43 protein-coding genes, 2 tRNA genes and 1 pseudogene (2 of these 46 running past the window's edge) are annotated in these 54,441 nt (G+C 44.6%); 27 read left to right on the forward strand and 19 right to left on the reverse strand.

What is annotated here, in order from left to right; all coding sequences use genetic code 11:
* The 5 genes from QQL36_RS11250 to QQL36_RS11270 form a co-directional block, all read left to right on the forward strand.
* On the forward strand, positions 1-704 hold the 3' portion of the coding sequence (locus tag QQL36_RS11250) for a DUF5977 domain-containing protein (protein ID WP_321569766.1). 4,390 nt of this gene lie to the left of the window's left edge; only the last 704 of its 5,094 coding nucleotides appear in the window; its start codon lies beyond the left edge, outside the window; the stop codon is at positions 702-704.
* 4 nt (positions 705-708) lie between these two features.
* The gene (locus QQL36_RS11255; RefSeq protein WP_321569767.1) at positions 709-5,097 is read left to right on the forward strand and encodes a DUF6443 domain-containing protein; all 4,389 of its coding nucleotides are present in this window, start codon (positions 709-711) and stop codon (positions 5,095-5,097) included.
* Positions 5,084-5,488, forward strand: coding sequence for a hypothetical protein (locus tag QQL36_RS11260; protein WP_321569768.1), 405 nt, complete (start codon positions 5,084-5,086; stop codon positions 5,486-5,488). The genes QQL36_RS11255 and QQL36_RS11260 overlap by 14 nt, the downstream gene beginning before the upstream one ends.
* Before the next feature lie 427 nt (positions 5,489-5,915).
* Positions 5,916-6,173, forward strand: coding sequence for an FtsX-like permease family protein (locus QQL36_RS11265; RefSeq protein WP_321569769.1), 258 nt, complete (start codon positions 5,916-5,918; stop codon positions 6,171-6,173).
* Between the two features lie 6 nt (positions 6,174-6,179).
* Positions 6,180-6,350 carry a hypothetical protein gene (locus QQL36_RS11270; protein ID WP_321569770.1) on the forward strand — a complete coding sequence of 57 codons (171 nt, stop codon included), beginning with the start codon at positions 6,180-6,182 and terminating at the stop codon, positions 6,348-6,350.
* A gap of 46 nt (positions 6,351-6,396) precedes the next feature.
* On the opposite strand, the gene QQL36_RS11275 is transcribed toward QQL36_RS11270, so the two are convergent.
* Positions 6,397-6,468 (reverse strand) — tRNA-Glu (locus tag QQL36_RS11275).
* A gap of 92 nt (positions 6,469-6,560) precedes the next feature.
* Between QQL36_RS11275 and QQL36_RS11280 the strand changes: the two genes are divergently transcribed.
* A complete protein-coding gene (locus QQL36_RS11280; RefSeq protein ID WP_321569771.1) occupies positions 6,561-8,357 on the forward strand; it encodes a long-chain fatty acid--CoA ligase in 1,797 nt (598 codons plus the stop codon).
* A gap of 89 nt (positions 8,358-8,446) precedes the next feature.
* Here QQL36_RS11280 and QQL36_RS11285 read toward each other — a convergent pair whose 3' ends face one another.
* Complete coding sequence (locus QQL36_RS11285) at positions 8,447-9,229, reverse strand: glycoside hydrolase family 16 protein (RefSeq protein WP_321569772.1); 783 nt, start codon at positions 9,227-9,229, stop codon at positions 8,447-8,449.
* 192 nt (positions 9,230-9,421) lie between these two features.
* Between QQL36_RS11285 and QQL36_RS11290 the strand changes: the two genes are divergently transcribed.
* The gene (locus tag QQL36_RS11290) at positions 9,422-10,666 is read left to right on the forward strand and encodes a hypothetical protein (protein WP_321569773.1); all 1,245 of its coding nucleotides are present in this window, start codon (positions 9,422-9,424) and stop codon (positions 10,664-10,666) included.
* Here QQL36_RS11290 and QQL36_RS11295 read toward each other — a convergent pair.
* Positions 10,663-11,919 (reverse strand): chloride channel protein, encoded by a 1,257-nt coding sequence (locus tag QQL36_RS11295; RefSeq protein WP_321569774.1) that lies wholly within the window; start codon positions 11,917-11,919, stop codon positions 10,663-10,665. The genes QQL36_RS11290 and QQL36_RS11295 overlap by 4 nt on opposite strands.
* A 98-nt stretch (positions 11,920-12,017) precedes the next feature.
* Here QQL36_RS11295 and QQL36_RS11300 point away from each other — a divergent pair, with 98 nt between their 5' ends.
* Complete coding sequence (locus QQL36_RS11300; RefSeq protein WP_321569775.1) at positions 12,018-12,455, forward strand: DUF6438 domain-containing protein; 438 nt, start codon at positions 12,018-12,020, stop codon at positions 12,453-12,455.
* 55 nt (positions 12,456-12,510) lie between these two features.
* Here QQL36_RS11300 and QQL36_RS11305 read toward each other — a convergent pair whose 3' ends face one another.
* Positions 12,511-13,350 (reverse strand): dienelactone hydrolase family protein, encoded by an 840-nt coding sequence (locus QQL36_RS11305; protein WP_321569776.1) that lies wholly within the window; start codon positions 13,348-13,350, stop codon positions 12,511-12,513.
* 102 nt (positions 13,351-13,452) lie between these two features.
* Here QQL36_RS11305 and QQL36_RS11310 point away from each other — a divergent pair, with 102 nt between their 5' ends.
* The 3 genes from QQL36_RS11310 to QQL36_RS11320 all read left to right on the forward strand — a co-directional run bounded on the left by QQL36_RS11310 (position 13,453) and on the right by QQL36_RS11320 (position 15,115).
* On the forward strand, positions 13,453-13,887 hold the full coding sequence (locus tag QQL36_RS11310) for a MarR family winged helix-turn-helix transcriptional regulator (RefSeq protein ID WP_083726006.1): 435 nt from the start codon (positions 13,453-13,455) through the stop codon (positions 13,885-13,887).
* Positions 13,884-14,066: a hypothetical protein gene (locus tag QQL36_RS11315; RefSeq protein ID WP_321569777.1), complete on the forward strand. Its 183-nt coding sequence runs from the start codon at positions 13,884-13,886 to the stop codon at positions 14,064-14,066. Before QQL36_RS11310 ends, QQL36_RS11315 begins: the two co-directional genes overlap by 4 nt.
* Positions 14,067-14,128: 62 nt before the next feature.
* Positions 14,129-15,115, forward strand: coding sequence for a YhdH/YhfP family quinone oxidoreductase (locus tag QQL36_RS11320; protein ID WP_321569778.1), 987 nt, complete (start codon positions 14,129-14,131; stop codon positions 15,113-15,115).
* Positions 15,116-15,241: 126 nt separating this feature from the next.
* On the opposite strand, the gene QQL36_RS11325 is transcribed toward QQL36_RS11320, so the two are convergent.
* The 5 genes from QQL36_RS11325 to QQL36_RS11345 form a co-directional block, all read right to left on the reverse strand.
* Positions 15,242-18,217, reverse strand: a complete 2,976-nt coding sequence (locus QQL36_RS11325) for a glycoside hydrolase family 9 protein (protein ID WP_321569779.1) — start codon at positions 18,215-18,217, stop codon at positions 15,242-15,244.
* Positions 18,218-18,751: 534 nt separating this feature from the next.
* Positions 18,752-19,570, reverse strand: coding sequence for a Sir2 family NAD-dependent protein deacetylase (locus tag QQL36_RS11330; protein WP_321569780.1), 819 nt, complete (start codon positions 19,568-19,570; stop codon positions 18,752-18,754).
* Positions 19,552-20,112: a protein-ADP-ribose hydrolase gene (locus QQL36_RS11335; protein WP_321569781.1), complete on the reverse strand. Its 561-nt coding sequence runs from the start codon at positions 20,110-20,112 to the stop codon at positions 19,552-19,554. Before QQL36_RS11335 ends, QQL36_RS11330 begins: the two co-directional genes overlap by 19 nt.
* Entirely contained in the window at positions 20,070-20,507 is a 438-nt protein-coding gene (locus tag QQL36_RS11340) for a hypothetical protein (protein ID WP_321569782.1), read from the reverse strand. The genes QQL36_RS11335 and QQL36_RS11340 overlap by 43 nt, the downstream gene beginning before the upstream one ends.
* A 119-nt stretch (positions 20,508-20,626) precedes the next feature.
* Positions 20,627-20,701, reverse strand: a tRNA-Glu gene (locus tag QQL36_RS11345).
* A 166-nt stretch (positions 20,702-20,867) separates the two neighbouring features.
* On the opposite strand from QQL36_RS11345, the gene gap reads away from it, so the two are divergent.
* From gap to QQL36_RS11365, 4 genes are all read left to right on the forward strand, one after another.
* Positions 20,868-21,884, forward strand: coding sequence for a type I glyceraldehyde-3-phosphate dehydrogenase (gene gap, locus QQL36_RS11350; protein WP_083725990.1), 1,017 nt, complete (start codon positions 20,868-20,870; stop codon positions 21,882-21,884).
* Positions 21,885-21,993: 109 nt separating this feature from the next.
* Positions 21,994-23,190: a phosphoglycerate kinase gene (locus QQL36_RS11355; protein WP_083725988.1), complete on the forward strand. Its 1,197-nt coding sequence runs from the start codon at positions 21,994-21,996 to the stop codon at positions 23,188-23,190.
* A gap of 101 nt (positions 23,191-23,291) precedes the next feature.
* Positions 23,292-24,545: a C4-dicarboxylate transporter DctA gene (dctA, locus tag QQL36_RS11360; RefSeq protein WP_321569783.1), complete on the forward strand. Its 1,254-nt coding sequence runs from the start codon at positions 23,292-23,294 to the stop codon at positions 24,543-24,545.
* Positions 24,546-24,570: 25 nt separating this feature from the next.
* A complete protein-coding gene (locus QQL36_RS11365; protein WP_321569784.1) occupies positions 24,571-27,672 on the forward strand; it encodes a two-component regulator propeller domain-containing protein in 3,102 nt (1,033 codons plus the stop codon).
* A gap of 94 nt (positions 27,673-27,766) precedes the next feature.
* On the opposite strand, the gene QQL36_RS11370 is transcribed toward QQL36_RS11365, so the two are convergent.
* The 3 genes from QQL36_RS11370 to QQL36_RS11380 are packed head-to-tail and all read right to left on the reverse strand — an operon-like array spanning position 27,767 to position 29,613.
* Positions 27,767-28,531: a TPM domain-containing protein gene (locus QQL36_RS11370; RefSeq protein ID WP_321569785.1), complete on the reverse strand. Its 765-nt coding sequence runs from the start codon at positions 28,529-28,531 to the stop codon at positions 27,767-27,769.
* Positions 28,532-28,551: 20 nt separating this feature from the next.
* On the reverse strand, positions 28,552-29,001 hold the full coding sequence (locus tag QQL36_RS11375) for a TPM domain-containing protein (protein WP_083725982.1): 450 nt from the start codon (positions 28,999-29,001) through the stop codon (positions 28,552-28,554).
* A gap of 21 nt (positions 29,002-29,022) precedes the next feature.
* The gene (locus QQL36_RS11380) at positions 29,023-29,613 is read right to left on the reverse strand and encodes a LemA family protein (RefSeq protein WP_083725980.1); all 591 of its coding nucleotides are present in this window, start codon (positions 29,611-29,613) and stop codon (positions 29,023-29,025) included.
* A gap of 363 nt (positions 29,614-29,976) precedes the next feature.
* Here QQL36_RS11380 and QQL36_RS11385 point away from each other — a divergent pair, with 363 nt between their 5' ends.
* Positions 29,977-30,441, forward strand: coding sequence for a response regulator (locus QQL36_RS11385; protein ID WP_083725978.1), 465 nt, complete (start codon positions 29,977-29,979; stop codon positions 30,439-30,441).
* On the opposite strand, the gene QQL36_RS11390 is transcribed toward QQL36_RS11385, so the two are convergent.
* Both QQL36_RS11390 and QQL36_RS11395 read right to left on the reverse strand, forming a co-directional pair.
* Positions 30,431-31,612: a FecR family protein gene (locus QQL36_RS11390; protein WP_321569786.1), complete on the reverse strand. Its 1,182-nt coding sequence runs from the start codon at positions 31,610-31,612 to the stop codon at positions 30,431-30,433. The genes QQL36_RS11385 and QQL36_RS11390 overlap by 11 nt on opposite strands.
* An 81-nt stretch (positions 31,613-31,693) precedes the next feature.
* Positions 31,694-32,071 (reverse strand): RNA polymerase sigma factor, encoded by a 378-nt coding sequence (locus QQL36_RS11395; protein ID WP_083725974.1) that lies wholly within the window; start codon positions 32,069-32,071, stop codon positions 31,694-31,696.
* A gap of 191 nt (positions 32,072-32,262) precedes the next feature.
* Between QQL36_RS11395 and QQL36_RS11400 the strand changes: the two genes are divergently transcribed.
* The 4 genes from QQL36_RS11400 (at position 32,263) to QQL36_RS11415 (ending at position 37,928) form a co-directional block, all read left to right on the forward strand.
* Entirely contained in the window at positions 32,263-33,636 is a 1,374-nt protein-coding gene (locus QQL36_RS11400) for a dipeptidase (RefSeq protein WP_083725972.1), read from the forward strand.
* Positions 33,637-33,638: 2 nt separating this feature from the next.
* Complete coding sequence (locus QQL36_RS11405) at positions 33,639-34,046, forward strand: RNA-binding S4 domain-containing protein (protein WP_083725970.1); 408 nt, start codon at positions 33,639-33,641, stop codon at positions 34,044-34,046.
* A gap of 98 nt (positions 34,047-34,144) precedes the next feature.
* Positions 34,145-35,365 (forward strand): diaminopimelate decarboxylase, encoded by a 1,221-nt coding sequence (gene lysA, locus QQL36_RS11410; RefSeq protein WP_083725968.1) that lies wholly within the window; start codon positions 34,145-34,147, stop codon positions 35,363-35,365.
* A gap of 226 nt (positions 35,366-35,591) precedes the next feature.
* The gene (locus tag QQL36_RS11415) at positions 35,592-37,928 is read left to right on the forward strand and encodes a hypothetical protein (RefSeq protein WP_321569787.1); all 2,337 of its coding nucleotides are present in this window, start codon (positions 35,592-35,594) and stop codon (positions 37,926-37,928) included.
* Positions 37,929-38,230: 302 nt separating this feature from the next.
* Here the strand turns inward: QQL36_RS11415 and QQL36_RS11420 are convergent.
* From QQL36_RS11420 to QQL36_RS11435, 4 genes and pseudogenes are all read right to left on the reverse strand, one after another.
* Positions 38,231-38,632: pseudogene (locus QQL36_RS11420) on the reverse strand (transposase); the annotation flags it as partial.
* A gap of 11 nt (positions 38,633-38,643) precedes the next feature.
* Positions 38,644-39,408: an IS110 family transposase gene (locus QQL36_RS11425; protein WP_321566635.1), complete on the reverse strand. Its 765-nt coding sequence runs from the start codon at positions 39,406-39,408 to the stop codon at positions 38,644-38,646.
* Positions 39,409-39,535: 127 nt separating this feature from the next.
* The gene (locus QQL36_RS11430; RefSeq protein WP_321569788.1) at positions 39,536-43,183 is read right to left on the reverse strand and encodes a BamA/TamA family outer membrane protein; all 3,648 of its coding nucleotides are present in this window, start codon (positions 43,181-43,183) and stop codon (positions 39,536-39,538) included.
* Positions 43,184-43,185: 2 nt separating this feature from the next.
* Entirely contained in the window at positions 43,186-44,040 is an 855-nt protein-coding gene (locus QQL36_RS11435; protein WP_321569789.1) for an SdiA-regulated domain-containing protein, read from the reverse strand.
* 83 nt (positions 44,041-44,123) lie between these two features.
* Here QQL36_RS11435 and QQL36_RS11440 point away from each other — a divergent pair, with 83 nt between their 5' ends.
* Genes QQL36_RS11440 through QQL36_RS11460 form a run of 5 tightly spaced genes read left to right on the forward strand, consistent with a single transcriptional unit; the run spans position 44,124 to position 49,854 of the window.
* The gene (locus QQL36_RS11440; protein ID WP_321569790.1) at positions 44,124-45,374 is read left to right on the forward strand and encodes a Pycsar system effector family protein; all 1,251 of its coding nucleotides are present in this window, start codon (positions 44,124-44,126) and stop codon (positions 45,372-45,374) included.
* A 7-nt stretch (positions 45,375-45,381) separates the two neighbouring features.
* Positions 45,382-47,460, forward strand: a complete 2,079-nt coding sequence (gene ppk1 / locus QQL36_RS11445) for a polyphosphate kinase 1 (protein WP_321569791.1) — start codon at positions 45,382-45,384, stop codon at positions 47,458-47,460.
* Entirely contained in the window at positions 47,447-47,962 is a 516-nt protein-coding gene (locus QQL36_RS11450) for a thioredoxin family protein (RefSeq protein WP_321569792.1), read from the forward strand. The genes ppk1 and QQL36_RS11450 overlap by 14 nt, the downstream gene beginning before the upstream one ends.
* The gene (locus QQL36_RS11455; protein WP_083730163.1) at positions 47,959-48,432 is read left to right on the forward strand and encodes a DUF4442 domain-containing protein; all 474 of its coding nucleotides are present in this window, start codon (positions 47,959-47,961) and stop codon (positions 48,430-48,432) included. Before QQL36_RS11450 ends, QQL36_RS11455 begins: the two co-directional genes overlap by 4 nt.
* A gap of 15 nt (positions 48,433-48,447) precedes the next feature.
* Positions 48,448-49,854 (forward strand): MBL fold metallo-hydrolase, encoded by a 1,407-nt coding sequence (locus QQL36_RS11460; RefSeq protein WP_321569793.1) that lies wholly within the window; start codon positions 48,448-48,450, stop codon positions 49,852-49,854.
* A 141-nt stretch (positions 49,855-49,995) separates the two neighbouring features.
* Here QQL36_RS11460 and QQL36_RS11465 read toward each other — a convergent pair whose 3' ends face one another.
* A complete protein-coding gene (locus QQL36_RS11465; protein ID WP_321569794.1) occupies positions 49,996-52,527 on the reverse strand; it encodes a M1 family metallopeptidase in 2,532 nt (843 codons plus the stop codon).
* 156 nt (positions 52,528-52,683) lie between these two features.
* On the opposite strand from QQL36_RS11465, the gene QQL36_RS11470 reads away from it, so the two are divergent.
* Together QQL36_RS11470 and QQL36_RS11475 are read left to right on the forward strand one after the other, a co-directional pair.
* Positions 52,684-53,196, forward strand: a complete 513-nt coding sequence (locus tag QQL36_RS11470; protein WP_321569795.1) for a biotin/lipoyl-containing protein — start codon at positions 52,684-52,686, stop codon at positions 53,194-53,196.
* Between the two features lie 65 nt (positions 53,197-53,261).
* Positions 53,262-54,441, forward strand: the 5' portion of a protein-coding gene (locus QQL36_RS11475; protein ID WP_321569796.1) for a DUF4476 domain-containing protein. The gene runs 461 nt beyond the window's last position; 1,180 of the gene's 1,641 nt are visible here — the first part of the coding sequence; its start codon is at positions 53,262-53,264; the stop codon falls past the right edge of the window.

Here is a 54,441-nt window from a genome sequence, read left to right on the forward strand (position 1 = left end):
AGTCATTTACCGATCCTACAGATGCCCAGCTGGCAACCTGCTACAGGATAGCCAGTGATGCTATCTATACTATTACAGTCACTGCCCAGAATAACCTATATGCTACCATAAACGGTACAGAGAAAGCCATTAGCCCCGGGCACAGCCAATCATGGTTATTAGGCCCTACCTTGAATATTGTCCTTTCCTCATCAGGGACCATTACTTACAGTAATACAGCTGTCAGCAAATCTGTTCAGAAGAATAGCTGTACCAAAGATTCCACCGGATCATATGTGACTTACACTGTTGCCGCAAGTAAGTATACCTCTACTGTATCACAGGAATATGTTGATTCGCTGGCGAATGTGGATGCTGCCAATAATGGGCAGACCTATGCGAATACAAATGGATATTGTTTCCCTTCAGGAAAAAACTTCGCCATTGTGGTAAAGAAGGGGGGGACAGATCCGGGTACATTAAGCATCACAGCCACGAATACCAGTACCAGCACTGCAGAAGTAAAGACGACCGCGATTACAGAATGGCCGTACTATGCCGCTATCACCAGTGGTAAAACCTTTACGATCTCCATTGCACCAATTGGCTCCGGTATCTCTATGACTGCCGATGTAAATGGTACACAGAAAACAGTATCCTCTGGTTCTACTATCACGTTTACCAGTACTTCCGCACCTATCCTGATCCTCATCTGGAACAAATAAACCCATGAACAAACAGTCATTTATATATATCATCTTCTTTTGCCTGCTGGGATTCGTTCATCCCGGCAATGCACAGGTGCCAACCAATACCCAGCGTACTGTAGCATCACCTGTTACAATACCAGCCGCATATACAAAAACGGCTTACAGCTCTATTCGAACCTGGATACCTGCTATGATTACCACGGACGAGAACCAGGTTATGGATTCCAGCAGGTCTACAGCAGATGTAAAACTGACCACTCAATATCTGGATGGGTTAGGGCGTCCTTTACAAAAGGTAGTGAGAAGAATTAGTCCGAAAGGTAATGATATGGTCACGGCTGCTGTATATGATTCTCTTGGCAGACAGCAATATCAATATCTTCCATTTGTACAGGAACAGAATGGTAAGATTAAATCGGATCCGTTTGCTGCACAGGCTTCATTTTATCAGGATGCCAGTCTCAATCCCGGCACCGCGGATGATCGTGTTTTTTATGGCCAGACTGAATACGAAGCATCTCCGCTGAATCGTGTGCTTAAAACCTGGGGACCGGGAGATAGCTGGGCGCAAACGGGGGGGAATCATCCTGTGAAGATGCAGTATAATTATAATACAAGTGACGATGGGGTAGTAATCTGGAAAATTGGCATCAGCAAAAAGACTTGTAATACTATAACTACCTATGGTAACGGATCAGTGACTATTCCAGATACTGCTGGTATTTATAGTGCCGGACAACTTAATAAAAATATAGTTATTGATGAAGCCGGGCATCATGTAATTGAATATAAAGACAAAGACGGACACATCATTCTCAAAAAAGTCCAACTCACAGATAATCCAGGTAAGGCACATGATGGATGGCTATGTACATATTATATATATGATGATCTGGGTAATCTCCGTTTTGTAATACCACCTTTAGCAGTGCAAGCTATCGCATCCGACTGGAATCTTACTCAGGGCATTGCTGATGAACTTTGTTTCCAGTATCAATACGATGCACGTGGTCGCATGATCTCCAAAAAGACTCCTGGCGCCGGATCCACACTAATGGTATACGACAATAGAAATAGGGTTGTATTTACACAGGACTCAATACAAAGAGGTAAATCGTCCCCGGAGTGGCATACCACATTTTATGACGGATTGAATCGTCCTTATGAAACTGCACTATATACAATCAGCAGTACAAGAGATGCGCTACAGTGTACGCTCAATACCTCCACCGGTGATACTGTTATAACTGAAGTTGATATCGACACTCTACCTGTAGATCTTGTGGTAACTACATACGACAGTAATGTCAGTCAATATTTGGCCACTAATAGTATAAGTTTTGAATCAGAATTCACTACCGGTGATAATGCGTCGTTTACAGCCAGCATTACCAGTAACAGTGGCACTACGACATTTCCTGCCAGCAATCCTACACCACAGTTAAGTGCCAGTTTACTCACACCTCTATCTTATACTTACTATGATAATTATAATTATGATGGTGTGCATAGCTTTGTAAGTTCAAATTTATTAAAACCGGAAGCCGGAGATAATCTTTATAGCCAGACGAATACAGCTGCCAGTACACATATCCTTTCCCTCACTACAGGTTCTAAGATCCGTATAATAGGTACAGACAACTGGCTCATCACTACAGATTATTTTGACGATTACGGTCATACGATTCAGTCAATTGCTGATAACCATGTAGGTGGTAAAGATGTCATCAGCAGTATGTATGATTTTAGCGGCAAGGTATTGAGCACTTACTTTGCTCATACCAATCCTTCCAGTACGACCACAGCACAGACGACTATATTGACCAATTTAGGATATGATGCCGGAGGACATCTTACCTCCGTCTTAAAAAGGCTGAATGACAACAATACTTTGGAAGAAAATATAGCAGAAAATACTTATAATGAACTGGGACAGCTGCAACAGAAAAAATTAGGCGTTGATGGTAGCACACAATTAGATACACTAACTTATACCTATAATATCAGAGGTTGGTTAGCCGGTATCAATAAGGCATTTGTCAATTCTACTTCAACTGACAACTGGTTCGGAGAAGATATCAGCTATGATAATGGATTTGACAGTAGTCAGTACAACGGTAATATTTCAGGTATTAAGTGGAAAACAAAATCGAATGGTATTCCACGCGCATACGGCTACGGTTATGACGGAGCTAACCGTTTGAACAAGGCAGTCTTTAACCAGCAAAACACCACTGGGGCGGCCTGGACATCTGATAAGGTTGATTTCACGGTAAGTAATCTCGCTTATGATGCAAATGGGAATATTAGTTCCATGAAACAACAAGGATTAATAGGTACGACTAGCAGTAATGTGGATAACCTGACTTATACTTACCAAACTAATAGCAATAAACTGCTAACCGTAACTGATGCCAGCAATACCTCTACAGCCAAAATTGGTGACTTTAATGATGGCACAAATACCGAAAACGATTATAGTTATAATGGGAATGGTAATATACTTTCCGATCTGAATAAAAGTATCACGTCGATCAGCTATAACCAGCTGAACCTACCGGAAAAAATCATGGTTAATGGAAAGGGATCCATCACTTATCAATATACATCAGCTGGGGCGAAGATTAAAAAAACTGTTATAGATAGTACGGTTTCTCCGGCTAAGACCATGGTCACTGATTATATAGGTGGATTTGTATATGAGCAGGATACTCTTCGTTATATTGCGCATGATGAGGGTCGGATTCGTCCGAAGTATGATTCCGGCAAGGCCATTGTTTACCATTGGGATTATTTTGAAAAAGACCATTTGGGCGATGTTCGGATAGTACTGGGAGACAATGCAGACACCAGCGTATATGCAGCTACGATGGAGACAGCTAACAGTGATAATGAAAATGCATTATTTAGTAATATCGACAATACCCGCACTGCTTTACCGTCTGGCTACCCAACAGATGAGACCACCAATCCTAACGCATATGTGGCAAAATTGAATGCTGAAAGTGGTGAAAAGATCGGACCATCCATCGTATTACGTGTTATGGTGGGAGATACTGTACAGCTAGGTGTGAAAGCATTCTACAAAAGTACGGGAGCGAGTACATCCAGTACCACGACCAGCAGCATGTTAGCTGCATTGGTCCAGGCATTCAGTTCATCTGCAGTTACAGATGGTACACATGCTGCTGGTACCAGTTCAGGTTTTTCATCTGCCTATACATCCAGCGAATACGAAGAATTGATAAGCAAGGATGTTAATGAAAACTTATCAACGAAACCAAAGGCATACCTTTCTTATGTCCTGTTTGACGACTTATTTAACATGGTGGATGATAATAGTGGTGTAAAACAGGTACAGGGTAGCCCTGATGAATTACAGATATTGACAGTAGATAAATTTGTGATTAAAAAAAACGGGTTTATCTATATTTATACCAGCAATGAAAGTGCGGAAGATGTGTACTTTGATAATCTCGTCGTTGCACACAATAAGGGACCTTTACTGGAGGAGACGCATTACTATCCGTTTGGTCTAGCGATGGCGGGTATTAGTTCAAATGCATTAGCAGAAAGTAATTATCCGCATAATAAGTTGAAATATAATGGAAAAGAATTGCAAACCGGTGAATTTGGGGACGGTAGCGGACTGGATTGGTATGACTATGGTGCAAGAATGTATAATGTACAAATAGGCAGATGGTCAGTGATGGATCCGATGAGTGATTCTATGAGAAGATTCTCTCCTTACAATTATGCATTTGATAACCCTATGCGGTTTATTGATCCTGACGGGATGGAGCCGGAAGATTGGGTGAAGTTTAAAAATAGCCTTGGACAGATGAGTGTAACGTGGGATAAAAATGTGACTGATCAGAAGAGTGCAGTGGCAAAATATGGGGCAGGAGCTAAGCATTTGGGGCAGGAAGCAATATGGTATTCAAATACAGAGGGAAATCAAACCTGGAAATTAGGAAAAGGAGGAGAGTTCCATGAAATACAATCAAATGCAGTAATTGGAACTATTTCTACAGTGGCCGATGTAACTTCCAATACAGTGGTAACAGCCGCTGATATGGGGCTAAGTAAGGCAAGTGCATTATTGCAGGGAGCAGGCGCTACAACCGAGGCATTATCAGATCTCACTTTGGCATCAAAAGTTGTAGGAACAACCGGGCAAGTACTTGGAGGGCTTGGAATTGCATTAACGGTAGCCGATGCTGCAGTTGGTGAACGTGGATTTACGACAAAGCATGCAATTGACCTAGCAATGGGTGCCGCTGGGTTTATTCCCGTATATGGTACCGCAATTGGTGTCACATGGTTTGTTGGAAACCTGATTTCGACAGCTGCTACAGGCCGAAGTATATCAGATAATATTCAAAAAATGATTGATGAAAAAGATTAGTAACAAAATGATATATAGTAGAATATTTATAAGTACATATAAGTACTATTCAAAATTTAAAAATCAAAGTCCACGATTTAGTGCTGCTATGGTGCTTACAGTAAGTCAATTTTGTACTTTTATGTTGGTACTGATAATCTTGCAAAGAGCATTGATATGGGATGTAGCTAAATATGTTCCAAACAAATATGTAGTCATTCCAATTGGTTTTATTTGGGTAGTAGCCATTTATAATTACTTTTCTGAGGAAAGGATTCATCTTCTCTTGGAAAACTTTAATGAATTACCTAAAGGGAAACGTAAATTTTGGGCTGTCATGAGTTTGGTATTCTTTTTACTACCTATGATTTTAATTGGTATTGTTGGTTGGGGACCTCGGCCTCATTTCTAACAAATTTTAATAAATTTTAGTTGCTATGATACGATTCATCTTTTCAACGACAACTTTTTCCATTTTTATAGTGCTGAGCGGAAACGCTTAGCACTATAACGATACTGTTCACTTAAAAGGTTACTACATCATTAGAAAATCAAAAGGAATGTTTTTCAAAATGAATGACTATTATATCGAAGTCCCTACCTATTCCCCACCTCAAATAGCCGCTTTCATCCCACAAGGATAGTGTCACTCATCATCATCCATTTTCCTACTGGCTGAATAAACTATCTACTGAAAATGCCCCGTTTTTTTTCCGGATACGACCAATTCCTTAAACCTCTCAAATCTCGATTATTACGAAAATACCCACGATACCATGTTAGTATTTAACATATTCTACATGGAGGCCTACTGGCTTTAGCGCCTGTTCATTGCTATATTGGATAAGGGAATAGCCGGGTTCTATAAATATGAAAAGCAGGTTTCCCGCTTGCTGCTGTGGGCTGCAGGATTAGCAATTTTCATCAGTTGTCTTGGTCTGCTTGGCCTGGTTAGTTATACCATCCGGCAGCGTACAAAAGTAATAGGCGTACGCAAAATACTCGGAGCCTCTATTGTTCAGGTCGTGAGTTTGATCTTAAAGGATTTTATGCAGCTCATTCTTGACGCATTTATAATTGCTACGCCGCTTGCATAGCTGAGTATGCACAAGTGGTTACAGCAATTTGCTTATCAAACCAGTATGAGTTATTGGGTATTTGCGCTCAGCGGACTGATTATGTTTTCTGTTGCATTGCTCGTGCTTGGCTTTCAGATTGTAAAGGCCGCTTTAGTGAATCCAGTGGAGAGTCTGAAGACGAATAAATTAATTTAAAAATGAAAAGGGGATAATACATTATTGTACTATCCCCTTTTTCCTGTACCGCGTACGGGAGTCGAACCCGTCATTCCTCCGTGAAAGGGAGGCGTCTTAGCCGATTGACCAACGCGGCATTTCGCGATTGGGATTGCAAAGGTAGTCAATTATTGAATATTTCAAAATTTATTTCAAAAAAGTCGGGTGTATTTTCGCATTTTCACGTTTATGATGCATTCACGTAAGGATAGGCTGTTCGATGCCGTAGATTATCAACTCGAAAAATTTCCTAAGGAAGACATGCTGGCCGCCAAGGTGAATGGCACCTGGACCCGCTATAGCACTGCTTTTGTAAGAGAAATCGCTGATAGATTCAGTGCCGGGTTACTGCAACTGGGCGTTAGTGGCAATGATGGTTCCGCTGCCAAAGCAGACAAAATTGCCATTATCAGCTCGAACCGACCAGAATGGATCTTTACCGATCTGGCCGTTCAGCAAACAGGAGCGATACTTGTACCGCTCTATCCCACTACCAGCCTTCTGGAACTGGAATTTATCCTCAATGATGCCGAAGTGAAGTACATTTTCATTGGCAACCAGGAATTGTATGACAAGATCAACAGCATTCGACCGCAATTGTCGTTTCTGAAAGGTATCTATACGTTAGACGAAGTGCCTGATGTATCACATTGGTCGGCCGTCACAGATATGGCCACGCCCGAACTGCTGCAAAAAGTGCAGGAAGTAAAAGCAGGCATATCGCCCCAACAACTGGCTACTATCATCTATACGTCGGGTACCACCGGTACGCCAAAAGGTGTGATGCTGAGTCATCACAATATTGTGAGTGATGCCTTTATGGGCAAGGTCTCGTTCCCTTTTTATGACGATCCTGCTAAAAAGGCACTGAGCTTCCTTCCGCTGAACCATATTTTCGAGAAATGCGTTACCTATATCTACTTCTACAGTGGCACCAGCATTTACTACGCTGAAAGTCTGGATACCATCGCTGACAACCTGCGGGAAATACAACCGGACGGATTTACTACCGTACCGCGTCTTCTGGAAAAGGTATATGATAAGATCCTCGCTACCGGTAATAAACTGACCGGTATCAAAAAAACTTTATTCTTCTGGGCGGTGAACCTGGCTACCCGCTATGACAATGTCAAAAGCGGAGGCGCCTGGTACAACCTGCAACTCGCACTGGCCGATAAACTCATTTTTAGTAAATGGAGAGCTGCCCTGGGTGGTAAGATAGATTTCATCGTAACGGGTGGCGCTGCCTGCCAGGAAAAGCTGCTACGCATCTTCTGGGCGGCTAAAATACCCATTTACGAAGGTTACGGACCTACCGAGAATAGTCCCGTGATCAGCGTAAATACCCGGAAAGAGGTCATATTTGGCACTGTAGGCCCTGTTTTGGAAGGTCTTAGTGTGAAACTGGCAGAAGATGGGGAAATCTGCGTGAAAGGCGATTCTGTGATGGTGGGTTACTATAAAAGACCAGACCTGACCGCAGAGGTGGTAAAAGATGGCTGGTTACTAACTGGCGATATCGGTATCCTTCAGGAAGGGAAATACCTGAAGATCACCGACCGTAAAAAAGAACTGTTCAAGACAAGCGGGGGTAAATATGTGGCCCCTCAGCCGATAGAAAATAAATGTAAGGAAGATCCCTTCATCGAACAGATGATGGTGATAGGGGCAGACAGGAAGTTTGTAAGTGCCCTCATTGTGCCGGCTTTTCCATACTTAAAGCAATGGATGCAGCAGCAGGGTATCAATTTTACCACCCATGAAGCGGCCATTAAGGAACCTAAAGTGTTAGAAAAATACAATGATGTGATAGAAGGGTATAATTCGAGGTTTAACCATGTGGAGCAGGTGAGAAAGTTTGCACTGTTGCCTGATGAGTGGAGTGTGGAAGGAGGGGAGATGACGCCTAAAATGAGTTTGAAGAGAAAAGTGGTGTTGGAAAAGTACAAAGAGGTGATAGAAGAGATCTATAATCTACAAAAGTAAATCAGAAGAGATTGGGTGGCGTGCAAAGAAACGAACTAATAAATGGGCCGGCTGTCTGAAGGCCGGCCCTGGTTTTGATCCTATTACTACTAAAGCGCTGTAAATGTGAATGAATGGACGATCAGTTCCACTTCCTTAGCATTTGACGGCGCATTGCCATCAAACAGCCAGAGATTCATATGTACTGGCATCGCTACCGTACTCACATTATACCCTGATGGTGTTGTCCATGGAAAAAAGGCATTTGCCGCCGCCTGTGTATGACCATGAAAACCGGAAAAAGACACACTGCTGCTGTTCCGCACAAACCGATAAGTACTATAAGTACCATTCAGCTTCAGCTCAGCCGTATAAGAAGCACTGCCACTACCTGTTTGCGGATACACAGTATAGTTATAATTAGGCCATGCATTGTTCCCCCAGCGGGCAAACTCAATATCCATCTCATGGTGCCCATCATCTCCGGATTTGTAATTAAACAATCCAAAAACGATATTTCTGTCCAGAGAGTCAACTCTACCTTCTACCTGCCATACATAGGTGCCATACCCCAATGACTGATTGGTATACACTTCTGAACAAAGCCATCTGCCAGTACTGGCATCTTTCCTGATTTTGAGATGGAGAAAGCCATTGCTGTCTACCCATACATTACTGGAACTATTGCTCCAGTAATTGGGGCCCGGGCCTGAGGTGCCGGATTCTGTTCTTACCGTCCAGGTATATCCACTGAACGTAATCGTGGAAGCCGCAGCGCTTGCTCTGGCAGCGGAGGTTTCCGTGGCAGGAGTTGCTGCCTGTTGGGTAGATTCTTTACTACAGCTGGTGAAAGCGATCATTGCTACAGCCAGTGTCATGAATGTGTACTTCATGATGGTTTATTTTGATGAGGAAAAGTGGTTTTTTAATATGGTCTATATAATGACATCGTAGAAATGTGTTACTTTGATGCGAAATCAAGAAATTTTTAACAAATCCCTATCATCATCCATATTAGTTTTGCGCCCTACCCTTTATAACAAATGGAGAAAAAGAAATTGTATCTGCTTCTGGCAGGTTTATTTATGTTCAGGTTGATATACGGTCTATGTGCGGAATTTTGGTTTGCAGATGAACTGCAGATCTACCTGATTGGGTTAAAATCTTACACTACCGGTACGTGGCCTACCTACGGACCAGATGTAGTATATACCCACACTCAGATCCCCGGTGCCCTGCAAGGGCTGCTGGTGAGCCTTCCATTTTACCTCGGAAAGTTGCCGGAACTGCCTACGATTATGTTAAACATCCTGTCGTTTAGTAGCCTATGTCTGCTTGGTTGGTATGTGACTAAAAGGGTGAAAGGCGTGCCGGACTGGCTCGTCTGGATCCTGTGTATGACCACTCCCTGGACTTTGTATTATAGCACCAGGGTGGTCAACCCATCGTATGTACTGGTCTTTTCCATTCCGTTTTTCATTGCCGTACTGGAATTATTACCCATTTATACGGAAAAGCTCATGAAACCCGGCCTGGCATACTTCACGATGGGAATCACGACTACCTTCATCATGCAACTGCATATGTCATGGGTATTGATGGTGCCATATAGCCTGGCGGCGATGGCGTTTACGATGAAGACAGCCAATAAAAAAGTCATTCTTTTCTATATCCTGGGAGGTGTGATCGGGTTACTCACCCTGATACCTACCTGGTTACATCCGGACCCGTTGGCGGGTAAGGTAGGGGAGAATGTGGTGATCAACTGGGGAAATTTCAGCAATATCCTCACGATATTACTACGTTACCTGTCATTTGCCACTTACGAAATCCCTTATGTACTAGGCGATTCTACAGACAAGGATGTGATCTTTCATACCCAATACTGGATGATTCCATTTATCGTATTCCTGTTGGTAATCGGCTTCCTGCAGGTGGGGCTGTTGATTATTGGATTCTTTATAAAGACTGAGAATGAGGAGTGGAAAAAGGTGCGCTGGCTGAATATCTTCTCTTACGGGTTACTGTTTGTGAGCTTTTTCTTTTCAATAAAAGGGCCTTCTTCACACACCTTTTATTTACTGTTGCCACTGCCCATGATCTATTCCTTCTATTGCTATGAATGGCTGATCTCGAAAAAGGCAGTGGCGCTGAAAGTCCTGAGGGTCGTAGTCTATTGTGGCTTCATTTTCCACATTGGATTGGCGATATACAATTACGGGCACAAATCCATTTATAAAGACAGACCTAAAGTATCTGAAGCGCTGGAACGGATGGATTACCGCGTATTGGGTGAGCGACGTTCCGATCAGTTAGGCTATGGTTATTAATGTTGATCCTTATAGCTATAAACAGTGTAAGGATATATTTTCCCGGCAGTATAACGAGCTACCATACTGACTAACAGAATAGGGAAAGTCAGTATGAAGCTGCCTGATAAACGTACTGCCAGGGAAGATGAAGTAAGTGGTGCATGTATGGCGCCGCTTAATACAGCTGCAATACCCAGGATGATAAAGTTGCTTACCACCAGCTGCGTGTGGAAAAACTGGTTACATGTCAGCGCTACCAGTAGCCCCAGCAAAGCACCTATCACAATACTTGGTGCAAATACCCCACCATCACCACCGGCTCCCAGCGTTACTGAAGAGATGATCGGTTTCAGCAAAACAATACCCAGTATCGTGCATGCAAATGTATAGGAGAGGGGAGTGTGACTGGATTGTTCAATCATATCTTTCACACCACTATAGCTGTCGCCAAACAGGTGAGGGAATATAAAAATACTCACACCTACTATCGCAGCTCCCAGACCGATACGCACATATTCATTCTTCATAATTGCAAAGCGGTGCTTGATACCAATTACCGATTTGGTAAAGAATACAGAAATCACCCCTGCAATCACACTCATACCAATCATATAAGGTACCGCCTGCCATGTCCATGGAAATGCACTCAATCCAAACAATGCATGTTCATGAAATAAATGAAGCCAGCCCCATCCGATAAATACGGCAATGCCTGTGCTGATCAATATTGTTTTAGTGACTTTCTTCGCAATTACTTCCAGCGCGAACAGCAACCCTACAAATGGGCTACCGAACAATGCTGTTAAACCACCTGCTACACCCGCACAAATCAATTCTGTTTTATACCTGTTGGCAATGCCAGCTTTTTGCCTGGTCACCGCACCAATTGTAGCTGTAGATACTACTGTGGAAACCTCTACACCGGTAGAACCACCAAAGATGACAGTGAGGAAACCATTGATAAAGTGTGAAGGGATCTTATATGCAGGTAGTTCATTGCGACGGGTATCAATGGTGAGGTAGATCTCTTTAATACCTTTATTTGGTTTCTTCCGGAAAGCATATTTGCGTAGCACATGTATCAACACCAGGCCGATCAATGGAAAGACGATAAATAAGAAGGAGTAAGGTCTGATCGATTCAAAAAAATGGTCTTCGTAATACTCTGTAATATGTTTCAAAACACTAGCCAGAATGGCCGAGAGTAAACCAGCAAAACACGAGGCAATTACCAATTTGTAGTAATTGACCCTTATAATCTTATCGCGCATGAAATTTGATCTTTAAGTCTTAATTGGCGATGCAAAGTTAGGGCATAATGACCTCGTGTCGATAGAATATTTTAAATAGCATTGATAATCATGTAAATATGAAAGCAATATACTGGCTGCTGGCAATTGTTCTCGTCAGCTGTAAAACAACCACTCCGGGTTCAGCAGGACAATTGATACAGGTTGAAGCAGGTCCGTGTTTCGGCTCCTGCCCGGTATTTAAAATGACCATTAACCAGGATCGTTCTGCTACTTACGAAGCGATCCGGTTCAATAAAGATCAGCAGGGAACCTATGGAGCGACTATCAAGGAAGAAGACTTTGTAAAACTGCAGCACCTGCTACAACAAACGAACTATGCAAATCTGCAGGATTCATTCAAACTTCCCATTACAGATATGGCATCTATCACACTGCACATTCCGCACGATGGCAAGGTGAAAAATATATATGATTACGGAAAAAAGGGTACACCTCAACTAGAGGTACTGTATCAGTTTATCACCGACCTTCGGACTACGCAGGACTGGAAATAAAAGGGCGGGTCATTTGAACCCGCCCTTTTCAATAATTTTAATTCAGCACCTTCAACTATTTTAATTCAGCACCCAGGAAGGCTTTCATATCATTCCAGCTGGCAGTATCAGCAGCGGCATTGTATTCAATCGGCATATTGAATTTCTTACCGGTTGCTGTTGCAGCAGGATTAGTAAATGCATGTGTCGCATTTGGATATTCTTTGAACACATATTTCACACCTGCAGAATCCATTTGCTTTTTGAATGTAGCTACTTCTTCAGGAGATACAAATTTGTCCGCACCACCATGGCAGATCAGGGCAGATGCCGTGAACAGGTCTTTAGAGATAGGCAATGAAGTAGCCAGACCTCCGTGGAAACTTACCACACTTTTCAGTGGCGCACCCAGGCGAGCCGCATTCAGTACGCAGCTACCCCCAAAGCAGAAGCCGATAGCAGCAATACGACTTGTATCCACCTGTGAATAAGTCTTTGCTTTTGCTACAGCAGCAGCAATACGCTCATACGCCAATTTAGGATTAGCGTAGAAAGGTGTCGCCCATGCCTTCGCAGAATCAGGATTGTCGGCCAGTTTGCCATTGCCATACATATCCAGACCTACGGCAAAGTAACCCAGCTCTGCCAGGCGCTGTGCTACGTTTTTAACATGGGTATCGAGGCCCCACCATTCCGGTACTATTACGATAACTGGTTTCTTTGTAGCAGTGTCATCATTGAAAGCGATAACACTGTTCAGGGGTATACCATTTGATTCGATGGTAACATCTGTTACCTGTACGGTAGGCGTTTTGGTGCTGTCTTTAGTTTCAGTGGTCGACGAGCCATTGTTACATGCGGTCATGAAGAGCGCAGCTGCCGGTATGGCAAGCAGAGTTCCGAGTGTGAATTTCATCTGATAGTATTTGAGTTGAGTAATTGGAGTTGCAAGGTATGGAATCTCCCTTGTTTATTTGAAGATACCAAAGTAACTTTGCAAAGTTAATTTAATAGTAATATGTTTAATAATCAGGACGAAGAAATTGCTTACGGTATCCGCAATCTGGTGACAATCATGAATAAGCGATTGCGCAAGCAGATGAGCAACCCGGAACAATTATCCATCGCTGAATTCAATGTACTGAGCATCCTCATGATCCAGAAAGAAGCTTTCCCTTCTGAACTGGGTGCACAGCTCAGCATATCCTCCCAATTCATGTCGCAGATACTGAACAGGATGGAAGGACTGAAATACATCTCCAGGAAAAGCGCCCCATCTGATGGTCGCAAAACACTGGTTTCCCTCACCAAACAAGGTAAACAAAAAGTAGAACTATCCCGCAGGGAAAGAGAAGAATGGCTGGCACTCATGGTATCGGAGAAATATACAACGGAAGAAAAGGATGTGATTAAGAAGGCACTGGACCTGCTTTCTGTATTGACAGAATTATGACTACTGGAAATATGCGCTTTTCTGCTTTGCCGCTAAGTGGTGGATACTTTCTGATGGCTGTGCCGACAGCGATGCGGAAGCCTAGCCTGAACCTGTATGATTTTTCACAGATGGAACTGGCTCATGAGCAACAGCTGGAAGGCAGAACGTGCGGAAAAATAGTGGTTTCAATTAAATAATAAACTGCTCCCCGTCATAGAATGGCATCTTCACATATCGTATTTTGTAAAAAAGGACAATTATGACGGAACCATTCAAAGCGTTACAGGTGATAGAAGCCGATGGGAAATTTGTTTTATCTATTGTTGATAAACTCATAGACAATCTGCCTCCGGGCGATGTCATCATAAAGGTTCATTATTCCTCACTGAACTATAAAGATGCCTTATCTGCTACCGGCAACAAAGGCGTGACCAGACAGTTTCCACATACACCGGGAATTGATGCCGCCGGAGAAGTAGTATCGTCTATTGATGAAAACTGGAAACCGGGTGATCAGGTGATTGTAACCGGGTTTGACTTTGGTATGAATACCAGTGGAGGTTTTCAGGAGTATATCCGGGTACCGGCCAAATGGGTCGTACGTTTGCCAAAGGGTTTGACACTGAGAGAAAGCATGATCTATGGTACAGCAGGGTTCACAGCGGCACTGTCCGTACAGGCATTGCTGAAAACAGGTGTACAACCAGCTGATGGTAAGATCGTGGTAACTGGTGCCAGTGGTGGTGTAGGGTCTATTGCCGTAGCCATTCTGAGCAAGTTAGGTTATCAGGTAACTGCTGTAAGCAGCAAGCAGGCAGCGTTCCTGCAATCATTGGGTGCAGTGGAAGTTTTACCTCGTGCGGAGATGGATGATGCCAGTGGAAAGGTGATGCTGAAACCAAGATTTGCAGGTGGTATAGATACCGTAGGTGGCAATGTATTGGCTACAGTGGTGAAGAGTTTGCAATATGGTGGTGCGGTGACTGCCTGTGGTATGGTGAATGGCGGACCATTACCTTTGACTGTATTCCCATTCATACTGAAAGGTGTGCAGTTGTTAGGAATTGATTCAGTAGAATATCCAATTTTCAAAAGGAAAGAAATATGGGAAGTCATGGCTACAAGCTGGAAGCCAGCGCAATTAGCGCAACTGGCAAATGAAATTCCTTTGGAGAAATTAGGTGAGAATATTAACCTGATATTGGCAGGGAAGATACAGGGTAGAACTGTAGTGCGTCTTGCCTAAAAAAGTTAAGAGGCCGTATCTTAAGTAAGATACGGCCTCGTTTTATTCGGATACCTAATGGAGATAGGAAGTCCTTTAAGCACTTCTGAGGAGGTTTATTTATTTTTGATACACGCTCTTCTTAAATTACTGAATCATCAGTTTAGTGCTCATCACTTTCTTTGTTTTAGTGCTTACTTCCACGCTGTAAATACCTGTAGGTATACCAGATGGAATAGTCATAGTCTCGTTAGCCTTCGCTGATTTTCTCAACACCACTCTGCCTGACATATCCGTCATTGTTACAATCACATCTGTAATTGCCTTATCTGATATACGAATAGCAAAGCTATGCTGTATAACAGGGTTTGGATAAATAGATGAAGTGGTTACCTCCACAGACGCCTGTCTTGCACCCGCTTCAGTACCCGCTGCTTCAAAGTGTGACCAGTCATACGCACCTACATAATGCACATAGTAATTACCATTCACTCTCGCAGGCATGCTATTAGACCATGTATTGGTATAATCCACTCCATTGATCTCGAGTTTAGTCAGGTTCCATGAATTGATGTAAGAGATATTACCTGCAATTACATAACAGAACTCACCATTACCATCTTTTGCAAATGGTAATGTCACCACAGAAGGGTTATCACAGCTACCACCAGTTACGTTCTGTTTGAAATTAGCAGTGACAGACAGGTTGGTGTTTACTGTAACGGTAACAGGATTGAGGGTGTCAGTAATGCCACCGCTCCAATTATTAAACAGGTAACCATTACCTGGTGTTGCAGTCAATGTTACAACCGTACCTTCTGTATATGTACCACCAGCGGGGTTGAGTACCACCGTACCGGTACCTGATACTGCTGTAGTGATAGAATACTGCTTAGGTGCGACTACATTGGTCACATAGATATTGCTGGTATCTTTAAAGCTACCATCAGCAGTCGTCGCATAAATGAATGCACTCCCTGAAGCCAGCGTTGTTACTAATCCTGTGCTGCTCACAGTAGCAATGGATGGTGCAGAAGATGTCCATGTCAGCAACTTATTGGTAGCATTAGCAGGTAATACAGTTGCTGTGAGTTGTGCTGTAGTATTGATGTTCAGTGTATCGGTAGCAGGTGTAACAGTGATACCTGTTACAGGTACTACTACAGCAGGTGTAGGTGTGCTGCCATATACCAGTTGATCATTTACATAGAGAGGAATATTACTTACTTCTTTCAATGTACCGTCTACACCCTGTGAAGACCAGTCATTGGCTGCGTTCCATGCACTGGCTGGCGCTTCGTAAGGAAGACGGATACGGATCTGTGATTCTTTCTTTGACTCACTCTGACCACCTGGCCAGATCTTAAGCGTTGAATTGTAAGTTACCTCTGTATAATAAAGATGCTTTGCAGTATCCCACGCTTGTAACGGTGTAAAAGTTACATCTGCATTGTTGGAAGAAACGACGTAGTCAGTAGATTTATAACCGGCGGTAAGGCCTTCTGAAATATCAACAAATAAACGGAATACATGTTTGGATGCAATACGTGCCGGCCATGCAGTATGATTGTTTACCCACACAGACCATTCAGTGTATGTAGTACCACTGCCATTGATCTTGGCCTCGATCGTGAATTCGCCTGTAGGTGTTTCTGCCACCGGGAAGTTAGTGAGGGGTGTACCTCCGTAATCCTGTACCAGCTTTGCCGCCAGTCCGGAGAATGCCGCATTGTAATCGGTCGCTACTTCGTTATTCACATAGTTGCCACGATCATCTGTATAGGAGTCATCGTTGTTGGGGCCACCTACCAGTGCGCCATACAAGGTATGTCTCGATTCGGTAGGAGGGCCGGTCAGGTTATTCGTCCAGCAACCATGTGCAGTACGATGGTGAGGCTTTACAGGAGGATTTGTACCAAAGCCACATACATAACTACGATTGTTTGGATTGCTACCCAGTGCATAGTTTATTTGAGATTGTGCAAAGGTGTAGTACTTCGTGCCTTTGGCAGTGGTAGTAGCGGCATCTTTGTAGTAAGCAGCCAGGAAACCAGTGTTGATCGCATATCTCAGTGCACCCCATACATCCAGGAATGCGAGGCCACCGGCTGTGTAAGTAATGCGTGACCCATTGTAACCATCTGTCCAATAGTCAAGGTGTCTTTCTATATCTTCTTTGTACTGGGTTTTGCCTGTCAGCTTTGCCAGTAGCGCATAACAGCCAGTAGATTTATCATCCCAGGCTAGCCCCCATTTGTAAGATTTGATGGCTGTCTGTGATTCAGTAGAGAGGTTTGCATAGTATGTCTCTGCTTTTGTGAGCCATGCAGCATCGCCGGTGGCGCGGTAGAGCCAGATGGCGCCCCATACCAGTTCATCGTTGTAGCCGCTGTAAGAGTTATAATAACTGGCAGCATCCGTGATGGAAGCAGAATACATACCGCGATAGGTATCAGCAAAGTTGTACAACTGAATCGCGTGTGTAAGCAACGTCGCACTATAAGTAGGGTCGTCTGTTTTAAACACCATACTGGCAGCGGCCATTGCAGCAGCAGTTTCGGCAGCAAGGTCAGAGCCTGGATGTGTCGCATCAATCTTGTAAGCAGGACGGGACATCGCCATTACTTCCGAAGATCCCCACCACGCGTGGTCTGTACCGCCATTGCCTACCTGGCCATACAGTTCATTTGGCGCGGTATGACAGCGAATAAAATAGTCATTTACAAAACGAAGATTGCTTTTCAGGTACTTCATCTGACCGGAGTTATTATAACCACCTGCAAAGTCAACAGCGCCCCAGGCCAGCATCGTCGCTGAGAAAGCCATCGGGAAGTTGAACTTCACATGGTCGCCGGCATCATACCATCCACCAGTCAGGTCTACACCTACATCACTACCATCAGTGAGTGCTGAGTTGCTACGCCAGGTGACACGGTTGTCTGCCGGCAATGTACCCGAGCGTTGTGCTTCGTAAAAGAACATAGACTTCTGCAATACTTCTGCATAGTTGTAGCTCTGTGCGTACGTGGATTTGAGGGATACCATCGTCAGGATGGTGGCGAATATGGGTAGGCGCAGCAGCTTGCCTCCCTTCGCAGGAACGAGGGAAAATCTGGTTTTCATCGGGTTGTATTTAAAAATCAATGTAAAGGGACCAATGGGTATCTGAATTGGGCCTTGAAGAGATTATAGGTTTTTTATAGTATGTCTTTAAGAATAATGATATGGTAACGCAAGTTTAGGGAATTCTCAGGTATAAACAAAAAAATCGCCAGTCTGATAAGGCTGGCGATGTACCATCATTAAGCACCCATCAGGTCATCCTGTCTTTCGGAGATAGCCTTGTGTCTGAGTACCAGTTCTTTGAAACTTCCTTCATTCAGCATGGTGTCTTCCTGGCCAAGATGACGAAGCTAATCTTAGTTCCGGTTCTACAGCTGTTTTATCAGCTTTCCGTTCGGGGCGCTGTAAGCGAATGAGAGGGCGAATTGAAAAAAGAAAGCCGCCTTTCATGAGGCGGCTTCTTGCGTATTAAATAGGTTCAGATAAATATTTTCTGATTAGTGGATGGGCTTTGGCAGGATAAAATGTAGTGTTTAAACAATATAGCAAGGTCAAACACGGATTTTTAACATCTTACTAAGTTTTTGCCTTTTATTAGAGTAATGCTAGCATCTCGTCGATATTTCCTTTTATTTGAAGGGAGCGGGCTGCGATTTCCGCAGGCACTTCAGGGTGGTCTCTGTTAAAGCGAAGCAGGTAGGCCGAAGGATTATGGTAAGTGATTTGTTCCATTGGCCAGCGTACTACTCCTGGAGTATTGAAACCGGTGCCCATGTCCATGATGACTATGGGTGTTTGTAAATGTTGATGTACCCATGACTGGAAGCGTTCGCGTTGTTGCTCGTAAGGTTTTTCGATAAACCAGCTGCCACCCCGGACGTTCATAAACATATCGCCACCACATTTAGGACATTTAGGAATAGCGTTTGCATCCGTGATTTCATGCGTAACCGGATCAAGATTCGCTGACAGTTTATCAAGAATAGGGCGGGTATCATATGTTTCATCAGAGCAGGGTTGTAAACATTGCATCAGTTTATAGTTTCCCTGTGGTGTGAAAATTCTGGAAGGGGCAAAACCGTTCTTTTCAAACATGGTATCCACATTGGAGGTAATGACAAAGTATTCCTTGTCTCTGACCAGAGAGAATAATTGTTGATAAACGGTGGCCTGCTGATTATCGTACGCAACGTTTTGCACATGCATGGCATGATAGCCCCAGTTAATGGCTTCGGATAAGCCCTGGTAGCCCATTAACTGGTAGTTGTTACGAAAGCCTCTCTGGTACATGACAGGGAAGAGCTTACGAAATCTTTCGGAAGATGTATAGTCAATACCTGCGGCAGCACTCATACCTGCGCCTGCACCAATCAATATTACTTTTGCATCACGAATCAATTGCCCGAATTCCATACTGCTAATTCTTTTTGATAGATCTGATAATCTGCGTCGCTGAATACGTTGAAGATGACTTTTTGCACAGGGCTCTCCGGATGTGCGGCAACCCAGTTATACACCGTGCGGATGGCTACTTTTGCTGCCAGTGCTGGTGGGTAACCAAATACACCTGTGGAGATGCAGCAGAAGGCGATAGATTGAATATCTCCCTTAGCATGCGCCACTTCCAGACAGCTTTTATAGCAACTGGCAAGTTGTTCTTCCTGTAATGGGGTAGGTGTTAAATGTGCTACTATCGGGCCTACAGTGTGAATGACATATTTAGCAGGCAGGAAAAAACCGGGAGTGATCTTTGCTTGTCCTGTTGGTTCTGTATGTCCTTGCCGGAGCATGAGTTGATGGCATGCTTCACGCAAACGGGGGCCTGCTGCTGAATGAATGGCATTGTCTATACACTTATGAAATGGGTGGAAACATCCAAGTAGTTGTGAATTGGCTGCATTTACGATTGCATCTACCTGTAGGGTGGTAATATCCTTACAGCTATAAGGTAGCAAATTAACGGATAGATGGCAGCTGCGGACAATAGCATTACATACTTCCACAATGGGGCGCTGTAATTGGACCGGCCAGAGGCCCCATTGAAACCAGTAATGATCATATAGGCTATTTCATGAGAGATCAGACAGCTATAAACAATGACTAAAATCAACGAAAATAAGACCGTAGCTCTTAGTTTCTTTAAAAGAGAGAGCGAAATTGCAGCCACATAAATGATGATAAACGGCAAGTAGACTGCTGAACGGTATTTGAAGAATATGTGATCCGGGGAGGCCTCCCATGCATTGACCAGGTCAACGGTCATCAGCATCACATTCACCAAAGCAAGAACAGCAGCAATAGAATTGGCAGTAGAGAGATATGTGCTTTTAACCTTTCGGAGTTTTGCCATACACAGCGTGGCTATCAGAAAGCCAATTATGGATATACAGTGGGCCTGGAGCAGGGATTCTGGTATAAACATATGCGGCACAAAATAAAAAAGGCTGCCCAATTGAGCAACCTTCTTACTGGTACCGCGTACGGGAGTCGAACCCGTCATTCCTCCGTGAAAGGGAGGCGTCTTAGCCGATTGACCAACGCGGCTTGTCTAAAAGCTATGGCGCGATTCCATATTTTAGGATTGCAAAGGTAAGCGGGATTTTCATATTTCCAAAAAAAATTTCGTTAACTTAAAATTCTATTGCTTTATCCCGGTCTAGCATGTAACTTCGCAATCAATTTTTTTCAATCTCAACAAACTCAGTGTAAAATGGGAACTAATCTTAAAATCGGTATTAATGGTTTCGGTCGTATTGGCCGTTTAGTATACCGTCAGATCTACAAAATGCCAGGTATAGACGTGGTAGCTATTAATGACCTTACAAGTCCCGCAGTTTTAGCTCACCTTCTGAAATATGATTCAGCTCAGGGTCGTTTCGATGCTGATGTGAAGCACTCCGATAACGCTATCTCCGTTGACGGAAATGAGGTGAAAATTTACGCTCAAAAAGATCCTTCTCAAATTCCTTGGGGTAACCATGGTGTTGACGTAGTTATCGAATCAACCGGTTTCTTCGCCGATAAAGACAAAGCTGAAGCTCACATCAAGGCTGGTGCTAAGAGAGTTGTTATCTCCGCTCCTGCAACTGGTGACCTGAAGACTGTTGTATTCAACGTAAACCATGATATCCTGGATGGTAGCGAAACTATCATTTCCTGCGCTTCATGTACTACTAACTGTCTGGCTCCAATGGCTAAGGTACTGGAAGATACTTATGGTATCGAACTGGGTATCATGACCACTATCCACGCTTACACCAACGACCAGAATACCCTGGATGCACCTCATCCTAAGGGTGACCTGCGTCGTGCACGTGCTGCTGCTGCTAACATCGTACCTAACAGTACTGGTGCTGCTAAAGCTATCGGCCTGGTACTGCCTAGCCTGAAAGGTAAACTGGATGGTAACGCACAGCGTGTTCCAACCATCACTGGTTCCCTGACTGAACTGACTTCCGTTCTGAAGAAGAAGACTACCGTTGAAGAAATCAACGCTGCTATGAAAGCTGCTTCTAACGAATCATTCGGTTATACTACAGACGAAATCGTGAGCAGCGACATCATCGGTATCCACTTCGGTTCCCTGTTCGATGCTACTCAGACTAAGATCGTTTCTGTAGGCGACAAACAACTGGTTAAGACTGTATCATGGTATGACAACGAGATGAGCTATGTGTCTCAGCTGGTTCGTACCGTTAAGTACTTTGCCGGTTTGATCAGCAAATAAGCTTTATAGATCATAAGATGTAAATGGTGAATGGTAAATGGTGAAATTGTTTCCACCATTCACTGTTCACCATTTATCGTTTATTCACCAGAGAGATAAACCAGAACCAATGAGTAAATTTTCCGATTTCAACTTTAAAGGTCATAAAGCAGTAGTGCGCGTTGACTTTAACGTGCCACTGAACGATCAATTCCAGATCACTGATGATACCCGTATGACCGCTGCTGTTCCTACCATCAAAAAGATCCTTGCTGATGGCGGTAGCGTAATCCTGATGTCTCACCTGGGTCGTCCAAAAGATGGTCCTACCGATAAATATTCTCTGAAACACCTGGTTAACCACCTGATCAAATTGCTGGAAGGTGTGACCGTTAAGTTCGCTACCGATTGTATTGGCGAAGTAGCTGAAAAAGCTGCTGCTGCCCTGCAACCAGGCGAAGTGCTGCTGCTGGAAAACCTTCGCTTCTACAAAGAAGAAGAAAAAGGTGATAAGGGCTTCGCAGAAAAGCTGTCTAAACTGGGTGACGTATATGTAAACGATGCATTCGGTACAGCTCACCGTGCACACGCTTCTACTGCTGTGATTGCTGAATTCTTCTCAACTGACAAACGTATGTTTGGTCTGCTGATGGAAGCTGAAGTTAACAATGCAGAAAAAGTACTGCATGGTTCAGAAAAACCTTTCACCGCTATCCTGGGTGGTGCTAAGGTGAGCGACAAAATCCTGATCATCGAAAACCTGATGGAAAAAGCTAACAACATCATCATCGGTGGTGGTATGGCTTATACTTTCCTGAAAGCGCAGGGTAAGGAAATCGGTAGTTCTCTGTGCGAAAACGAGAAACTGGACCTGGCACTGGAACTGCTCGCTAAAGCTAAGGTGAAAGGCGTACAGCTGATCCTGCCTGTTGACTCTATCGCAGCTGATAAATTTGCAGCTGATGCCAACACCCAGGAAGTTAGCAATGACAACATCCCAGCTGGTTGGATGGGTCTGGACATCGGACCTAAATCCGTAGCTATCTTCAGCGAAACGATCCAACAGTCTAAAACCATCCTGTGGAATGGTCCTATGGGTGTGTTCGAAATGAAGGCTTTCCAGAATGGTACCAAATCTGTAGCTGATGCTATCGTGCTGGCTACAGCACAGGGTGCATTCTCTCTGGTAGGTGGTGGTGACTCTGTTGCTGCTGTGAACCAGTTTGGCCTGGCTGACAAAGTTAGCTATGTATCTACTGGTGGTGGTGCTATGCTGGAGTATTTCGAAGGAAAGACCCTACCTGGTATTGCTGCTGTAAAAGGATAAGTATTATTGAGCTTTTTAGATAACAAAGACACCTGGTGTTAAAAACATCAGGTGTCTTTGTTTTTTGGAATGGGCAGAAAGTTTTTTATTATCTTGATGGAATGAGTAAACTAACGCGCCACCTCTATTTCCAGGTTATCATCGCCGTCATCATCGGTATTCTCGTCGGCCACTACTATCCACAAATTGCTCCTACAGGAGAATTGATCAGTACCATCTTTATCAACCTGATAAAGATGCTGATTGCCCCCATCATCTTCCTTACCATCGTACTTGGCATCGCCAGAATGGGAGATATGAAGAAAGTAGGCAAGGTAGGTGGCAAAGCGTTACTTTATTTCGAAATCGTGACCACCCTCGCCATCACTATCGGCCTCCTTGTTGCGAACTATTTAAAACCCGGTAAAAGCATTGATTTTTCCAGTGTGTCGGGTGCCGACATTGCAAAAGCGGCCAGGATCCAACAGGATGCAGCTGGCTTTAGCTGGACGGAATTCCTGCTCCATATTGTTCCTTCCAATGCTGTAGAAGCCTTTGCCAAAGGTGAAATTATCCAGGTACTGGTCTTTGCAATTCTCTTTGGCTACGGTATTACAAAACTGAATGGAAAGGGTGATGGTCTCCTGAATACCTTCGAGCGCATTTCAGAAGTCTTTTTCAATATCCTTAAGTTTATCATGAAACTGGCGCCAATTGGTGCCTTTGGAGGGATGGCTTTTACTATTGGTAAGTTCGGCCTCAAAGCCCTGCACCCTATGATCTCACTTATGCTATGTGTATACCTGACTATGTTCCTGTTCATCTTCATCGTACTGGGAACGATCGCGTATCTGTACAAATTCAGCCTCTGGAAATACCTCAAATTTATAAGTAACGAACTTCTGATCGTACTGGGTACATCCAGTTCCGAATCTGCCCTGCCGGGTATTATGGAGAAACTGGAAAAAATGGGTTGCCATAAAGAGATCGTAGGTCTCGTTATCCCCGCAGGTTATTCCTTTAACCTGGATGGTACGAGTATCTACCTCAGTATGTCTATGATCTTCCTGGCGCAGGTGGCAAAAGTAGACCTGAGCATCTGGCAGGAGTTAACCATCATTGGCATCCTGATGATCACTTCCAAAGGAGCTGCAGGTGTAACAGGTAGCGGTTTTATCGTACTCGCCTCCACACTGGCTGTTATCAAAGTGATCCCTGCAGAAGGTCTTGCACTCCTGATAGGTGTTGATCGTTTTATGAGCGAAGCCAGGGCTATTACAAACCTGATCGGTAATGGTGTAGCCACTATTGTGATGGCAAAAAGTGAAAAAGCTTTTGATGAGGAAAAGTATAAGCTGGCTGTAGGTGTTCAGTAATATTAGTTACTTTTAGTTCCCACTTATGAATGTGAAGTACCGCTTTGCTACTTTTATATTTTGTCTGCTGACAATATATAGTTATTCTGTGCGTGCACAGGAGTCGACACTTTCATATTCATTCCGCCACCTGGATCTCAACGATGGGCTGGCCAGTAATCACGTATCAGCTATCTTACAAGACCGCAAAGGGTTTATCTGGATTGCCAGCACGGCATTACAGCGTTACGATGGGAGTAACCTGATCACCATTGCCAGCTTTGACAAGGTACCCGGCTCTATTTATTACGATGATATCTGCCTGTGTGAAGATAAGAAAGGACGGATCTGGATGGGGGCTCCGGACAACATTCGTTTTTATGATCCTGTTACATCCAAAGTAAAGGTCCTGAAAATGGATATGCTCCCAATGGGCACCGGCAATGTATATTGTAGTCATATTATACAGGATCATGCAGGGGTGATCTGGGTCACCACCGAGGAAGGATTATATCGCTATGATGAACAGTCTTCCACCTTCGTTATTCCCAAAGAAGTACCCGAAGCGCAGCGTGCTGAAATGTACAGCGCCATTACTGAAGATAGAAAAGGTAACCTCTGGATCAGTGGCAGGAAAGGCATCTATATGCTGAGTGCCGACCGGAAACACCTGTATGGCAGAAATAACAATCCCCTACAGATTCCCCTGCTAAATACACTGGGTAGCGTTAAGCAGTTTTTCATCGATAGCCACGAACGGCTCTGGGTTGCAGATAGGCTTGGCGACACACTCTACTGCTATATACCCGCACAAAACCAGTTAAAAGGCTGGCCCTTCAGGATCAATCAACCTCCTGAAGGGAATCTGGTCACAGACATTACCGAAGACAAAGACAATCAGATATGGGTAGCAACGGAATTGGGCGGCATCTACCGCTATGATGAAAAGGCAAACGATTTCCACCTCAACATCCGCGCAAATAACGAAGACGATAAAAGATTCCACTACGACTTTGAAGTCAACTGTTTCCTGAATGACAGAGATGGCCGCCTATGGATAGGTACTGACAGGGGTTTAAATATTCTGAATACTCCTGATCCGGCGTTTCGCATCATGGATCAGCGGGAGCCAAATGCAAATCTACCCCAGGCAGAAGTGACTGGTCTTTTCCAGGATAATAAAGGGAATATCTATGCAGGTTATTGGGGTAAGGGCTTTAGCTGGCTCTCACCTGATTTGCAGTTTAAAAAGCAGTTCCTCAAAGAAGTACCTGAGGAGCGGGGATTGGTATGGAGTTTTGCCCAGATGCCGGATGACAAGGTGCTGGTAGGGCAGGAAAATGGCTGGTTATCAATATTTGACCCTAAGCAGGGGGGATTTGTAGCGCATAAACACAAAGATGTATTTGATGATCAGACGCTCATGACCATGCTGCCGGAAAATGATACCACCGTGTGGATAGGATTGTATAAAAACGGACTGGTACGTTGGAACCCTGTAACAGATACATTCATGGCTTGTCAGAACCTGATGAATAAAATCCGGCATCCTATCACGGTGATGGATATAGCGAGGCAGGGAGACTGTATATTATGGCTCGCTACGAGTGATGCTGGTTTGATCCGGTATAATCATGTTACCCAGAAGATAGTGTCGCGGGAGCTGTTTCCCTATGCACATTTATCTGTCAGTAATATCACCTGTTTGAAACTGCTGGATGATACGACGCTCGTAGCAGGTACAGAGCATGGTTTGTGGGTATACAATATTCATAATCATACAGCTGATCCATTATTGATCAATGGCGACCTGTTTGACGAGTGGGTACTAAGCATGTTACCTTCTGGCAGCAAGGGTTTGTGGTTTACTACCCCATATGGTTTTTATCGTTTTAACAGACGGAATTTCGGTCTGGAAACCTTTGTACAGACAGGACAGATCATTGATAATAACCGTAAGGTGAGTAGACGGATTGTACGACTGGCAGATGGCCGGTTGATGATAGGGGCCTCAGATCATTTTGTGATATTGGATACGGCGGCATTGAAAGTCGCACCTTCGCCACCCAATGTCACCATTATCAATTTCAGGGCCATGGACAGCAGTATACAGCTGAGTACCCTGTATTATAAAAATGCACCGCTGGCACTGAATCATCGTCAGAACTTTATCAACATTGAATTCAAAAGTCTGCAATATCACCATGAAGCCATCCGCTATTTTTATCAGCTGGATGGGGTAGATGAAGACTGGGTACAGGCTAATGGTCTGCTGGTAGCCAGGTATACGAATCTACCTCCGGGTAGTTATATATTCCGGGTAAGAAGTATGAATACTGCCGGCACTTTTTCATCGGGTGTAACGACATTGTATTTTAATATTCTGCCTGCTTTCTGGCAAACTACCTGGTTTCGTATGTTGGGGCTGCTGCTGGTAGTAGCGATCATCTATACTTATTTCAGGATAAGAATCTACCTGATCAAAAGAGAAGCCCGCCGCCGTACACAAATAGAACAACAGATTGCACAGCTGGAAATGAAGGCCCTCCGGGCACAAATGAATCCGCACTTCATCTTCAATGCCCTGAACTCTATTCAGACATTTATGATGAAGAGTGAAACAGAGCAGGCGCTTTCTTACCTGAATCGTTTTGCAAGACTGATCAGGAATGTGCTGGATAGTTCACAGCTGAATAGTATTACTATTTCCAAAGAGATCAGGATGATTGAAAACTACATAGAGCTGGAAAAGTTACGTTTTGCGGATCAATTTGATTGTGATATACATGTAGATGCCGCACTGGATCCTGATTTTACGGATATCCCTACCATGATTTTACAACCCTTTGTGGAGAATGCCATCTGGCATGGGTTGCTACACAAAAAGGAAAGGGGGAAACTCACTATTATATTCACGAAAGAAATAGATCGGGTACTATGTATGATAGAAGATGACGGTATTGGCAGGGAAAGGTCGGCAGCGTTGAAGCAACAAACTGGCGATGAGCATCATTCCAGGGGGATACAAATAACGCGTGACAGGCTGGCTTTGTACAACAAACGATTTAACCTGGATATGACCTTTGATATAGAAGATTTGCCATCAGGAACGAGAGTGAATGTATGGTTTCCACTCGACGAAGAATAAAAATCTTCATGAAAAGCGGGATTCACCAAAGGGGATGAAAACTATTTTCACAAAAAAAGGGGGTTACAGTAATGTAATCCCCTTTTCAATTATTTTACCAGCTGCCGCTTGAACCTCCTCCGCTACCGGAGCCTCCACCGAAGCCGCCAAAGCCGCCTCCTCCTCCGCCACCGCCCCAGCTACCTCCACGGCTACCGCCGCCAAAGAGACCCGGGCCAATCCAACCAGTCCATCCACGACGACTGAATGTATGACCACCACCGCCACCGCGATTGTTCAGGATCGAAATGATCACTACAATTATGATGATCAGTATAACCAGTCCTGGTGCATTGCTGCCGTCTTTTGCCCTGTTGGGCGTGCCTTTGTATTCTCCTTTCGACGCTTCAACGATCCTGTCTATCGCTTCATCAAAACCCTGATAGTAATCGCCGGCTTTGAAGTTTGGCTTAATGTTCTCATCGATGATACGGTTAGCGATAGCATCTGGTACTACGCCTTCCATACCGGTGCCGACTTCGATACGGATCTTTCTGTCGTCTATGGCTGCCAGTATCAGTATACCATTGTTTTTCTCTTTGGTACCGATACCCCAGTCACGGAGTATAGCCAGACCTACTTCGGCAATGTCCCTCCCGTTGGTAGAAGGGATGGTCACAATGGCAATCTGTGTAGAAGTGGTATCGTTGTACTCTAACAGTTTGTTTTCCAGTGTGGCCACCTGATCGCTTTGCAGCACGCCTGCCAGGTCATTCACCAGCCGGGGTGGATTGGGGCGGGGAGGAATCTTTAATTCCTGTGCCTGTACCATTCCCAGGGCTAAGAAGAAACCTACAAGCAGGCAGTATACTTGCCTCATCTTAATTAATTTTATTGACCTCATCTCCCTACTACTATGTCATCCGGTAATTCGTTAATGTCATCTCCTTCATGTGGAAAGTGTAAACACAGCGCTTCGCCTATTTCACCAATGCAGGTTTCGATACCTGTTACCACCTGGTTATTGGCAAAATGTGCCAGCATGCTTTTTGTTTTCTCTTTCCAAAAATCTTTACCCACTTTTTCATGAATGCCTTTATCCCCGGCTATAGCATACTGTTTGTCTTTCAGTGCAAAATAGAGTAGCACTCCATTGCGGAACCTTGTTTTCTCCAGACCCAGTTGAATAAAGATCTCATGTGCCCTGTCTATGGGATCAACAAATTTGCAACGGCTTTCGACAAATACGCGGATTTCTCCGCTGGTCATTCTTTCCGCATTCCGGATCGCTTGTACCAGTTGCTGTTTTTCTGCTTCGGTGAGCAGTTCTTTTTTAGGGAATAAACGCATAGATGAATGGGCTATTTGATATTAGAACTGCACCTTAGGCGCATTTTCAGAACCCTTATCGGCCATGTAGTATTCTTTGGCTTTGAAACCACCGAAACCAGCTACGATATTGTTAGGGAAAGTGCTGACAGTGCTATTAAAGCTTTCCACAGCAGTGGAAAAGTCATTACGTGCTACGGTGATGCGGTTTTCAGTGCCTTCGAGTTGTGCCTGCAGGTCACGGAAGTTCTGGTTAGCTTTTAGTTCAGGATAAGCTTCTGATACAGCCAGCAGTCTGCCCAGTGCTGTACTCAGCTGACCTTGTGCTGCCTGGTACTGTTGTACTTTTTCAGGAGTCAGGTCATCGCCTTTGATAGTGATCTGGGTAGCTTTTGCTCTTGCTTCCATTACCTGTGTCAGGGTTTCTTTCTCAAAGTTAGCTGCACCTTTAACAGTCGAAACCAGGTTTGGGATCAGATCAGCTCTGCGCTGATACTGTGCTTCCACATTGCTCCACTTGCTTTTTACTGCCTGATCCTGACGTACGATGCTATTGTATTTGGATACACCACAGCCTCCAAAGATTAATACTACAACAAGAATAATGATCAGTGTGAGCGTACTCTTTTTCATTTGTGCTAAGATTTATTTACTATATAACAATGTTAATGCCTGTTTATATTGCCCTGATTTTCTGTAAATTAGTATTGTGAGTAATAACAGGCGTATCCAAACCTACAAGAAATTACGCAAAGTACAAGGAGTTATTATGCTAAGGCCTGTTAACCAGCTCACTGAACAATAACCGCAGGAACGATAAAGGGAGTTTATTTTACTTTCACAAGAAAGATATAAGCATTGGTGAAAAAATCAGTTAGCAAATGTAGGTTTCTCTATAATTTTGGTGGTATTTGCTTATTGTGAATATCGTTAAGAATACTTTCATTCGTTTGTAACGCCGCTATTGTTAATTTAAAGGTATTTAAGTCTGCTTCAATGAGTGAACAACACATCCATATTCTGTATATAGATGATGAGATACACAACTTAAATGCGTTCAAAGCATCTTTCCGTAGGCTTTACACGGTGTTTACGGCAAGTTCGGCTGAGGAAGCAGAGAAAGTGTTGGAAAAGGAAGAAGTCCACATCATCATTTCAGATCAGCGGATGCCCAGGATGACCGGGATTGAATTTTTTGAGTCTATCCTTGACAGGTATCCTGAGCCTATCCGAATCTTACTGACAGGTTATGCCGACATCAATGCGGTTATTGATGCCATCAACAAGGGTCAGGTGTATAAGTATTTTTCCAAGCCATGGAATGACGAGGATCTTCGTCACAACATTGAAAAGGCATTTGAAGTCTATGCCCTCCGTAAAGAGAACAAGGAATTAACAGCAAAGCTGCTGGATGTAAATGAGAAGCTGGAGTTCCTGCTCCGTCAAAAGCTCATTTCTTAATGATGAAGTGTATCGTGTTGTCGTATATCTGATAGTCCAACTTTAATTGTTTACAGATCTCGTCAAGAAAATCTTCAACCTTTTTATCTTTTTCAAGGCTACCTGAGAAGTGTGTATTTTCAAGCGAAGGCGCTGCGGAAAAGTCCAGTTTGAGTCCAAACCAGCGTTGTAATACAGGTCTCAGTTCTTCCAATGGCCTGTTGCGGAAGCGATAAACGCCTTCCCTCCAACCCAGGGTCACTGTTTCATCGAAACGTTTTACCTTGAAGCGCTCACCGGGATGATAGATTGCCTCAAATCCGGGCTTGAGCGTTACATCAAGACTATCCCCTACATCTGTCACCACTGTACCTTGTACCAGCGAGGTAGTAACTGTATTGTTATCATAAGAATTGACGTTGAAAGCCGTACCCAGTGCTATCACGGAGGTGATTCCTGTGTGTACGATAAACGGTCTTTCAGGATTATGTGCTACCGTAAAGTAAGCTTCTCCTTCCAGGTACACTTCCCTGGTTCTGCCTGGGAAGATGAATGGGAAACGGAGGGTGGAGCTGGCATTGAGATGTACTTCCGTACCATCTGCCAGTTCAATATGATAATCCTGCTTGGGGGGCACTGTGAGCGTATTCCATTCCAGCGATTTGCTCTGGTAAATGGTATCCGGACGGATGTTTTTAATAGCGATGGTCCCTGAATCGCCTGTTACCTTAATGGCGGTATCAGCCACTTCTGTGCCAGCTACTACCGAAGGTGGAGGCACTGAAAAGATAGGTACGCCTGCCATTTGTGGGATTATAATGCGATATTGGTTGGCTGTTTGATGAGGTACCTGTTGTTTTGCCGGCAGAAAGAAATATGCCCCTGCAGTGGCGCCGATGGCCAATAATATAGCTGCCGCTACCCGTACTTTCTTCAGGTAAGCCAATACCCTGAGGTGTACTGGTGTTGGTTCCAGGATGGCTTTTACCTTTAGCCAGTCGGATTCTACCTGAAGATCTTCCAGGAATGCATTGTCTGTGTACAATATGGCCTCTTCATATTCCTGCCAGCAGCGGCGCACATTTTCATTGTTGTGCATTTCCTTTTGCAGCAGCTTGTCTTCCACTTCAGTTAAATCGCCAAGTTGCTTACGCAGTAGTAAACTGTAGATATACTCTTGGTCGTATTTCATTTTATTATGGTAGTGGTTACGAGGGTTTTTAAGATAATAATTAAGTTGAGTCTTGGTTTTATATATTGCGTCATAGCCGGGTTATCTTTCAATAGCCATGATCAAAGGTGTTGTAATCGACGTCGGTACCAATGCCGGCCCCGTTTCGCAGGGTGGACAGGGTGCCTTATTTTGCTGTGCAGCAACGACGGCATTTTCCTGCCGCTGACGGCATCTGGCGTCAATAAGTTGATAGAAAAAGCCCCCAGGGGCATGTTCTATCTGCTGATATTGCCGGGTCTTCCATACTTCTATAAATATCTTTTGTACTAGCTCTCTTGCCTCGTCCATATTCCCCAACATTGTACTTGCTTTCAGGCAGAGGGGTTTGTAGTATTTCATAAAGAAGTATTGATAGGCCTCCAGGGTATTATCCTTCTTTAAGACGGATAACATAGCGGTATCCTCGCTGGTAATCATATGAATAAGGTTATTTTGCGGTTAGTGAGTCTTCTTTTGTGCGATAGATATCTGTCCCCAATACGCTTTAAATTTCGATAGAAAGAAGGAGAAATTCGTTAACGCCATGTTAATGAAATCCGATTTTTCTGGTTCCCTATATTTAGACTTTCCCTTAAATTGCAGCTTTCTAAAGAAAAACTTAGTGGAATATGCAAGTTTGGAAAGACTATCAGACAAAGAATAAAGAACGTTTTCTGGAAGAATTGCTGGCTTTGCTGCGCATCCCTTCCGTGAGCGCAGACTCCCGTTTTAACAAAGATGTAGCGGACTGCGCCGAAGCGGTAAAACAACGCCTGATTGAAGCAGGTGCTGACAATGTAGAAGTTTGCCCTACTGCCGGACACCCGATCGTATATGGAGAAAAAATCATCGATGCGGCTTTCCCGACCGTATTGGTATATGGTCACTACGACGTACAGCCTGCCGATCCCCTGGAACTGTGGGATAGCGGTCCGTTTGAACCTGTGATCAAAGACGAAAAGATCTATGCCCGCGGTTCTGCGGACGACAAAGGTCAGTTCTACATGCACGTGAAGGCGTTCGAAACCATGATGAATACCAACTCTGTACCCTGCAATATCAAGTTTATGATTGAAGGGGAGGAGGAAGTAGGCTCTGCGAACCTGGGTATCTTTATCAAGGAAAATAAGGAAAGACTGAAAGCAGATGTGGTGCTCATTTCTGACACCTCCATGCTGAGCCTGGAAAATCCTAGCCTGGATACCGGCTTACGCGGTCTGTCTTATATGGAAGTAGAGGTAACCGGCCCTAACCGTGACCTGCACAGTGGTGTATATGGTGGCGCTGTTGCCAACCCTGCTACCATCCTTTGCCAGATGATTGCTTCCCTCCATGACGAAAATAACCACATCACCATCCCTGGTTTCTACGACAACGTACAGGAACTGAGCAAGGAAGACAGAGCTGCCCTGAATGCAGCACCGTTCGACGAAGCTGAGTATAAAAAAGACCTGGGGGTAGATGAACTGTGGGGTGAGAAGGGATATTCTTCTATCGAGCGCACCGGTATCCGTCCTACCCTGGAGGTAAACGGTATCTGGGGTGGCTATACCGGCGAAGGTTCCAAAACCGTACTGCCTTCAAAAGCACACGCCAAGATCTCTATGCGCCTGGTACCTAACCAGGACTGGATCCAGATTTCTGACCTGTTCAAAGCTCATTTTGAGAAGATTGCGCCTAAGTCAGTAAAGGTAAAGGTAACAGCTCACCACGGTGGTAGCCCATATGTAACACCTACTGACCACGTGGCATTCAAGGCAGCGAGCGAAGCGATCAAAGAAACTTTTGGTAAATCTCCAATTCCCGTACGCGGTGGTGGTAGTATTCCTATCGTAGCACTGTTTGAAAAAGAACTTGGACTGAAGACCATCCTGATGGGCTTTGGATTAGATAGCGACAACCTGCACTCTCCAAATGAGAAGTATGGTCTGGCTAACTATTATAAAGGAATTGAAACCATTCCTTATTTCCACAAGTTCTTTGCGGAAATGAATAAGAAATAATTATGCAGAATACAGAGAAACTGCGCCTGGACAAGTATCTCTGGGCGATCAGGATATTTAAAACCCGCTCACAGGCCTCTACGGCCTGTGAAGGCGGGAAAGTGAAGATGAATGGGACCTCCGTAAAAGCTGCACGCGCAGTTAGTATAGGAGACAAATATGAAATCAGGTCAGAATCCCGGAAATGGGTGATTGAGGTGGTGAGCTTAATAGCCAACAGAGTACAATATGCTGAAGCCATTAAGCATTACGTTGATCTCACTCCCGAAGAAGACCAGGAGATGAACCAGCGGATTGCCGCCAGCTTCCATACCGGTAAGCGTCCGAGTAAGATCGGCCGCCCTACCAAAAAGGAAAGGAGGGACCTGGATGGTTTCATGACCAACGAGGATGAGGAACAACAACAATAAAGATTGAGGCCCGGGCTAAAGCCCGGGCCTCAATCTTTATACATAAACTTTGGAATTTGCTTAGTAAATTCGCATCCTCTAAAATTACCTTTCAATAAATGCCTAAGCAAAGCGACGTTTTGTCTACTGACTTCCTTGTCAAAGTAGCGGAAGAATTTGGAACTCCGGTATATATATACCATGCGGAAAAGATTGCCATCCAGTACGAAAAGTTAAAGGACGCCTTCCAAAAGACGGACGCACGCTTTTTCTATGCCTGTAAGGCGCTCACCAACATCAACATCCTGAAGTACATCAACTCCCTGGGTTGCGGTCTGGACACCGTGTCTATCAACGAAGTCCAACTCGGTCTCAAGGCAGGATTCGAACCTAAAAACATCATCTTTACCCCTAACTGTGTAGACCTCGACGAAATCGTAGCTGCCAAGGACCTGGGTGTAAATATCAATATCGACAACATCTCCATCCTGGAGCAATTTGGTAACCGCTTTGGTGACTCTTACCCAATCTGCATCCGCCTGAACCCACATATCATGGCTGGCGGTAACTATAAGATCTCCACAGGTCACGTAGACAGCAAGTTCGGTATCTCCATCCACCAGATCCGCCACATTGAGCGCATCGTAAAGAGCACCAAACTGAAAGTAACCGGCCTGCATATGCACACCGGTTCTGAAATCAAGGATGTAGATGTATTCCTCCGTGGGGTAGACATCATGTTCGAACTGGCTGTGAACTTCCCTGATCTGGAATTCATTGACCTGGGTAGCGGCTTCAAAGTGGCTTATCAACAGGGCGACCCTGAAACCGACATCCAGCTGCTGGGCAAAAAGCTCTCCGACGCTTTCAACAAGTTCAGCAAAACATATAACCGCCCTCTGCAGGTATGGTTCGAACCGGGTAAATTCCTGGTAAGCCAGAGCGGTTACTTCGTGGTAAAAGCAAATGTGATCAAACAGACCACTGCTACCGTATTCGTAGGTGTGAACTCAGGGTTTAACCACCTGATCCGCCCAATGTTCTACGATGCCTTCCACCTGATCAAGAACATCTCTAATCCAAAAGGAACCGAACGGATCTATACCGTGGTAGGTAACATCTGCGAAACAGATACTTTCGGTTGGGATCGTAAACTGAACGAAGTAAAAGAAGGTGATCTGCTGGTATTCTACAACGCAGGAGCTTACGGTTTTGAAATGTCTTCCAACTTCAACTCCCGTTTTAAACCTGCCGAAGTGCTGGTAAAAGATGGTAAAGCCCAACTCATCCGCAGAAGGGATACTTTCGACGACCTGCTAAAAAATCAGATCGAGTTATAATTTGAATATTTTACAGATTAGAATATATTTATAGGTCTGCCGGATTGGCAGACCTATAACTTTTTATGGCGAAAATTGAGGTTTTGCATTAAATTTGTACCTAATAACCAACCACAACCTCTCTGCTTAATCCTGCACGCTGTAATTCACTGAATGTAACTTTTACAATTTTTCATCTGTCCATTCGTCATATAACTAGATGAGTCATTTTTACATATTTTAGATTATGAAAGTTTTAACTGCCGGTCCCGATCAATTAAAGGATGAGGCACTGATAGAATCCCATATTTCCTTCGCGCCTTATGTCAAGTTCCTGAAGGAGAAAGCGGCCAGTAAAACAGATAGCAGGGCGGCGTATTATAAAAAGATCGCTGAACGCTTTGAAAGTAACCCCGCACTACTTGGCCCTATAGCCGGTGCAGATGACCTGTCCGCTTACCAGGAGTATATCGACCTCATTATTGCTACAATATTTCCAATCACTTCTGATATGGACAAGGATATCTATGGTATAGGTGTCCCCCAGAAGTTTGCTATATTTTATTACTCCGACCTCTTCAAGAATATCTTCGCTGATAATAGCGACAGAATGCTGGAAGTACCTAAAGGTATTTCAGTAGATAAGATTAAGAAGGATAAACTGGAATGGCTGTACAAGCTGATCCTGGAGAAAGCATACGGTTTTCCCGTTACTTACCAGAACGAGATCATCCACCATATCAACATGCCCGACAGCAATGGAGGCAAGAGATATGTGAAGGTGAATGTAGACCCTCGTTTCGTGGAAGTAAAGGTAAAAGGTGAGCTACCTCCGCTTACATACGATACTGTATGTATGAAAAAGTTCAGCCCCGAAGGCCTGAAAGAAATTTTGCCACTGGATAATTTCGTCCTCGAAGGATTTGTGATCTGGACATTACAGGATGTAACCAAAGATGAGGTGCAGAATGTAATGAAGAACCTGATCCTGAACATGCACGAGGGCAACGAAAGACGTACCTACCGCCGTATGGAGGAAGAAGTACTGGCACTGATGGGAGATACTGACCTGAGTGTGCACGTGGTACCTATTCCAAAAATCAATGGTCGCTATGTGCTGGAATGTGAACAATGCGAAAGCGGCGTGACCCTGGGCGTAACTGGTAGCGAAAAACAGCAGCAACAGCTGTTTCAGCAACTGATCCAGTACCTGGGGCAGAACAAAACGCCACTTTTGCTGCCCGTGGTGACGGAGAGTTCTCTCTATGCATATCCATTCCTGCGCTACCTGCCGCTCAAGGGCATCAATAGCTTTGTACTGGTACCTATATGGCATGAGGATACCCTGCTGGGTATCGTAGAACTGGCCTCCGGCACCCCTAACAAGATCACTGCTGAAACACTGGCACAAGCCATGCCGGCATATCCACTGTTAGTGATGTTGTTGAATAGAGGTGCTGACATCACATCGAACCGAATCACCCAGGTCATCAAGGAGCAGTTCACTGCCCTGCAACCTTCTGTGGAATGGAAGTTCATCGATGCAGCATGGCATTATCTGCACACACCAAAAGCAAAAAGAAAAGACATCGGTAACATTGCGTTTGAAGATGTCTATCCATTATATGGCGCTGTAGACATCCGGAACTCTTCTACCGAACGTAGCAATGCGATCCACGAAGATCTTCGTGAACAACTACTCCTGATCCGGGAAACCCTGGACCACATTGGCAACACCATCTACCTGCCATTGCTGGAAGAGCTGAAGTTCAAAAATGATGAGCTCATTACCGGTATCACTAGTGGTATGCTCTCAGAAGATGAACTGCGTACAAACAACTACCTGGACGAAGAAATCGGCCCATTGTTCCGTCACCTGCACGAAAGTCATCCTGAACTGCAGCCGGCACTGGAACGTTACTTCTCCCTGGTAGACCAGACAGAAGGCCATATTCAGCACCACCGCCAGGATTATGAAGATAGTCTGGCTATGATCAACGCTGAACTGAACCAGTACCTGGACAAAGAGAAAGAAAACATACAACACTCCTTCCCATGTTACTTCGAAAAGTATCGTACGGATGGGGTAGAGTACAATATCTATATAGGACAGGCCATTGCGCAAACCCGCAAGTTCGACCTGCTCTACCTGCGTAACCTGCGCCTGTGGCAGATACAGTCTATGGCAGACATTGCAAGACTCACCAACAAGTTGATTCCAACACTAAAGGTGCCTTTGCAAACTACCCAGCTGGTACTGGCTCACAGCAATCCGATCGACATCAGCTTCAGACAGGATGAACGCCGCTTCGATGTAGAAGGCGCTTACAACATCCGCTATGAAATACTGAAGAAAAGGATTGATAAGGTGCACATCCGCCAGACAGGCAAACGCCTTACCCAACCGGGTACCATTGCAATCGTGTATGCTTATGCGAAAGAGATGGAAGAATACCTGAAGTACATCACCTTCCTGCAGAATAAAAACATCCTGCTGCCAGACGTAGAAATGCTGGACCTGGAAGACCTGCAAGGGGTAAGCGGTCTGAGAGCGCTAAGAGTGAAAGTAAATATGGAAGCATAAAAAAAGGGAACATTATCAATAAATGAAACTCCCGGGAATCGTATAAAATAAAAAAAGGGTGTATCTAACTTTTGATACGCCCTTTTTTCTTTGAAAATAGTTCGTCCAGGCCATAATTTGATATGACTCTATAGGATTAAAATTTTCTTTTCGTGCTTATAGCAACAATCGTTTGTACTTAGAGTCTTAAATCAGTTTTTTCTACAGGCTGAAAAAGCACCAATAAAAGGTCGATTTTTGTAACTTAGTAATCTTATTGAGATGGGGGTAATGCCTCAAGCTCGCGCAGGCGTCTGAGATAATTATTTATCTGCGCCTGCTTTCTTTTTTAGCCACTCCTGATTATCAGGTTCCATATATGGCACTCTATTTTTGAGTATAAAATAAGCGGCAATTAGGATTTTGTGTGAAATTGCAATAAGTGCTCGTTTTTTGCCTCTTCGTATACTCAAAGTATAATATTTTCTTTTCAGATAAGTATCTTTCGTATGTGCTGCAGCCCATGCTGCTTCCACGAGTGCGGTTTTAAGGGATCTGTTGCCATGATTGATTCTTTCACTTTTCTTTTTTCCGGCACTTTCATTATTACCAGGACATAAACCACACCAACTAGCCAAATGATGCTGATTAGGGAACGCATGCATATCTGTACCTATTTCGGCTAAGATGGCGGTAGCTGTTTGTTTTTGTACTCCGGGAATAGTCTGAAGTAATTTTACTTCTTCCTCCCATTTTTTAAGTACTGATCTATACGGTTATCCACCTGACCAAGTAGGTCATTTAGCTGTAAAATAACAGTTTTAGACAGGCTGAGCATAAAACGGTGATGCTCATTAAGATGGCCTTCTAATGCAAGAATAAGCTCTTGTTTTTTGATTTTGAGCCTACCTTTTGCCAAATTGGCCAATATCATAGGATCCTGTTCTCCTTCAATAATGGCAGTGATCATTGACCAGCCACTTACACCGAATACATCACTGACTACAGTGCTCAATTTGATATTGGCTGTCTCTAAAATGTTCTGTAACCGGTTATATTCACTGGACCGCTGTCCTATTACTTTACGTTTGTATCGGTACAATTCCCGTAATTCGCGAGTGTATTGCGGTGGAATAAAACTTCCCTTTAGTAGCCCGCTTAGCAATAATTTTGCAATCCAGGCACTGTCATTGCGATCGGTCTTATGCCCCGGCACATATTTAATATGCCGGGCATTGACCAGAATAAGTTCAAAGTGAGGTTCCAGTATATTAAAAACAGGCTTCCAGTAAACCCCCGTGCTCTCCATTGCGACATGTGTAATGCCGGATTCTTCAAGCCAAGCTACCAGGTCCCTAAGTGAACTTGTGAAAGTGCTAAAAGTGCGGGTTTGTTCTTCCAACCCATTTCCTCTGATGGTGGCTACTACATTCTCCTGGTGAACATCGAGGCCACAGCCGCGACTCACAACCTGTTCAAAACTGATATGTGATTGTTCCATGGTAGTACTTTTGTCGAAGGTACCACCATTTTCATAGTCGTTTGTGAACCCGGTTCATGAGGGTTTTTTCTGAAAATGTTTTTCATTCCCCGTTGGTGAATTCCCTCTTTCATGAAGGTTTTTATTATCAGAACCTGAATCCAAATGTGATATAAGGTAACACCTCCTCTTCAGATCTACCTACCGTCGCTGTGAGTATCAGCATATTCACCGGACTAAAATAGATACCTCCACCATACCCATCATGCCAGGCGGAAGATTTCTCCCCACTCTTCCATACCCTGCCCACATCATTGAAGGCTAATAAACCCACAGTAGCCGGGAACAGGTAAGAACGGAATTCAAACAGTTTCAATCGCAGCTCTGTATTATTGAATGCCATAGCATCGCCGGCAAAGCGGTAGTTACGATAACCGCGCAGGTTTTGTACACCACCTAAATACATGGCCTGGAAATATTCATAGTGGCCCCACAGCTTACCACCCCCAAACCTTGTGACCAGTACCAGGTTAGCCGGTGTGCTAAAGCTGGTATAGATACTCATGTCCGTAGACAGTTGCAGGTAATGGCGCTGTTGCTCATTCAAACCCTGGTTACCATGTAAGGTGGTATTCCAGTAGAAACCTCTGGTAGGTGCTATCGTATTATTACGGGTATCGATCTGGTAACCCAGTTTCAAGCCTGCGTAATACTTGCCTTGATATACAGACAGAGAGTCTAGTCCATTTTTATCAAAGTCCTCAATGATCCTGCCTTTAGTCGCATCCTTATCCAATGTATAATAAGTAAAGGTAGGTCCGTAGATCAGCTGGAACTTGTTGGACAGGTTCGTTTTGAAGAGTGGCTCTACATTGTACAGACTGAAACGGGTACGGTAATATTTAATCTTCAGGTCTTTCTCAAATACGGTTTCATTACCATAGCCAAAGAAGTTGATGGTATTGTTAGGAGCCTTTGCAGTGGCTGTCAATGCCAGATCAGTATTCCCGATTACATCCGTGAATTCACCCATGTAGCGGAACTGCCAGGCATTTGTACCCAGGCTATGACCTGCCATCACCGTTTGCCTGGAAGCAAATGGTCGCTTGCGGAAACCTTGTTTGGTGTACTGGAAACCTACACCCAGTGACAATCCATCATCGCTGTTGAAACCAGCAGTTGCCAGTGGCATCAGTTTATCATAGGTATATAGCAGTGGTGTACGTTCATATTTGATATTGTCCGGGTTGTAAGAAAGGACCTTACGTTCATTACCTGCCAGCGCAAAAGTATCGGCACCACCGCGTTTCTCATAGATGCGGATATGATTGCCTGCATGCTGAGTGGTAATGTCTCTGTAAGTATCATTGTCTTTACCACCGATAATGCGGATGTGAATAGGTGTATAATAATCACCTTTGATGTCGAACTTATCTTCACCACCCAGACCAAAGATTCTTATTTCCCTCGTTACCTTCGGATCAAAGGTGCGGGAGTAGATGTTTTGTTGTACCTCACCTTTCTTGCTGATCTTATTTACATTCAGGGATACTGATCCATCTTGTTGTCTTTCGATGGTAAACAGTTCATCTTTCTTTGTACCTGTTACATCTACATCCTTTGACAGGAAGCGGTAAAGGTCAAGGGAAGCCGTTTCCAGTTTATCACGACGGGCAATGAGTGTACGATACGTAAAGTCACCTACCTTCTTCTGCACAGTGTCCGGGAAACGGGCCACAGCAGCAGCGATCACAGAATCAGGCAGACTCAGTACCAGCTCGTGACTGATATCTTTCCATTTCTTTTCATCGATCTCATTCATGAAAGACCGATCAAACGGCTGTGCAGATGGGTTCTGATATTCGATGTTCGGGTAGTATGGTTTGAACCCCTGGAACTTCGGCATCACCCATTTTCTGGCAGCGATGGCGGTGATCACACCCTGGTTTACAAAGAAGGCCTGGTCACGATCGCGAGGCACAGGATAGTATTCTTTGGTATCCCGTTTCTTGTGTTTCTTCACCCCCCATCTCCACTGGTCATCATGACGATCCCAGTCAGCCATTAGCAGATCCAGCATACGGGCGCGGGCTACAGCTTCCTGGTCGATGGTGTTATCATTGTCACCATGTATTTGTTCCAATACCTTGACAGTATTGTATGTTTTGCCTTTTACAACAGGTTCTCTTTCTTCAAAGAGATACACATCATCACCATGGGTGCTGGCATAGATGCCGAGGGAAGTATCTTTCGGTAAGTATACAAATGTCGGGTTGGTATGCGGAACGCCTGCGGCCTCTGCCAGGCTGGCCACAGCCATGGTAGCATATGGATTGGAGGCAGAGATCTGGTCCTGCACTACATCTTTTGCAATGGTGTTTTTCAGTTCAGCTGGAATCGCTTTTTCGGGGTATTTCTTTACAGAGCGTAAAACCCATTCTGTACCTGATTTATCTTCCAGGCGGAGAGAGAGGGTTTGCATACCACCACCTCTCTGCAATATTTTCAGACCGCCTTTTTCTTTGTTGATATCGAGTACGGGGAAGTTAACAGGGGCTGCCCATACATCGCGATAGTTCTTACCCAGTAACCAATAGTGAATACCAGTTTTGTGGATATACTGTGTATCCGCAGGCAAGGTCACGAATGGGGGTAATTCTTTTGCAGTAGGACTTGCATTGGCCAGTTGTTCAGAACGAATATCCTGTACGTTGAAAAGGTTGCTGGCAAATGAAGGACCATCGCTTTTATCTACAGTATAATATTGCACGGTGATATTCCCGTTCTTTGAAATCTCCAGTGCAGCATAGCCATTCTCGTTACTGGCATAGAGAGACTTCGCACCTTTCTTCACCCGGGTTTCTTTTGCTCCACTACCACTGCCGATATAGTAATTCTCTTTGTCTTTGATGAACTGTAAAGCATGATCATGGCCTGCTACGAAGATGGTCGGACCATGTGATTTGAAGGCAGCTTCCACACCATTGACCAGTTCCTGGTAGTCAGGATTTGGCAGATCTTCAGGCGTGCCAAATACCCCACGGGTCAGGGGATAGATAGAACCTATCACCGGCAGCGGAATATACAATCCCTTGTTCAGATCAGTGAGTGGGAAGATGTGTTGCTTCAGGGTATAATAACCACCGTGAATACCATAACTACGGAAAGGGTGGTGGCTTGCAAAGATGACCAGCTTGTTCCGGTTACGGATTACGATATCACTCAATTCAGTCAGTACATCCTGTTTTGTTTTGAAATCGCAGGAAGACTCAGGTCCCGGTTTTGCGTAAGGAAACAACCACCATTCGGTATCCATGATCACGAGGGTGATGTTCTTATCCAGGGTCATTTCTATAGGACCTGGGCAACCGTCTTTGGGCAGGAAGTTTACATTCGGCAGGTTCAATGAATCGACATATAGTTGTTCATTGATGATGGTCTGCCAGCCGTTTGGTTTTGACTTTTCCCAGTCATGATTACCGGGAATGAAGATAGCCTGCGTATTGGTATTGCGTACCAGGTTCACCTGGTAATCAAGTATCTCTTTGGAAAGTGGGTACCGGCTGCTGGTAGGGTCCGGCATCCCATAGGGGTATACGTTATCTCCCAGGTAGAGAACAGTATTTCTTGCATCCTGTAAGTCAAAGCGGCTCTTTACAGCATCAATAACAGGGTTGTGTCCATCCTGATGCAGTTCGCCGGCATCTCCTATCAGGATGATCCTCCTGGCCAGTGTATCCTGTGCCTGTGCTACGAAGGGTAGGAAAAGTATGGAGAGATATAAAAGGTACTTCATCGTTACTGAGGTCTTTGGTTATATTTAAACTTGAGGATATTGGCCGACGATTCATCAGCTGATTCATTCGAAATATACATATCGCCATTCGGGGCAAAAGAAATGCCTTCCGGTTGTCGGAATACTGTATGTTTCAGATTATAGGCTTCCTGTACTTTTCCATCCAGGTCAGTGATCACTAACAGTCTATTTACAGCAGACAGTATGTACAGCCGCTTTTCAATAGGGTGAATGGCAGCTGCTGATGGCTTGAACAGGGTCATTTTTTCGCCGCTAAGACGTTCAATATCTGCGATATTGATACGGTAGAATGGATTATCATCAAATGTCCATGTCTTCATATCAAAGCGGTAGGCGGTATTATAACCCTTGTCCTTATCATCAGCGCAGGCTTTGCAAACCATGATCATCCCATCATTGCGGGGATCATAGTAGAGGGTTTCAAACTCGTTTTTGCCATCTATTGGTAGTTTATAATTGATGGCATCAGTAGAGTCAGAAAAAAGACCTGTCACCTGATAGAGGTGCCCCTTGCTTTTCAGTACCAGCCAATTTTTGCCATCGGTAGCGAGGTCTTCATAATCCCCGCTCTTGTCGAATTTCCAGTTGGGGTAAGGCGTATTGCCTGTTACATCGATAGAAAATACACGGCCCTGTTCATCGTTGATAGCCAGAATATGGTGTTCATCCGGCGCCAGTACAATGCCTGAAATCTCTTGCATGGACTGTCTTACATGAAACCGGGTGGGTTCCTCAAGTTTATATCCTTTCGGAGATTCGTATTTTTTATCCCTGTTGTTGTAATAATTACATGAAGTAAACAACAGGCAAACTATTAATAAATGTCGTAGAGTCATAAGATGAGCAGTATGGTGGAATAAAATTAACTCAAAAATGCAGTAACTTGCTGATCTCAGTTTTGCTTTTTTAACCAAGCCTTATGCAGACAAGTGTAATCATCGACGCCGCACAACAATATGTGACAACACAGTACCAGGATCATCCTCTCCCCAATCTGGTGTACCATAACCTGGAACATACCAGACAGGTTGTTGCAGCAGCAGCGCAGATTTCAGCGCATTACCGGTTACAGGATACCGACCTTTTAGTCGTGTATATAGCAGCCTGGTTTCATGACCTGGGCTACCTGCTGGGGGAGTCTAAAACACATGAACAGACAGGTGCTTCACTGGCCCGTAATTTTCTAAATGAACAAATGGTACCGTTAAATATACAAGAGCAGGTAACTGGTTGTATTATGGCTACCAAAATGCCACAGGAACCTCACAACCTGCTGGAAGAGATTGTTTGCGATGCAGACCTCTTCAACTTTGGTACGAAGGAGTTCAGGAAGCGGACCAAGGTATTGCACCAGGAAATAGAGCTTACACATAAGAAGGAGATTACTGGTGCTGATTGGACAGCTGGTACATTGAAACTGCTGCAAGCGCATCATTATCATACCGCTTACTGTCAGGCACTCTTACAGGAGCAGAAAGAGGAGAACATTGCGTGGTTGAAAAAACGCCTGGAGAAACAGGAGGATAAGGCAGAGAAGAAGGGAGGGAAAAAAGAAGAGAAATTAGAAGAAGCTGTTGCTAAAGAAAGTAAAAAGCTGAAAATCGATAAGCCGGAAAAGCAAAACAAAGAACCGAAAGCCGGCAGAGGGGTGGAGACCATGTTCCGTACCACTTCCTCCAATCATATCCGCCTGAGTGCCATGGCCGACAGCAAGGCGCACATCATGATTTCAGTGAATTCTATCATAGTATCTGTGATACTCGGTGTACTTTTCCGCAAGCTGGAAGACTATCCTAACCTGATCATCCCTTCAGTATTATTCCTCACCACAGGAGTGATCACCATTATCTTCTCAGTACTGGCTACCCGTCCAAATGTGAATAAAGGTAAGTTTATCAGGGAAGACATCGTCAATAAAAAGACAAATCTCCTCTTCTTTGGTAACTTCCATGAAATGGAGCTGGAGCAGTATAAATGGGGTATGACAGAGATGATGAAAGATAGCGATTACCTCTATGGTAGCATGATCCAGGATATCTACCATCTTGGGGTAGTACTGGGTAAAAAGTATAAACAACTACGCATCGCGTACAACATATTTATGTTTGGTCTGATCATTTCAGTGTTGGCATTTGTGATAGCCGTGCTGTTCTTCCCTGTGCATAACTAAGTGATATATGAATACTCCACTGTATGACCGTGATCTGAGCTGGTTATCATTTAACTACAGGGTGCTGAGCATGGCCAGAGATCCTGCGGTGCCGCTGTATGAGCGCATTCGCTTCTTGTCCATCTTCTCCTCGAACTTAGATGAGTTCTTCCGTGTACGTATGCCCGCTGTCATGGCAGTGAATAAACTGGTGCGCGACAATCCTGAAGTAGCAGGGGAAGAAACGCTTTCTACCGATACGCTTCCCATTATTCAGCAGGAGATCAACAGACAGTTGGGCGAATTTGGGCATACCCTTACCCAGCAGCTCCTGCCGGCATTAAGAGATAACAGGGTTGATCTTTACTATAACCAGGAGATCCTGTCTTCGCACCTGGCTCCTATGCGGGAGTACTTCCAGACAAAGATCCAGGGCTTTCTGCAACCCTTTTGGCTGGACAAGAAAAAGCCCAAAGATGCATTCCTGGAGAATAACCAGCTTTATCTGGTAGTATCCGTTTCTCCTGAAAATGAACCTGATCGCCTGCAATATGCAGTGGTCAATATTCCCAGCAGTGAACTGCCCCGTTTCTTTGAACTCCCACAAGTTCAGGATGTCAGCTACATCGTGATGCTGGACGACATCATCCGGGAAAATGTAGGCTGGCTGTTTCCGGGATATACCGTCAATGGTTGCTATAGTATCAAGATCACTCGTGATGCAGAAACTGATATGAACGAACTGGCCAGTGATATACTGGACCAGGTAGAAACCATGATTGCCAAAAGAGAACTGGGTATCCCTACCCGTTTTCTCTATGACAGCAGCATGCCATTGGCCTTGAAACAATTACTGGGTAATTACTTCAGTATCCTGCCACAGGAAATGGTGCCGGGAGGCCGTTACCACAACCTGAAGGATTTAGCAGACCTGCCCATGCCTGTAAAGTCTCCGCTGTTCACCTATCCTAAGCAGCCTTCGGCTCATCTGCCACAACTGGATCAGGTACCGCATCTGCTGGAAGAGGTATTACAAAGGGATATCATTCTCCATCCCCCTTACCAACGATATGATTACATTCTCCGTTTCTTCAACGAAGCGGCGACTGATCCCACTGTCAAAGAAATTTACATTACACTATATCGCATTGCAGCCAGTTCACAGATTGCCAATGCCCTTATCAGCGCTGCCCGCAACGGTAAACAGGTAACGGTATTCGTAGAGCTGAAAGCCCGTTTTGATGAAGCCAACAATATCCGTTGGGCCAAGAAAATGAAGGCAGCTGGTGTGAAGATCATCTATAGCATTCCGGGGTTGAAGGTACATGCCAAGATAGCCCTGGTAAAACGTAAACGTGGTTACCAATGGGATTATGCAGGGCTGATGGCCACGGGAAATTTCAATGAAAGCACCGCCCGTTTTTATACAGATCATGTATTGCTCACAGCACATCCGGGTATTACCCAGGAACTGGAACTGTTGTTCTTATATCTACAGGCCCGCCAGCAACCGGATAAGTATAATTACCTGAAATTCAATCACCTGCTGGTGGCGCAGTTTAACCTGAAGACCCGGTTCTCCGAACTGATAGACAGGGAGATTGCCAATGTAAAAGCTGGTAAACCTGCGCATATCATCATCAAGCTGAATAATCTGCAGGAAAAGGATATGATTGCCAAACTGTACGAAGCCAGCGAAGCAGGAGTAAAGGTAGACTTGATTGCACGTAGTATCTGTTGTCTGCAACCCGACCAGCCGGAAAGCAGCAATATCAAAGTAAGAAGAATTGTAGACCGCTACCTGGAACATGCGCGGGTATTCATCTTCCATAACAATGGGGAAGAAGAAGTGTATATGGGTTCTGCAGACTGGATGAACCGCAATATCCACAGGCGTATAGAAGTCTGTTTCCCGGTATATGCAAAGGAACTGGCTGCCCAGTTGAAAGAGATTATCAATCTTCAATTGGCAGACAATACCAATGCAGTGATGCTGGATGCGCAGTTGCACAATATATCTTTGACTCCTGAAAAGGGTGCACCTGCTGTCAATGCCCAATTGGGAATCTATCAATATATTCAATCACTGGAAAATGACCATCATTAGTCGCTTATTCATCGCCTTACTGTGTCTTTGTGCCACTACTACTTTATCTGCACAGGAAAAGCATTCCCTGGACCTGGAGCATATTTATAACCCGGGTGCCGATGCTGCGGCAGACCTGGCAGCTATTCAGCAGCAGGCGGCGGCTGCCAAAAAACACATATTGGTACAGGTAGGCGGCAATTGGTGCATATGGTGTAAGCGATTTTATAAATTCACGGAAGAGGATAGCACGTTGAAAAGCCTGCTGAACAAGAACTTTATTGTATACCATCTGAATTATAGCAAGGAGAATAAGAACCTGCCTATATTGCAAAAGCTGGGTTATCCACAGCGTTTCGGTTTCCCGGTGATCGTGATCCTGGATGCAAAGGGCAACAGACTACATACACAGGATACCGGTTTACTGGAATCCGCAGATTCATATGATCAGAAGAAGATAGCGATGTTATTGAAGCAATGGGGCCCGGATGCGCTCAACCCTGCTTATTACACTAATCAATGATAAAATTCCAACGTTTAGTAACACAGCCCTGGAAGTTTTCCCTGTTTTTGTTGTATAAATTACCGGCAGCATGGCTGGCAGGGGTAAGGGTACAACAATTGACCCCTGCTGTTTGTATCACTTCCGTACCTTTCAGGTGGTTGTCACAGAATCCTTTTAAGTCTACCTATTTTGCCTGTCTGGCTATGGCGGCAGAAATGAGCACGGGATTACCGGCTATGTGGTTTACGGCCGATGCGGCACCTGCCCGGGTATCCATGTTAGTAACGGGTATGCAGGCCAGCTTTCTGAAGAAAGCCACAGGGAAGACTTATTTTACATGTGAAGAACTGGACGGGATGCAGGTAGCTATACAGCATGCAGTAGCTTCGGGGGAGCCTGTCGCCATCACAGTCAACACTACTGGCAGAAGCCACGATGGCACAGTAATTGCCACGTTCGCGATCACCTGGTCGTTTAAGAAACGCTGATAAAAATCAATCATTATGAAGATAGCCTTTCATGGGGCGGCACGAACTGTTACCGGTTCGAAACACCTGATTACATTAAAGAATGGGAAAAAGATCTTATTAGATTGCGGCATGTTCCAGGGTATGGGAAAGGACACAGATGCCATGAACTTTGACCTGGGTTTTGACCCATCTACTGTTACCATGATGGTATTATCCCATGCACATATTGACCACACAGGCCTGATTCCCCTGTTGGTAAAAAGGGGTTTTAAAGGCCATATCTTTTGTACCCCCGCTACATTTGACCTCGCCCAGATCCTTTTGATGGACTCCGCCAGGATACAGGAAGAGGATATAAAGTTTACCAATAAAAAGCGCCGGAAAGTAGGATTGCCGCAGGAAGAGCCGCTGTATACAGTGGATGATGCTAAAAAGAGCATATCTGCTTTCAAAAAGGTAAAGAGCTATAAAGAATGGCACAGAATAGATGACGAGGTGGAAGTGATGTTTACAGATGCGGGGCATATCATAGGTAGTGCGGCAGTGACTCTTCGCATAACAGAAGGGGGCAAACCAACGATCATTACTTTCAGTGGGGATATTGGCAGGTACAATGATGCGATCCTGAAATCGCCGGATACTTTTCCACAGGCAGATTACATCCTCATGGAATCTACCTATGGCAGTACCCTGCATGCGGAAGCGGCACCAGCTACCGATGTATTGCTGAGGTATATACATGATACCTGTAAGGTAAAGAAAGGAAAGCTGATCATCCCGGCATTCAGCGTTGGTCGTACACAGGAATTGCTGTATGCCCTGAATAAGGCGCAGCTGGATGGTAAGTTGCCAAAGGTGGATATCTTTGTGGATAGCCCGCTATCCACGGAAGCGACAGAGGTGGTGACAGCCCATCCGGAGTTGTTCAATAAGTCCGTGGCGAAGCTGTTGCAGATTGATGACGATGTATTTGATTTTCCGGGGTTGCATTTTATAGAATCCGTGGATGAGTCAAAGAACCTCAATTTTCGTCAGGAACCTTGCGTGATTATTTCAGCTTCAGGTATGGCGGAAGCAGGTAGGGTAAAGCATCATATTGCTAATAATATTAGTGATACTAAAAATACCATACTGATGGTGGGTTATTGTGAACCGCAATCATTGGGTGGCCGGTTAATGAGAGGAGCGAAGGAAGTATCAATTTATGGTACCCGTTATGAGGTGAGGGCAGAAGTGGGAAGTATCCGGTCAATGAGTGCCCATGGCGATTATGAAGATTTAAGCCAGTGGTTGTCTTGTCAAAACCCGAAAGAAGTGAAGAAGTTGTTTTTGGTGCACGGTGAGTATGAGGTGCAGCAGATATTCAGGAATTGGTTGTTGAAAAAGGGATTTGGGGATATAGAGGTGCCTGAAAGGCATTCTGAGGTTGGATTGGGATAAGGTTTCTGCGAGTGTTCTTCGACGCTTCTTCGAGTGTTGTTCGAGTGTTCTTCGAATGGTGTTCGATGCTTCTTCGACGCTTCTTCGATGCTTGTATATCTAAAACCCGGTTTTGCTGTAAGGCAAAACCGGGTTTTTCTTTTAGTCCTTTAACTCACTGATCACTTTCTTAATATAATCATACTGCTTCATCAGGTCTGCTTTTTTATCAGCAGGTGCGATGGTCGCCTTGTCCAGTTTTCTCTTGGCCACTGGCTGCAGCATATTGACCATATAATTGGTCACCATCTTGTTATTGAAGGTTTTCACCATATCCCTGATCTGGCCTACGCCTTTGATCACGATATCAGCGTTATCCACATTTGCCAGGATGGTGATATACTGAATAGCATCTTCCACCTTTTCCTGACCACTTGCTTCGTCAAAGGTTTTGGAAAAGAACGCGATGTCATCTTCATTCCCCTTTTTTGCATACACATTTGCAATCGCATTGCGCAGTGCACCTTTAGCGGTAGCTTCCATTTGCTTCGCTAAAGTATAAGCTTTATCAGCATCAATAGAAGAGAGGCTTGTCAGCGCCGCACCTGCAGCGGCATAAGACTTGTCTTTGGTCGCTGCTTCGAACAGGGAGGTGAACTGTCCATCTTTCAGAGAGCCCAGTTGTCTCAGGGCAGCTGCACGAACAGTCGCATTGTCATCGTTCTTGGCCAGTTGCTGTAGAACAGGCAGGGCGGCAGATTTTACTGCATCGTCGCTCAAATTCAGTCCTTTGATAGCCAGGGAGCGAATACCATAGAATTTATCTTTCAGGGCAGCAATTACCACCTTGCGGGCACCGGTATTAGACTGATCTTTCAGGCAAGCTTCCAGTGCTTCCCTGCGATCCAGGTAGTTAGGTGCATTGTTGAACTGGAAGATGTAGGTGTTCAGGTCCCTGTGATCAGCGATATCAGCCAGCAGCACTTTGTCCGCATCTACATTTACCAGGTCTGGTTTCGTTGTATAAGGGAAGGTGAAGGAAGCCGTTTTATCGGTCACATTCACCAGGTGACGTTCTTTTTTACCACCTGCATAGATATCAATCGCCATTGGCAACTGGAAGATCTTGCCTGATTCCTGGGTTTGGGCGATATTGACAGTCACCGTTTTAGCACCGTCATTGTATTGGTAGCTTACATCCAGTTTAGGGAAGCCGTCGCCAAAATACCATTGGTTAAAGAACCAGTTCAGGTCTTCGCCGGTTACTTCTTCAAAGGCCAGGCGCAGCTGATGAGCTTCGGCAGGTTTGAAGGCATTGGTCTTCAGGTAGAGGTTCAGGGATTTGAAGAAGGCGCTATCACCTACAACATTGCGGAGCATATGCAGGATACGGCCACCTTTCTGGTAGCTTACAGCGTCGAACATATCTTCCTTGTCATGGTAGTGAAAACGCACCAGGTCACGGTCGCCGGCATATTCGGCGAACTGTTTGTAGCTTTCCATGGCTTCCAGCGCATGTGCATCTGCATCGTCTTTACCATATTTATGTTCCAGCCACAGGTATTCACTATAGTCGGCAAAAGACTCATTCAGGGTCAGGTTGCTCCATGACTCAGCCGTTACCAGGTCACCAAACCAGTGATGGAAAAGTTCGTGGGCGATAACAGATTCATTGTAGTTGTTATTATCCAGCAGTTCTCTGTCAGTTTTCTGTACGAAATCGCCGTGCAGGGTAGCAGTGGTATTTTCCATAGCACCGGATACATAGTCTCTTACTACGATCTGGGCGTACTTAGGCCATGCATACTCATAACCGAGGATGTTGGAGTAGAAGGTGAGCATTTCAGGGGTGTTCCCGAAAATGGCTTTTGCGTATGGTTCGTACGCTTTTTCCACATAGTAGCTTACTTCTTTGCCACGCCATTGTTCCTTTACGATAGCGAATTCACCTACTGCCATCATGAACAGGTAAGGGGAGTGGGGGAGGTCCATCTTCCAGGTATCGGTACGGGTACCATCGGGGTTATTCTTTTGGCTTACCAGTTTACCGTTGGAGAGGGTCACGTATTTCTTTTCGACAGTCATACTGATCTCTTCGGTACATTTCTGGGCGGTCTTATCAATAGTAGGGAACCATACAGAGTTGGATTCGGTTTCACCCTGTGTCCAGATCTGGATCGGTTTATTTTTGTCCGTGCCATCCGGGTTGATAAAATACAGGCCTTTGGCGTCAGTGATAGCTGCGCTGCCGGAAGCACTGATTTCTTCTGGTCTGGCCACGTAATCTATATACACAGTATACGATTCGGAGCGGTCATATATTTTATCTAGTTGTATATGCAGCTGGGTGCTATCGTAAGTATACTTCAAAGGGGTGTTTTTACCACCTTTTACAAGTGCAACGGTTTTGACATCCATGCCTTTGGCATCCAGGGTCAGGGAATCGGTTGCGTAGAAGTGAGGCTTGAGGGTCAGCCATGCTTTACCGTACAGATATCTTTTGGCGTAATCAAAGCGGACATCCAGTTTGGTATGGGAGAGGTCGTTCACTCTTGTTGCAGTGGCTCTGTAGATCTTCAGGAGAGGATCATTGGCATTGTCTGGTTGCTGTGCATAAGCGGGGGAATAACACATGCTTCCAGTCAGACATACTACCAGCAGGCCGTTTAGTGCTTGCTTGAAAGATTTTGACATTGTAAGAAATTGATTTTTGCAACGAATTAACGAGTATTCTTAGAAATAAATGGGATTTGGGTTGTTAAAAACCTCTTCCTTTCTGAAAAATATTTAAAAGGCCCCTTCCTTGCTGCCGCAAGGCTCCCAAAAAAAGCTATTTTTGTCTCAGTTCAGATGAAACAACTTATGATCAAAGCAATCGTAAATGGCACCACGCCATTTGCAATCAATACGGCACCTGAAGGGCTCTCCTGCAATGGGCAGGCCGTACAATGGTCTGGGCTGGAATTGCCTACCGGCAATTATAGTGTAATATTGGATGGGCGGAGTTATACAGCTCAGGTCATCAACATAGACAAAGACGCAAAAAAGGTAAAAGTCCTGATTGAGCAACAGGCATACGAGGTCGCTATCGAAGAGCCGATAGACCAGCTGCTGGCAGCCATGGGTATCAACCACGGCGCCACCCGCAAGGTAAACGATATCAAGGCGCCAATGCCCGGACTGGTACTGAAAGTATTGGTTTCGCCAGGCCAGGCAATTAAGAAAGGCGATCCGGTACTTATTCTGGAAGCCATGAAAATGGAGAATGTATTTAAGGCAACCGCAGATGCAATCGTTAAGGAAATCAAGGTTTCTGAACGAACTGCTGTTGAAAAAGGGGAGGTCCTCGTTATATTGGAATAGTATTTGTTTTCTAAGCAGCCGCGTGGGTTTTGATGAACACCTTTCCGGGGTTATATTATATTTCTATGATTAAGTATTTGAAAAAATCTTTATTGATACCGTGCTTTCTCCTGATGACATTGCAGATGACAGCTCAGGATAAGCAGTACTATATTTATATACAAAGCGAAAGGTCTCAGCCTTTCTATGTACGCTTTGATGGAAAATTACTCAGCTCTTCCGATAAAGGCTATCTCATTATTTCCAAACTGCCTGCTGGTACAGCCAATATGCGTATTGGATTTGCAAAAAGTGAAGTACCTGAACAGCAGTACCTGGTAAAAGTTGGCGGTTCCAATGACCAGGGGTACCTGTTGAAGCAGGATGGCTTATATAATATCGTGACTTTTGCAGCCACCAGGCCTGTGAAGAAGAGTGAAGAAGCGACAGTAGCAGCAGCGCCTGCACCTGTAGTGGAAACACCGGCGCCGGCTCCGGTTACAGAACCACCTGCACCGACACCAGCTCCTGTTGAGACAGCAGCAGCACCTGCTCCTCCTGTTCCGGAGCCACAAAAGGCCATGATGGATTCTATGCAAAAGGATCTGGCAGCAGCTTTCCCAAATAAAGATGCAGGGGTGACAGTAGGTCCTGGAACCCGTCCGGTAAAACCAACCAGTAAGTTTTCAGAATCCCTTGATAGGGTCGTAAAAGATGACAGACCAGAGGAACCTCTGGTAGATCCGAATGCCGGAACAGGGATGATCCTGGCACCTGCAAAGGATACCACAGTGGCTGTTCAGCAACCTGAAGAAAAGAAAGGACGTAAGAAACGCAGGGATAGAGAACCACTTACAGATGAAGAACAACAGATTCTTGCTGACGTAATGGCGGAAGAACATAAGGCAGCAGCAACACCAGCACCTGTACCCGCAACTGATCTGGCTGTTACTACTGATACGGCGGTAACAGTTATGACAGAACCGGCATCAGCTCCTGCTCCTGTTGTAACAGAAGATGCACCTGTACCTGATAAAAAAGCTAAGAAAGCAAAGAAGAAAAAATCAGAAGACCCTGCATTTATCGATTTTCAGGATGGTAGCAATGCACAGGCAACACCTTCAGCCGCTGTAGATGTTGCTACTGTATCAGTTGCTCCTGCCATTGAAGAACCAGCACCTGCTCCTGTTTCTAAGAAGAAAAAGCGTAAAACAGATACAGAAGAGCGTCCTAATAATGTATTAACAGACGATTCTTCCGGTTATG

It is taken from the genome of Chitinophaga sp. LS1 (genome assembly GCF_034274695.1).
GTDB lineage: Bacteria > Bacteroidota > Bacteroidia > Chitinophagales > Chitinophagaceae > Chitinophaga.

Coding starts and splice junctions, on each gene's coding strand:
- QQL36_RS11255 (WP_321569767.1), top strand. CDS start 709: ATGAACAAACAGTCATTTATATATATCATCTTCTTTTGCCTGCTGGGA.
- QQL36_RS11260 (WP_321569768.1), top strand. CDS start 5,084: ATGAAAAAGATTAGTAACAAAATGATATATAGTAGAATATTTATAAGT.
- QQL36_RS11270 (WP_321569770.1), top strand. CDS start 6,180: ATGCACAAGTGGTTACAGCAATTTGCTTATCAAACCAGTATGAGTTAT.
- QQL36_RS11280 (WP_321569771.1), top strand. CDS start 6,561: ATGATGCATTCACGTAAGGATAGGCTGTTCGATGCCGTAGATTATCAA.
- QQL36_RS11285 (WP_321569772.1), bottom strand. CDS start 9,229: ATGAAGTACACATTCATGACACTGGCTGTAGCAATGATCGCTTTCACC.
- QQL36_RS11290 (WP_321569773.1), top strand. CDS start 9,422: ATGTTCAGGTTGATATACGGTCTATGTGCGGAATTTTGGTTTGCAGAT.
- QQL36_RS11295 (WP_321569774.1), bottom strand. CDS start 11,919: ATGCGCGATAAGATTATAAGGGTCAATTACTACAAATTGGTAATTGCC.
- QQL36_RS11300 (WP_321569775.1), top strand. CDS start 12,018: ATGAAAGCAATATACTGGCTGCTGGCAATTGTTCTCGTCAGCTGTAAA.
- QQL36_RS11305 (WP_321569776.1), bottom strand. CDS start 13,350: ATGAAATTCACACTCGGAACTCTGCTTGCCATACCGGCAGCTGCGCTC.
- QQL36_RS11310 (WP_083726006.1), top strand. CDS start 13,453: ATGTTTAATAATCAGGACGAAGAAATTGCTTACGGTATCCGCAATCTG.
- QQL36_RS11315 (WP_321569777.1), top strand. CDS start 13,884: ATGACTACTGGAAATATGCGCTTTTCTGCTTTGCCGCTAAGTGGTGGA.
- QQL36_RS11320 (WP_321569778.1), top strand. CDS start 14,129: ATGACGGAACCATTCAAAGCGTTACAGGTGATAGAAGCCGATGGGAAA.
- QQL36_RS11325 (WP_321569779.1), bottom strand. CDS start 18,217: ATGAAAACCAGATTTTCCCTCGTTCCTGCGAAGGGAGGCAAGCTGCTG.
- QQL36_RS11330 (WP_321569780.1), bottom strand. CDS start 19,570: ATGGAATTCGGGCAATTGATTCGTGATGCAAAAGTAATATTGATTGGT.
- QQL36_RS11340 (WP_321569782.1), bottom strand. CDS start 20,507: ATGGCAAAACTCCGAAAGGTTAAAAGCACATATCTCTCTACTGCCAAT.
- gap (WP_083725990.1), top strand. CDS start 20,868: ATGGGAACTAATCTTAAAATCGGTATTAATGGTTTCGGTCGTATTGGC.
- QQL36_RS11355 (WP_083725988.1), top strand. CDS start 21,994: ATGAGTAAATTTTCCGATTTCAACTTTAAAGGTCATAAAGCAGTAGTG.
- dctA (WP_321569783.1), top strand. CDS start 23,292: ATGAGTAAACTAACGCGCCACCTCTATTTCCAGGTTATCATCGCCGTC.
- QQL36_RS11365 (WP_321569784.1), top strand. CDS start 24,571: ATGAATGTGAAGTACCGCTTTGCTACTTTTATATTTTGTCTGCTGACA.
- QQL36_RS11370 (WP_321569785.1), bottom strand. CDS start 28,531: ATGAGGCAAGTATACTGCCTGCTTGTAGGTTTCTTCTTAGCCCTGGGA.
- QQL36_RS11375 (WP_083725982.1), bottom strand. CDS start 29,001: ATGCGTTTATTCCCTAAAAAAGAACTGCTCACCGAAGCAGAAAAACAG.
- QQL36_RS11380 (WP_083725980.1), bottom strand. CDS start 29,613: ATGAAAAAGAGTACGCTCACACTGATCATTATTCTTGTTGTAGTATTA.
- QQL36_RS11385 (WP_083725978.1), top strand. CDS start 29,977: ATGAGTGAACAACACATCCATATTCTGTATATAGATGATGAGATACAC.
- QQL36_RS11390 (WP_321569786.1), bottom strand. CDS start 31,612: ATGAAATACGACCAAGAGTATATCTACAGTTTACTACTGCGTAAGCAA.
- QQL36_RS11395 (WP_083725974.1), bottom strand. CDS start 32,071: ATGATTACCAGCGAGGATACCGCTATGTTATCCGTCTTAAAGAAGGAT.
- QQL36_RS11400 (WP_083725972.1), top strand. CDS start 32,263: ATGCAAGTTTGGAAAGACTATCAGACAAAGAATAAAGAACGTTTTCTG.
- QQL36_RS11405 (WP_083725970.1), top strand. CDS start 33,639: ATGCAGAATACAGAGAAACTGCGCCTGGACAAGTATCTCTGGGCGATC.
- lysA (WP_083725968.1), top strand. CDS start 34,145: ATGCCTAAGCAAAGCGACGTTTTGTCTACTGACTTCCTTGTCAAAGTA.
- QQL36_RS11415 (WP_321569787.1), top strand. CDS start 35,592: ATGAAAGTTTTAACTGCCGGTCCCGATCAATTAAAGGATGAGGCACTG.
- QQL36_RS11425 (WP_321566635.1), bottom strand. CDS start 39,408: ATGGAACAATCACATATCAGTTTTGAACAGGTTGTGAGTCGCGGCTGT.
- QQL36_RS11430 (WP_321569788.1), bottom strand. CDS start 43,183: ATGAAGTACCTTTTATATCTCTCCATACTTTTCCTACCCTTCGTAGCA.
- QQL36_RS11435 (WP_321569789.1), bottom strand. CDS start 44,040: ATGACTCTACGACATTTATTAATAGTTTGCCTGTTGTTTACTTCATGT.
- QQL36_RS11440 (WP_321569790.1), top strand. CDS start 44,124: ATGCAGACAAGTGTAATCATCGACGCCGCACAACAATATGTGACAACA.
- ppk1 (WP_321569791.1), top strand. CDS start 45,382: ATGAATACTCCACTGTATGACCGTGATCTGAGCTGGTTATCATTTAAC.
- QQL36_RS11450 (WP_321569792.1), top strand. CDS start 47,447: ATGACCATCATTAGTCGCTTATTCATCGCCTTACTGTGTCTTTGTGCC.
- QQL36_RS11455 (WP_083730163.1), top strand. CDS start 47,959: ATGATAAAATTCCAACGTTTAGTAACACAGCCCTGGAAGTTTTCCCTG.
- QQL36_RS11460 (WP_321569793.1), top strand. CDS start 48,448: ATGAAGATAGCCTTTCATGGGGCGGCACGAACTGTTACCGGTTCGAAA.
- QQL36_RS11465 (WP_321569794.1), bottom strand. CDS start 52,527: ATGTCAAAATCTTTCAAGCAAGCACTAAACGGCCTGCTGGTAGTATGT.
- QQL36_RS11470 (WP_321569795.1), top strand. CDS start 52,684: ATGAAACAACTTATGATCAAAGCAATCGTAAATGGCACCACGCCATTT.